53 protein-coding genes, 1 pseudogene and 1 riboswitch are annotated in these 54,946 nt (G+C 74.3%); of the genes and pseudogenes, 24 read left to right on the top strand and 30 right to left on the bottom strand.

Annotated elements, in window-relative coordinates:
• Positions 1–138: 138 nt before the first annotated feature.
• Positions 139–1,026 carry a CHAD domain-containing protein gene (locus tag AB0O19_RS28805; RefSeq protein WP_363623644.1) on the bottom strand — a complete coding sequence of 296 codons (888 nt, stop codon included), beginning with the start codon at positions 1,024–1,026 and terminating at the stop codon, positions 139–141.
• Positions 1,027–1,310: 284 nt separating this feature from the next.
• Here AB0O19_RS28805 and AB0O19_RS28800 point away from each other — a divergent pair, with 284 nt between their 5' ends.
• The 3 genes from AB0O19_RS28800 to AB0O19_RS28790 all read left to right on the top strand — a co-directional run bounded on the left by AB0O19_RS28800 (position 1,311) and on the right by AB0O19_RS28790 (position 3,663).
• On the top strand, positions 1,311–1,985 hold the full coding sequence (locus tag AB0O19_RS28800; RefSeq protein ID WP_350883589.1) for a hypothetical protein: 675 nt from the start codon (positions 1,311–1,313) through the stop codon (positions 1,983–1,985).
• Between the two features lie 137 nt (positions 1,986–2,122).
• On the top strand, positions 2,123–2,944 hold the full coding sequence (locus AB0O19_RS28795; protein WP_363623642.1) for a thioredoxin domain-containing protein: 822 nt from the start codon (positions 2,123–2,125) through the stop codon (positions 2,942–2,944).
• Between the two features lie 68 nt (positions 2,945–3,012).
• Positions 3,013–3,663 carry a vitamin K epoxide reductase family protein gene (locus tag AB0O19_RS28790; protein WP_363623641.1) on the top strand — a complete coding sequence of 217 codons (651 nt, stop codon included), beginning with the start codon at positions 3,013–3,015 and terminating at the stop codon, positions 3,661–3,663.
• 24 nt (positions 3,664–3,687) lie between these two features.
• Here AB0O19_RS28790 and AB0O19_RS28785 read toward each other — a convergent pair whose 3' ends face one another.
• The 4 genes from AB0O19_RS28785 to AB0O19_RS28770 all read right to left on the bottom strand — a co-directional run bounded on the left by AB0O19_RS28785 (position 3,688) and on the right by AB0O19_RS28770 (position 6,440).
• Complete coding sequence (locus AB0O19_RS28785) at positions 3,688–4,185, bottom strand: NUDIX hydrolase (protein WP_363623640.1); 498 nt, start codon at positions 4,183–4,185, stop codon at positions 3,688–3,690.
• Between the two features lie 170 nt (positions 4,186–4,355).
• On the bottom strand, positions 4,356–5,429 hold the full coding sequence (locus AB0O19_RS28780) for a serine hydrolase domain-containing protein (protein ID WP_363623638.1): 1,074 nt from the start codon (positions 5,427–5,429) through the stop codon (positions 4,356–4,358).
• A 49-nt stretch (positions 5,430–5,478) separates the two neighbouring features.
• Positions 5,479–5,991 (bottom strand): GNAT family N-acetyltransferase, encoded by a 513-nt coding sequence (locus AB0O19_RS28775; protein WP_363623636.1) that lies wholly within the window; start codon positions 5,989–5,991, stop codon positions 5,479–5,481.
• Positions 5,992–6,014: 23 nt separating this feature from the next.
• Positions 6,015–6,440 (bottom strand): ankyrin repeat domain-containing protein, encoded by a 426-nt coding sequence (locus AB0O19_RS28770; protein ID WP_363623634.1) that lies wholly within the window; start codon positions 6,438–6,440, stop codon positions 6,015–6,017.
• A 431-nt stretch (positions 6,441–6,871) separates the two neighbouring features.
• Here AB0O19_RS28770 and AB0O19_RS28765 point away from each other — a divergent pair, with 431 nt between their 5' ends.
• From AB0O19_RS28765 to AB0O19_RS28755, 3 genes are all read left to right on the top strand, one after another.
• Positions 6,872–7,066, top strand: a complete 195-nt coding sequence (locus AB0O19_RS28765; protein ID WP_063346460.1) for a hypothetical protein — start codon at positions 6,872–6,874, stop codon at positions 7,064–7,066.
• A 127-nt stretch (positions 7,067–7,193) separates the two neighbouring features.
• The gene (locus tag AB0O19_RS28760) at positions 7,194–8,810 is read left to right on the top strand and encodes a hypothetical protein (protein WP_363623632.1); all 1,617 of its coding nucleotides are present in this window, start codon (positions 7,194–7,196) and stop codon (positions 8,808–8,810) included.
• 275 nt (positions 8,811–9,085) lie between these two features.
• Positions 9,086–9,460, top strand: coding sequence for an RNA polymerase-binding protein RbpA (locus AB0O19_RS28755; RefSeq protein WP_030306127.1), 375 nt, complete (start codon positions 9,086–9,088; stop codon positions 9,458–9,460).
• Between the two features lie 134 nt (positions 9,461–9,594).
• On the opposite strand, the gene fxsA is transcribed toward AB0O19_RS28755, so the two are convergent.
• The 4 genes from fxsA to AB0O19_RS28735 all read right to left on the bottom strand — a co-directional run bounded on the left by fxsA (position 9,595) and on the right by AB0O19_RS28735 (position 14,280).
• Entirely contained in the window at positions 9,595–10,173 is a 579-nt protein-coding gene (fxsA, locus tag AB0O19_RS28750; protein ID WP_363623630.1) for an FxsA family membrane protein, read from the bottom strand.
• 55 nt (positions 10,174–10,228) lie between these two features.
• The gene (gene lnt, locus AB0O19_RS28745; protein WP_363623628.1) at positions 10,229–11,869 is read right to left on the bottom strand and encodes an apolipoprotein N-acyltransferase; all 1,641 of its coding nucleotides are present in this window, start codon (positions 11,867–11,869) and stop codon (positions 10,229–10,231) included.
• A gap of 325 nt (positions 11,870–12,194) precedes the next feature.
• Positions 12,195–13,808, bottom strand: coding sequence for an amidohydrolase (locus AB0O19_RS28740; protein WP_363623627.1), 1,614 nt, complete (start codon positions 13,806–13,808; stop codon positions 12,195–12,197).
• A 31-nt stretch (positions 13,809–13,839) separates the two neighbouring features.
• On the bottom strand, positions 13,840–14,280 hold the full coding sequence (locus AB0O19_RS28735; RefSeq protein WP_350883567.1) for an Lrp/AsnC family transcriptional regulator: 441 nt from the start codon (positions 14,278–14,280) through the stop codon (positions 13,840–13,842).
• A 229-nt stretch (positions 14,281–14,509) separates the two neighbouring features.
• On the opposite strand from AB0O19_RS28735, the gene AB0O19_RS28730 reads away from it, so the two are divergent.
• Positions 14,510–14,989 (top strand): hypothetical protein, encoded by a 480-nt coding sequence (locus AB0O19_RS28730; RefSeq protein WP_363623625.1) that lies wholly within the window; start codon positions 14,510–14,512, stop codon positions 14,987–14,989.
• A gap of 128 nt (positions 14,990–15,117) precedes the next feature.
• Here AB0O19_RS28730 and AB0O19_RS28725 read toward each other — a convergent pair whose 3' ends face one another.
• Positions 15,118–16,281: an acyl-CoA dehydrogenase family protein gene (locus AB0O19_RS28725; protein ID WP_363623623.1), complete on the bottom strand. Its 1,164-nt coding sequence runs from the start codon at positions 16,279–16,281 to the stop codon at positions 15,118–15,120.
• Between the two features lie 263 nt (positions 16,282–16,544).
• Here AB0O19_RS28725 and AB0O19_RS28720 point away from each other — a divergent pair, with 263 nt between their 5' ends.
• Positions 16,545–17,123, top strand: a complete 579-nt coding sequence (locus AB0O19_RS28720) for a hypothetical protein (RefSeq protein WP_363369767.1) — start codon at positions 16,545–16,547, stop codon at positions 17,121–17,123.
• Positions 17,124–17,530: 407 nt separating this feature from the next.
• Entirely contained in the window at positions 17,531–19,489 is a 1,959-nt protein-coding gene (locus AB0O19_RS28715) for an AAA family ATPase (protein WP_363581901.1), read from the top strand.
• 27 nt (positions 19,490–19,516) lie between these two features.
• On the opposite strand, the gene AB0O19_RS28710 is transcribed toward AB0O19_RS28715, so the two are convergent.
• The 11 genes from AB0O19_RS28710 to AB0O19_RS28660 form a co-directional block, all read right to left on the bottom strand.
• Positions 19,517–20,503, bottom strand: coding sequence for an NAD-dependent epimerase/dehydratase family protein (locus tag AB0O19_RS28710; RefSeq protein WP_363623621.1), 987 nt, complete (start codon positions 20,501–20,503; stop codon positions 19,517–19,519).
• Positions 20,504–20,601: 98 nt separating this feature from the next.
• Entirely contained in the window at positions 20,602–21,648 is a 1,047-nt protein-coding gene (locus tag AB0O19_RS28705) for a hemolysin family protein (RefSeq protein ID WP_363623619.1), read from the bottom strand.
• Entirely contained in the window at positions 21,645–22,988 is a 1,344-nt protein-coding gene (locus AB0O19_RS28700; RefSeq protein WP_363581676.1) for a hemolysin family protein, read from the bottom strand. Before AB0O19_RS28700 ends, AB0O19_RS28705 begins: the two co-directional genes overlap by 4 nt.
• Positions 22,989–23,269: 281 nt before the next feature.
• A complete protein-coding gene (locus AB0O19_RS28695; RefSeq protein WP_350883553.1) occupies positions 23,270–23,710 on the bottom strand; it encodes a PH domain-containing protein in 441 nt (146 codons plus the stop codon).
• A 165-nt stretch (positions 23,711–23,875) separates the two neighbouring features.
• Positions 23,876–24,724 carry an ATP phosphoribosyltransferase gene (gene hisG / locus AB0O19_RS28690; RefSeq protein WP_350883551.1) on the bottom strand — a complete coding sequence of 283 codons (849 nt, stop codon included), beginning with the start codon at positions 24,722–24,724 and terminating at the stop codon, positions 23,876–23,878.
• A 45-nt stretch (positions 24,725–24,769) separates the two neighbouring features.
• On the bottom strand, positions 24,770–25,042 hold the full coding sequence (locus AB0O19_RS28685) for a phosphoribosyl-ATP diphosphatase (RefSeq protein ID WP_063346472.1): 273 nt from the start codon (positions 25,040–25,042) through the stop codon (positions 24,770–24,772).
• Between the two features lie 100 nt (positions 25,043–25,142).
• Positions 25,143–25,616: a 6,7-dimethyl-8-ribityllumazine synthase gene (gene ribH, locus AB0O19_RS28680; RefSeq protein ID WP_363581672.1), complete on the bottom strand. Its 474-nt coding sequence runs from the start codon at positions 25,614–25,616 to the stop codon at positions 25,143–25,145.
• A gap of 69 nt (positions 25,617–25,685) precedes the next feature.
• Entirely contained in the window at positions 25,686–26,963 is a 1,278-nt protein-coding gene (locus AB0O19_RS28675) for a bifunctional 3,4-dihydroxy-2-butanone-4-phosphate synthase/GTP cyclohydrolase II (protein WP_363623617.1), read from the bottom strand.
• Complete coding sequence (locus AB0O19_RS28670) at positions 26,960–27,547, bottom strand: nicotinamide mononucleotide transporter family protein (RefSeq protein WP_350883668.1); 588 nt, start codon at positions 27,545–27,547, stop codon at positions 26,960–26,962. The genes AB0O19_RS28675 and AB0O19_RS28670 overlap by 4 nt, the downstream gene beginning before the upstream one ends.
• 56 nt (positions 27,548–27,603) lie before the next feature.
• Positions 27,604–28,266 (bottom strand): riboflavin synthase, encoded by a 663-nt coding sequence (locus AB0O19_RS28665; protein WP_063346476.1) that lies wholly within the window; start codon positions 28,264–28,266, stop codon positions 27,604–27,606.
• 208 nt (positions 28,267–28,474) lie between these two features.
• Positions 28,475–28,602: riboswitch (FMN riboswitch) on the bottom strand.
• A 177-nt stretch (positions 28,603–28,779) separates the two neighbouring features.
• A complete protein-coding gene (locus AB0O19_RS28660; RefSeq protein ID WP_159398348.1) occupies positions 28,780–29,094 on the bottom strand; it encodes an antibiotic biosynthesis monooxygenase family protein in 315 nt (104 codons plus the stop codon).
• Positions 29,095–29,234: 140 nt separating this feature from the next.
• On the opposite strand from AB0O19_RS28660, the gene AB0O19_RS28655 reads away from it, so the two are divergent.
• On the top strand, positions 29,235–29,930 hold the full coding sequence (locus AB0O19_RS28655; protein WP_363623615.1) for an MSMEG_1061 family FMN-dependent PPOX-type flavoprotein: 696 nt from the start codon (positions 29,235–29,237) through the stop codon (positions 29,928–29,930).
• A 124-nt stretch (positions 29,931–30,054) separates the two neighbouring features.
• On the opposite strand, the gene AB0O19_RS28650 is transcribed toward AB0O19_RS28655, so the two are convergent.
• Positions 30,055–30,243, bottom strand: coding sequence for a DUF1508 domain-containing protein (locus AB0O19_RS28650; protein ID WP_063346479.1), 189 nt, complete (start codon positions 30,241–30,243; stop codon positions 30,055–30,057).
• Positions 30,244–30,409: 166 nt separating this feature from the next.
• Between AB0O19_RS28650 and AB0O19_RS28645 the strand changes: the two genes are divergently transcribed.
• The 5 genes from AB0O19_RS28645 (at position 30,410) to AB0O19_RS28625 (ending at position 35,852) form a co-directional block, all read left to right on the top strand.
• Positions 30,410–30,823 (top strand): HIT family protein, encoded by a 414-nt coding sequence (locus AB0O19_RS28645; protein WP_363623613.1) that lies wholly within the window; start codon positions 30,410–30,412, stop codon positions 30,821–30,823.
• Positions 30,824–31,101: 278 nt separating this feature from the next.
• On the top strand, positions 31,102–32,169 hold the full coding sequence (locus AB0O19_RS28640; protein ID WP_363623725.1) for a glycoside hydrolase family 19 protein: 1,068 nt from the start codon (positions 31,102–31,104) through the stop codon (positions 32,167–32,169).
• A gap of 190 nt (positions 32,170–32,359) precedes the next feature.
• A complete protein-coding gene (locus AB0O19_RS28635) occupies positions 32,360–33,448 on the top strand; it encodes a serine hydrolase domain-containing protein (RefSeq protein ID WP_363623611.1) in 1,089 nt (362 codons plus the stop codon).
• Positions 33,449–33,625: 177 nt separating this feature from the next.
• Positions 33,626–34,420: a hypothetical protein gene (locus AB0O19_RS28630; RefSeq protein WP_363623609.1), complete on the top strand. Its 795-nt coding sequence runs from the start codon at positions 33,626–33,628 to the stop codon at positions 34,418–34,420.
• Positions 34,421–34,670: 250 nt separating this feature from the next.
• The gene (locus AB0O19_RS28625) at positions 34,671–35,852 is read left to right on the top strand and encodes an alpha/beta hydrolase (protein ID WP_363623607.1); all 1,182 of its coding nucleotides are present in this window, start codon (positions 34,671–34,673) and stop codon (positions 35,850–35,852) included.
• A gap of 70 nt (positions 35,853–35,922) precedes the next feature.
• On the opposite strand, the gene AB0O19_RS28620 is transcribed toward AB0O19_RS28625, so the two are convergent.
• Complete coding sequence (locus AB0O19_RS28620) at positions 35,923–36,465, bottom strand: helix-turn-helix domain-containing protein (RefSeq protein WP_363623605.1); 543 nt, start codon at positions 36,463–36,465, stop codon at positions 35,923–35,925.
• 120 nt (positions 36,466–36,585) lie between these two features.
• Between AB0O19_RS28620 and AB0O19_RS28615 the strand changes: the two genes are divergently transcribed.
• Positions 36,586–38,052, top strand: a complete 1,467-nt coding sequence (locus tag AB0O19_RS28615; protein ID WP_363623603.1) for an MFS transporter — start codon at positions 36,586–36,588, stop codon at positions 38,050–38,052.
• Between the two features lie 203 nt (positions 38,053–38,255).
• Complete coding sequence (locus AB0O19_RS28610) at positions 38,256–41,936, top strand: SpoIIE family protein phosphatase (RefSeq protein WP_363623601.1); 3,681 nt, start codon at positions 38,256–38,258, stop codon at positions 41,934–41,936.
• 74 nt (positions 41,937–42,010) lie between these two features.
• Here AB0O19_RS28610 and AB0O19_RS28605 read toward each other — a convergent pair whose 3' ends face one another.
• The 3 genes from AB0O19_RS28605 to AB0O19_RS28595 form a co-directional block, all read right to left on the bottom strand.
• On the bottom strand, positions 42,011–43,078 hold the full coding sequence (locus AB0O19_RS28605; protein WP_363623599.1) for an S-adenosylmethionine:tRNA ribosyltransferase-isomerase: 1,068 nt from the start codon (positions 43,076–43,078) through the stop codon (positions 42,011–42,013).
• Positions 43,075–43,824, bottom strand: coding sequence for an SDR family NAD(P)-dependent oxidoreductase (locus tag AB0O19_RS28600; RefSeq protein ID WP_363623597.1), 750 nt, complete (start codon positions 43,822–43,824; stop codon positions 43,075–43,077). The genes AB0O19_RS28605 and AB0O19_RS28600 overlap by 4 nt, the downstream gene beginning before the upstream one ends.
• Before the next feature lie 72 nt (positions 43,825–43,896).
• Complete coding sequence (locus AB0O19_RS28595; RefSeq protein ID WP_363623595.1) at positions 43,897–44,865, bottom strand: pseudouridine synthase; 969 nt, start codon at positions 44,863–44,865, stop codon at positions 43,897–43,899.
• Positions 44,866–45,010: 145 nt separating this feature from the next.
• On the opposite strand from AB0O19_RS28595, the gene AB0O19_RS28590 reads away from it, so the two are divergent.
• The 3 genes from AB0O19_RS28590 (at position 45,011) to AB0O19_RS28580 (ending at position 47,810) form a co-directional block, all read left to right on the top strand.
• Positions 45,011–46,099, top strand: coding sequence for a PP2C family protein-serine/threonine phosphatase (locus AB0O19_RS28590; RefSeq protein ID WP_363623593.1), 1,089 nt, complete (start codon positions 45,011–45,013; stop codon positions 46,097–46,099).
• 168 nt (positions 46,100–46,267) lie between these two features.
• Positions 46,268–46,657, top strand: a complete 390-nt coding sequence (locus tag AB0O19_RS28585) for a DUF3224 domain-containing protein (RefSeq protein WP_363581644.1) — start codon at positions 46,268–46,270, stop codon at positions 46,655–46,657.
• A gap of 103 nt (positions 46,658–46,760) precedes the next feature.
• Complete coding sequence (locus tag AB0O19_RS28580) at positions 46,761–47,810, top strand: DUF5995 family protein (protein ID WP_363623591.1); 1,050 nt, start codon at positions 46,761–46,763, stop codon at positions 47,808–47,810.
• Here the strand turns inward: AB0O19_RS28580 and AB0O19_RS28575 are convergent.
• Positions 47,771–49,210, bottom strand: a complete 1,440-nt coding sequence (locus tag AB0O19_RS28575; RefSeq protein ID WP_363623589.1) for a GuaB1 family IMP dehydrogenase-related protein — start codon at positions 49,208–49,210, stop codon at positions 47,771–47,773. The genes AB0O19_RS28580 and AB0O19_RS28575 overlap by 40 nt on opposite strands.
• A gap of 297 nt (positions 49,211–49,507) precedes the next feature.
• Between AB0O19_RS28575 and AB0O19_RS28570 the strand changes: the two genes are divergently transcribed.
• Positions 49,508–50,998 (top strand): SDR family NAD(P)-dependent oxidoreductase, encoded by a 1,491-nt coding sequence (locus AB0O19_RS28570; protein ID WP_363623723.1) that lies wholly within the window; start codon positions 49,508–49,510, stop codon positions 50,996–50,998.
• Positions 50,999–51,039: 41 nt separating this feature from the next.
• A complete protein-coding gene (locus AB0O19_RS28565) occupies positions 51,040–51,492 on the top strand; it encodes an NUDIX domain-containing protein (RefSeq protein ID WP_363623588.1) in 453 nt (150 codons plus the stop codon).
• 85 nt (positions 51,493–51,577) lie between these two features.
• Here AB0O19_RS28565 and AB0O19_RS28560 read toward each other — a convergent pair.
• Positions 51,578–51,727, bottom strand: a pseudogene (locus tag AB0O19_RS28560) (ATP-binding cassette domain-containing protein); the annotation flags it as partial.
• A gap of 109 nt (positions 51,728–51,836) precedes the next feature.
• On the opposite strand from AB0O19_RS28560, the gene AB0O19_RS28555 reads away from it, so the two are divergent.
• Positions 51,837–52,010, top strand: coding sequence for a hypothetical protein (locus tag AB0O19_RS28555; RefSeq protein ID WP_363623586.1), 174 nt, complete (start codon positions 51,837–51,839; stop codon positions 52,008–52,010).
• 530 nt (positions 52,011–52,540) lie between these two features.
• On the top strand, positions 52,541–53,209 hold the full coding sequence (locus AB0O19_RS28550) for a hypothetical protein (protein WP_363623584.1): 669 nt from the start codon (positions 52,541–52,543) through the stop codon (positions 53,207–53,209).
• Positions 53,210–53,251: 42 nt separating this feature from the next.
• Here AB0O19_RS28550 and AB0O19_RS28545 read toward each other — a convergent pair whose 3' ends face one another.
• Positions 53,252–53,929, bottom strand: coding sequence for a YoaK family protein (locus tag AB0O19_RS28545; RefSeq protein WP_363623582.1), 678 nt, complete (start codon positions 53,927–53,929; stop codon positions 53,252–53,254).
• 59 nt (positions 53,930–53,988) lie between these two features.
• Positions 53,989–54,723, bottom strand: a complete 735-nt coding sequence (locus AB0O19_RS28540; RefSeq protein WP_063346501.1) for an MgtC/SapB family protein — start codon at positions 54,721–54,723, stop codon at positions 53,989–53,991.
• Positions 54,724–54,946 lie beyond the last annotated feature (223 nt).

The raw sequence follows: 54,946 nt of genomic DNA, 5'->3' as shown, positions 1-54,946 counted from the left end.
ACTACACGGTGCTCGCCCTGCCCGAGGAGGGCCGGTACGTCTTCGTCTGCCTCGCCCCACCCGGCAGCCGCGCCCGCCACGCCTTCGCCGCCGCCCACGACGCGGCCCCGGCCCACGCGGCGCCGACCCGGGTTCGCCCTAGCCGAACCGCGGCAGCTTGCGCCCCGCCGCCCGGTCCCACACCTGGGGCAGCCGGGCCCGGGCCGTCTCGGCGGCGGTGAGCTGGCGGGCGTAGAGCGCCCCGAGGCCGAAGGGCTCGCCGCTGTCGGCGGCCTGCCCGGCGAGGGTGTCGGCGGCGATCACCGCGTCCTGGTGCTCGCCCAGCAGTTCCTGGACGGCCTTCATCCGGTCCGTGTACCGCTCGGCGGCCGCGCCGACCGCCGGGGCGGCGGTCTCGCCGGCGTAGCGGGCGCGTTTGGCGGCCTTGCGGGCCTCGTGCAGGGCGCGGTCGCGCTGCTCGGCGGGCCCGGCCCCGGCGTCGAGGGCCGCCCGGACGCGCTCGCCGGTGCGGTGCTGCTCGCGCTCGGCGATCCGGGCCAGCTCGGGGACGGCGTCACGGCCGGCCCGGCGGCGCAGCGGGGGGTCGGCGAGGAGGGTGGCGAGGGCGTCGGCGAGGGCGCGGCGGCGCGGGCTGTCGAGGGCCGCGAGCACCTCGGGCCAGGCCTGCCGGTACTCGACCCGCCCCCACCGCTCCAGCTCCGCCGCGACCCGCTCCGGCCGGCAGACGGCGGGCAGTGCCCGGGCCTGGGCGGCCAGCCGCTCGGCGAGCACCTCGCCGTCCCGGGCGCGGCCGAGGGCGGCCGCGAGCCAGCGCAGTTCGGCGACCAGGTGGTCGGTGGCCCCGGGGGCGAACAGCCGCCGGAAGGTCCGCAGGGCGCTGCGCAGCCGCCGGCAGGCGACCCGCATCCGGTGCACCGCGTCCGGTTCGTCCGCCCGGACGGCGTCGTCGAGGCCGGCCAGCACCGCCGCCTGGGTGCCGAGGCGGTCCAGCAGCACCTGCCCCACCGTGGTGGCGGGTCGCGCCATGAGCGCTCACCCCCTCATCGGGGTCACCGGGAACGCATTCCAGGCTACGGGCCCCGGGGCCCGACGACGACCAGGACCGCGACGGGGACGAGCAGGCCCGGGCGGGGACGAGCAGGCCCGGGACGACCGCGCGGCGCACAGGACGCCGACCCGCACGAACAGCGAAGCGATCCCGGCTGAGCGCGCGTCAGGCGGGTGAACGAACGGCCTCCGACGGACAACGCTTCCACTCCCCGGGTACGCGCCCTCGTGCCGGATGTAAGCGTCGTGGCATACTCCGGGACGTGACGACCTCCACCCATGCGATCAGGGCCCTGCGGGCCGCGGTGTTCACCGCGCTCGCCGTGCCGCTGTCCGCGCTGGGCCAGGTGGTCATCACGGGTCGCCCGCTGCCGCTCTCGCTGGTGGCGGCCGCGACCGCCGTCGTCTTCCTGGTCGCGGCCGCGCTGGCCGGCGGGGAGCGGCGGCTGCTGCACATCTCCGGTGTGCTGGTGCCGGTCGAGCTGCTGCTCAACACGACGTTCAACCTGGGGCAGGCCGGCTGTGGGCCGATCCTGTCCGAGCACGTGCCCGCGCGCGGTGTGAACCTGCTGGTGTGTGGCGGCGGTTCGGTGGACGGGTCGCTGCTGGCCGGTCCGCTGGGCCACGTGGGGCCGCTGGCCCCGGCGGCGACCCAGGTGCTGCTCCTGCTGGTGCACCTGGTGATCGCACTGGCCGCCGCTGCCTGGCTGCGGCTGGGCGACGCGGCCCTGTCGGGCCTGGCCCGGTCGCTGCGCGCGCTGCGCCAGTCGCTGGCCCGCCCGTTGCGCGCCCTGGTCCTGCTGCTGCTCCCGGCTCCGGTTCGGCCGGTGCTGCGGGTGCCGCTGCCGGTGTCGGACCGCGTGCGGCCGCGCCGCGAGGACGTGGTGCTGAGCCCGGCTCCCCGGCGTGGTCCGCCGGTTCTCGCGCCTGCCTGCTGACCCGCCCGAGGCCTTTGGGGCCGCCGCGCACGTTCGTCCGCAGGCAGCGCGCACAACTCCCGCGTTCACCCGATCCCGCCGCACCCGGTGCGGTTTCCCGCGCGCATCCACGCGCCGCGTACAGGAGTTGACCTTCCATGGCTCAGACCCCCAGCAAGCAGCAGGCCAAGCGCATCAGTGCCCGTGAGCGGATCCAGGAGGCGCAGCGCATCGAGCAGGCGGCCTCGAAGCGCCGTCAGCGGATCGTCGTGGCGGTGTCCGCCGTCGCGGTGCTCGCCCTCGCGGGCGGAGCGGCGGTCGCGATCAACTCGGCGTCCGGCAAGAAGGACTCGAAGGCGGCCGCCGATGCGTCCGCGCCGACCGAGCTGGTCGTCCCGGCAAACGCCTCCGGCCCGGACGGCACGGTGATCACCTACGGCAAGGCCGACGCCCCGCACACCATGGAGGTGTACGAGGACTTCCGCTGCCCGGTCTGCAAGCACTTCGAGGCGGCGAACGGCGAGGCGGTCAAGAAGCTGACCGAGGACGGCTCGGTCAAGGTGGAGTTCCACCTGGCGGCGTTCCTGGACAACGCCCTCGGCGGCAAGGGCTCGCGCACCGCGCTGGCCGCCGCGGGGGCCGCGCTGAACGAGGGCGTGGACAAGTTCAAGCAGTTCCACGACGTGCTGTACGCCAACCAGCCCGACGAGCGGAAGGACGACTTCGGCAACGTCAACCACATCCTCGACCTGGCCGGCCAGGTGCCGGGGCTGAAGACGGACGCCTTCGTGAAGGCCGTCACCGACAAGACGTACGCGCCGTGGGCGGCGAAGGTCGCGGAAGCGTTCAACGGCAGCGGGGTGACGGGCACCCCGACGGTCAAGGTGGACGGCAAGCCGATCACGCTGTTCAGCGGCCAGTCCACGGTGACGCCGGAGCAGTTCACCGCCCAGGTGAAGCAGGCCGCCGGCCTGAAGTAAGCACGGCACCACCGGCCCGGCCGAACCCCGGCCGGGCCGGCTCCTCCCAGCCACCGGAGTGTGCTGCCATGTCCGCCGCTAACTCTGTGCACCTCTCCCCTCCCGCCCCCGGCGCCCCCGGCCGTGCGCCGGTCGGCGCGGGCCGGGCGTTCTCCCTGCTGCTGTTCCTCGGCGGGCTGATCGGGCTGGCCGCCTCGGCCGTCCTGACCTTCGACAAGCTCCGCATCCTGGAGAACCCGTCCTATGTCCCCAGTTGCAACCTCAATCCGGTGATCAGCTGCGGTTCGGTGATGCGCACCGAGCAGGCGGAGGTCTTCGGGTTCCCGAACCCGCTGCTCGGGCTGGCCGCCTTCGGCGCGCTGGCGGCGGTCGGGGCGGGGCTGCTGGCCGGTGCCGCGTACCGGCGCTGGTTCTGGCTGGGCCTGCACGCGGGCACCCTGCTGGGGGTGGTGTTCGTGCACTGGCTGATCGACGAGGCGCTGTACCGGATCGGCGCGCTGTGCCCGTACTGCATGGTGGTGTGGGCGACGGTGGTGGTGCTGTTCTGGTACACGACGCTGCACAACCTCCGGACGGGGGTGATCCCGGTGGGCCCGCGGCTGCGGCCGGTCGTGCGGGAGGCGGCGCGCTACCACTGGGCGGTGCCGGTGCTGTGGGCGGCGGTGATCGCGCTGCTGATCCTCAATCGGTTCTGGTACTACTGGAGCACGCTGGTCTGACGGACTGGCATATTTGACGGATCGTCAGCCTACGTATCCCGTGGAGTGCAGCAGCGCGGTGGCGCCGGTGCGCCGGGCCGCCAGGGCCCGGGTGAGCCGGCGCGCCGCGCAGGGGTGCAGCAGTGCGGCCGCCCGGGCGGGGGTGAAGTACCCGTACTCGGCGATCTCCTCGGCCTGCACCCGGATGGTCGCGCCGGCCGGGACCGTTCCGCCGTCGAACATGAACTGCACGGCGGGGTGGGCGTGTTCGCCCTGGCCGGGGATCGGATCGCGCCACTCGACGACGAGCAGCCGCAGCTCGCCGGCCACCAGCCCGGTCTCCTCGCGCAGTTCGCGGGCGGCGCATTCGGCGGGGCCCTCGCCCGGGTCCATCCCGCCGCCGGGGAACTGCCACTGGGCGCGGTAACTGGCCTTCAGCAGCAGGACGTCGCCGCCTTCGCCGGTGAGCAGCACGCTGCAGCCGACGTAGGCGCGCAGCAGTCCGGCCAGCCAGTCCTGTTCCGAGAGCCAGGTGTCCGTCATCGCGCCTCCTCCACCGGTGCCCCGTCGCGGTGGCCACTCTGCCGCAACCCCCGTGCCGGATCCGGCGGTTCGTGCCCTAATCCACCCGATCGGGTACTCGACGCAGGAACGGACCCAGGGGCTCTCTTCCGGATCACGCCGCGCGCCCGGCGCGGTCCGGAAGAGAGCCCCTATCCGAAGACCGCCCGCCGGTAGGCGTTGCGCAGGTCGGTGAGCGGCTGGATGTCGCGGTCGTAGTGGACCTTGTTGGTGAGCAGCAGCGCCCAGCGGCCGAGCCGCCGGGAGATCCAGATGCCGGTGCCGGTGAAGCCGTAGTGGACGAAGGCGCCCTCGGCGGGGTCGGTGCCGGGGGCGTACAGCCAGGACAGGCCGCGAGCAGGGGCGAGGCCGCCGGTCTGTTCGCGCAGCGACTCGGCGATCCAGGCCTCGCCCCAAGGCAGTTGGGGCGGCGGGGCGAGCAGCGCGGTGAGGAAGCGGGCGAGGTCGCGGGCGGTGGAGAAGGCCCCGGCGTTGCCGGAGACGCCGCCGAGCAGCCGGGCCGAGGGGTCGTGGACGACGCCGCACAGGTGGCTCCCGGCCCGCGGGTCGTACTCGGTGGGCGCGGTGCGGGCGGTGTCGGCGGGGCCGAGCGGCCCGTACCGGGTGTCGGCCATGGCGAGCGGCCGCCAGATCCAGCGGGTGGCGAGCTCGTCCAGCGGCGCGCCACCGAGGTCCTCGACGAGGTAGCCGAGCAGGACGGCGGCGCGGTCGGTGTACTCGACGGCCGCACCGGGGACGCGGTGCAGCGGGGCGGCGATCACCCCGGCCCGGATCGCCGCGAGGTCGGGCCCGTAGAGCTGCTCGAATCCGGTGCGAGGGAGCATTCCGGCGGTGTGCGCGAGGAGTTGACGGACCGTCACCACACCGACGGGATGCCCGGAGGCGGGCGGCCACCAGTGGCCGAGCGGCGCGTCGAGCGGGAGCCGCCCGGCCTGCCGGAGCACTCCGGCGCAGGGCCAGAGGGCGATGATCTTGGTGAGGCTGGCGAGGTCGTACCGGGTGTCCGGCCCGGGGGCGAGCCGGGCGTACGGGCCCTGCCCGAGCACGCCGTGCGCGCCGCCGCCGAGCGTCCCCCCGGCATCGCCGACGGCCCAGACGGCGCCGGCCCCGACGGTGCGCACGCCGTCCCGGACCAGCCGGTCCAGCTCCCCACCGGGCGCGGCCAGGGCGGGGAGCCGGTCGGCTCCTGGCGGTTGCTGGCTCATCGCCCCCCCTCAGAGGTGTCGTGAGCCTACCCGGCGGGCGGGCGGCCGGTCAGGCCTCCGCGGGAAGTTCCTTGCCGAGGCAGATGCTCTGCGGGTGGTCGCGGTAGATGCCGAACTTCCGGATCGCCGCGTACCCCTCGGACCCGTACAGCGCCACGGCCTCGGGCTGCTCGGTGCCGGTCTCCAGGATGACGCGGGTGCGTCCGGCCTCGGCGGCGGTCTGCTCCAGGCGGCGCAGCACCGCCCGGGCCAGGCCACGGCCGCGGGCGGCGGGGACCACGAACATCCGCTTCAGCTCGACGTCGCCGTCACGCAGCCCGTCCGGCCCGGCCTGCTTGGCCCGCCAGCCCCCGCAGGCGACCGGTCGGCCGTCGAGGTAGGCGACCAGGAACAGGCCGCCCGGCGAGTCGAAGTCGTCGAGGTGCAGCACGGTCTCGTCGGGGTCGCCGTAGCGGCGGACGTACTCCTGCTGCACCTCCGCCGACAGGGCCTGGGCGTCGGGGTGGGCGTAGCCGGTGACGCGGAACTCGACGGTTCCGGCCTCCATGGTGGTGCTCTTCATGAGGGAAGAGCCTACGACCTGGATCAGCGGGCCTCGAAACGGGCGACCAGCTCGTTCTTGCCGAACATCCGTGCGGTGTCGACGGCGTTCGGGGTGCCGGCGGTGGGGTCGGCGCCGCCGTCCAGCAGGACGGTCAGCACGTCCTCGGCGCCCTTGAAGACGGCGCCGGCGAGCGGGGTCTGGCCGCGGTCGTTGGCGCGGTTCGGGTCGGCGCCTCGCGCCAGCAGGGCTTCGACGGTGGCGGCGTGGCCGTGGTAGGCGGCGAGCATGAGCAGGGTGTCGCCGCGGTCGTTGGTGAGGTCGGCGGGCGCGCCGGCGTCCACGTAGGCGGCCAGGGTGTCGGTCTCGCCGGCCCGGGCGGCGTCGAAGAGCTTTCCGGCCAGGGCGATCACCTCGGCGTCGGGGGCGCCGGGGGCGTCGGCTGGCTGCTGGTTGGCGTCGTCGGTCATGGCGGGCGGCCTTTCCGGTCTGCGGGCTCTGCGGGTTCTACGGGTTCCGCGGGCGGCAGAGCCACGGTGGAGGAGTGTCGCTGGAGGAGTGCGGCTGGAGAAGCCGCGCGTACCGCACCGTAGCGGCCGGGCGCCGGGCCGGGCCAGCGCGCGTCCGGATGGCGGAGGGCAGCCCTCGAACGGCGGCCATCCGGGCGAACTTCCCCGACCCCCCGGAAACCTCCCGCCCACCCGGCGGGAATGCCTCGCCGCACTGGAACTGCGCGGGACACGGCCCCACCCCGGCCGGTCCGCCCGCCTTCGCCCGAACTCCAGGGCGACGTTGAACGGGAAACCACCCATTTGCACCGTTCCATCATCTATTACTTTTTGTCACGATTAGCGCACTTTCCGTAACACCGTCCCCGTCCCCCCTCCCCGAGGAGCAGAACGTGATCCTCTCGATTTCCGGCATCGTCCTGTTCGGCACCATCGCCTTTCTGTTCTTCCGCAGGGACGGGCTGAAGGTCTCCCACGCCGTCGTCTGCGCCCTCTTCGGCTTCTACGTCGCCGGTTCCTCGATCGCCCCGAGCATCACCGCCGGCGGCGCCAGCCTGGCGAGCCTGCTCGGCGGCCTCAAGTTCTAGCGGTCCACGTTCCAGGCGCTGCCACTCCCCCGCACGGGCCCGGGCGCGGATCCCACCGCCCCGGGTCCCGTCGTACCGGCTCCGCCTCCGCCACCCGACCCGTCCCACTCGCCCGGGGAGTCAAGGAATGCCGCTCCAACGCCATCTCAGCAAGGGCCGCGAGATCGCCCGAACCGCCGGGGACCACGCCTCCGACATGTTCGCCCCGCTCTCCGTGATCGGCCGCGGACTGCGCCACCACGCGGGCTGGGCCAAGGACCGCTGGAACGCCACCCCGAAGGAGCGCCGCGGCCCGACGCTGTTCCTCTCCGCCGCGATGCTGGTCGGCGTCTACCTGCTGCCGCACGGCCTGCTGTTCGCCCTGATCGCCCTGATGGCCAGCTCCGCCTGGGCCGGCCGGGCCCCCAAGCCCGCACCCGCCCCGCCCGCCCCGGACGTCGCCGACATCAAGCTCGGCGCGCTCTACGCGGCGCTCACGCCGTACCTGTGCGGCCCCGAGGACACCAACCCGCTGTACCACTACGAGGGCCACTACAAGCACGCCTTCGACTCCTGGGAGTTCGACGACGAGGGCCGGCTCTCCCGGCTGGAACTCGGCTACCCGGCGTACTTCACCGACACCGAGCCGATCGCGCGGGCCCGGATCGAGCAGGTCGTCCAGGGCAAGGCCGGCCGGGCCCGGGAGTACCGCTTCGACTGGGACGAGGAGTCCAACCGGCTGCGGATCGCCGCGCTCACCCCGCTGCCCGCCGACATCGTCGCCCAGCGCTTCGTGGCCGCCCCCGGCGAGATCGTGCTCGGCTTCACCGACGAGGACGGCACCGCCCGGACCATCCCGGTCGCCCAGGGCGGCGCGATCGCCCAGCAGCCGCCGGTCGTCTGGCGCACCGGCCCCCGCTCGGCCGAGCCGCACCTGCTGGCGCTCGGCGTCACCGGCTACGGCACCTCCAGCCTGATCCGCTCGATCGCGCTCCAGGCGCTCCCGTACGGGGACCTGGTGGTGGTCGACGGCGCGGGCACCGGGGAGCACGCCTGCCTGGTCAACCGGCCCGGCGTGCACACCGTGGAGACCAGCCTGCACGGCGCGCTGGCCGCGCTGGAGTGGGCCGCGCAGGAGACCGAGCGCCGGCTCGCCGCGCTGAATGCCGCCCGGCACGCCGGCACCGCGCCCCCCGAGGACGCCACCCGCCCGCTCTGGCTGCTCCTGGACCACCCGACCGAGCTGAGCGAGCTCGCCCACGCCGAGGGCCGCCCGGACCCGCAGGACCTGCTGGAGCTGCCGCTGCGGCACGGCCGCGCCGCCCGCGTCACCGTGGTGATCGCCGACGACGTCGAGGCCAGGGGCCGGATCACCTCGACCGTGCGCTCCACCACCCGGGCCCGGGTGGTACTCGGCCCCACCGGGCCCGAGGAGGGCCACGCCGTGCTCGGCGCACCGCTGGACATCGTGCCCGCCGCGCACGCCCCCGCCGGCCGCGGCTACGCCCGGATCGGCAACGGCACCCCCGTCCGGCTCCAGGTGCCCGCCACCGTCGACCCGCTGGACGAGGAGGCCCCGGCCCAGCTGCGGGACGCGGTGATCGCCCTGCTGCCGCACCGCGACACCCGCACCGAGGCCGCCGCCGACCTGCCGCCCCGGCCGGAGCGCCCGCCGGTGGTCCTGCCCGCCGATCCGGCCCCCCTGGCCCACCCGGTCGACCTCGCCAAGGGCGAGCCGATGATCCGTTCCCGCCCGATCTCCTGACCGCGGCGGGCGGGGGCGGCGGCGGTCGTCGAATCCCGCCCCGGTAGGCTCGTCACGGAAAGGCCGACCGATCACCAGATGTGAAATATGTGACACCTAGGGTGATATCCACGGCCAGATGTGACAAATCGGGCGCCGATGGGTACAAACAGGGGCGGCACGACAGACGACGCATGTCCCCGGACGGGAATCTTCGTCGGAAGCCGAGCGTTGACCGAACGACGAAGAACAGCGACCACTAGTCCTGTGGGCCATAAGCCCGGGAGGCACGATTCATGAGCGAGCGAGCTCTCCGCGGCACGCGACTCGGGGCCACTAGCTACGAGACCGACCGCGGTATCGATCTGGCTCCCCGCCAGACCGTCGAGTATGCATGTCAGAACGGACACCGATTCGAGGTTCCTTTCTCGGTCGAGGCGGAGATCCCCCAGGCCTGGGAATGCCGCTTCTGTGGCCAGGAGGCGGTACTTCTCGACGGCGACGAGCCGGAAGAGAAGAAGGTCAAGCCGACGCGTACCCATTGGGACATGCTGATGGAGCGCCGGACCCGTGAGGAACTGGAGGAGGTACTGGCCGAGCGACTGGCCGTGCTCCGCTCCGGCGGAATGAACCTCGCGGTACACCCGCGGGACACCCGCAAGAGCGCCTGACCTCGCTCCCGCCACGGCGGGAGGACGCGAAAAGGGACCCTGGTCACCAGGGTCCCTTTCGCGTTCCCGCCTCGCCTTCCCGCGCTCCCGGGAAGGCGAGGCGAGGCCGGCTCTCGCGTTCCCGGGAGGGGCGGTCAGCCCGAGATCGGCGGGCGGTAGGTGGTGTCCGGGCCCTGCGGACCGCGCGGGCCATCACCGGGCTCCACCACCTCGCCCTGGATCACCTTGCCGTCCGGGCGGTGGATGCGCAGCTGCTCCTGCAACCGCATCGCGTCCGCGAACGGATCAGCCCCGGTGGCGACGGTGCTGCGCAGCGCCTTGTCGGCCACCCGGCGGCCACCGGCCCGCCAGAGCGCCCGGGTGGGCGGGAACAGCAGGGTGAGCGCCACCAGGTCCGACAGGAAGCCCGGGACGATCAGCAGCAGGCCCGCCAGCACCGTCAGGCTGGTGCCGGTCTCGGGCTGCTCGGACTTCGGGTCCTTGCTCTGCTCGATCGCCGCGGACAGCGCCTTCAGCCCGGCCCGCTTGATCAGCGAACCGCCGATCAGCGCGCCCGCGACGAGCAGCAGCACGACGACGAATCCACCCAGCCACGAGCCCACTTGGACCAGCAGCCAGATCTCCAGCACCAGCCAGGCGGTGATCAGCAGCGGCAGCACCCGGCGGAGCTTGCCGCGCGGGGCCGGACGGGCGGGGGTAGCTTGCTGGGTCACGGTACGAATCCACTCCAAGCAGTGCTCTGCGCGCCGCACGGGAGGTCCGGGCCGGCTACGGCACCACCTGGTCCAACGATTCCCCCGCGGCCGGTGTTCCGGCGCCGGCCTTCCGTCGGCGGCCGACCAGCACGCCCGCGCCGCAGGCCAGCAGGCCCGCGAGGGCCAGCGTCCACTCCGGCGCGGCGCCGACCCGGTCGGCGACCGTGGTGCCGTCGCGCAGCGGGACGACCGCCGACAGCTCGGCCGCGGTCAGCTCCTCGGTGCGCTGCTGGACCGTGCCGTCCGGGGCGATCACCGCGCTGATGCCGCTGGTGGCGGCGATCAGCACGGCCCGGCCGTGCTCGACCGCGCGCAGCCGGCTCATCGCGAGCTGCTGCTCGGGCTGGCCGGTCTTGGCATAGGTCGCGTTGTTGGTCTGGACCACCAGGACGCGGGCGCCGCTGTCCACGGTGTCGCGGACGATCTCGTCGTAGGCGACCTCGAAGCAGATCACGTCGCCGATCCGGGCCGGGCCGAGCTGCATGACGCCGTTGTGGTCGCCGGGGTAGAAGTCCCGGGCGACCCGCTGGAGCCGGGTGATCACCTTCATCAGCTGGGCGCGGAACGGCACGTACTCCCCGAACGGGACGGGGTGCTGCTTGGTGTAGGAGGCGCCGGGGCCGGTCTTCGGGTCCCAGACGATGCCCTCGTTCTGGACGTGCTGCGCGTCCGGGCCGTCCACCAGGGTACCGACCAGGGTGGGCACGCCGACCGTCTTCACGGCCTGGTCGATGCGCTGGTAGGCGAGCGGGTCGCTGAACGGGTCCAGGTCGGAGGAGTTCTCCGGCCAGATCACGATGTCGGGGCGCTCGACCTTGCCGGCGGCGATGTCCGCGGCCAGCCGCTCGGTCGCCGTCGCGTGGTTGTTGAGGACCATCATCGGGCGGCCCAGGAAGTCCATGCCCGGGTTGGGCACGTTGCCCTGGACGATGGCGACCTTCACGGTGTCGGCCGGCGCGGTCGGCACCGGCACCAGGTACCCGGCCAGCAGCGCGGCCACCGCGCCCAGCCCCGCCAGCGCGGCGGCCCGGGGCGTCTTGCGCGGCCCGCGCAGGCGCAGCGCGGCGCCGGCGAGCAGGGCTCCCGAGAGCGCGACCGCGAAGGTCACCAGCGGTGCGCCGCCGAGCGCGGCCAGCGGCGTGAACGGGGTCGCGGTGTTGGCGAAGGCCAGCCGCCCCCACGGGAAGCCGCCGAACGGCAGCCGGTCGCGCGCCCACTCCTGGGTGATCCACAGGCAGGCCGCCCAGAGCGGCCAGGCCGGCAGCCGGGAGGTGAGGGCCAGACCGCCGCCGAGGACGGCTAGGAACAGCGCCTCCACGACCGACAGGCCGACCGTCGCGTCCCAGCCGACCACCCGCAGCCAGCTGAGCAGCAGCAGGAAGAACGGCAGGCCGAAGGCGAAGCCCGTCCAGGCCGCCTGGCGGACGGTACGGCCCCGGGTGAGCAGGGACAGCGCGGCGACGCCGAGCAGCGACAGCGGCCACAGGTCGAAGGGCGGGAAGGCGAGTGCGAGCAGCAGACCCGCCAGAGCCGCGAGGCCGGTGCGGGGAAGGCCCGCCCGGACCTTGGCGACGGCGCGGGCGGCCCGGCCGGGCCTGGGCGCCGACTCCGCCGGCTCGGGTGCGGCCCCCGGCCGCTCCTGGGTGACGGGCATGGCCACCGGCGCACCATCTTCCTGGATCTTGCTGTTCGGACGCTGTCCGAAGAAGGTACCCCGGAAGGTCAGGGAAGCGTGAGGTCAGGGTGGTAGCAGGGTCAGCGGCTCACGGCCCGGCGGGCCTTGCCGCACACGCCCCCGACCGGGCGGCGGGGTCGGCGGCGTGGTGCTGCCCGCCCAGGGGCTCCGGCGGAAGTCCGGGGCGGGCAGCTCGCGGGGGACGGTGAAGCCGGCGGGGACCAGCGGGGCGGTCGTCCCCCGGGGGTCGACCCACGGCCGCCGGGCCGCCGCTTCGGCCGGGTTCACGCGGGTCTGCTCGGCTCTACTCGGCGGCGCGGTGGACGGTGCGGCCGCGGACGACGGTGCGCAGGCAGGCCGGCAGCGGGTGGCCGGGGGTGAGGTCGGGCAGGCCCGGGGTGCCGGAGCGCGGGTCGGTGGACCAGCCCGCCACCCGGGAGTCCGGGGCCTGGACGACCAGTTCGTCGGCGGCCCAGATCGCGTAGCTGGCGACGGCGCCGGGCACGAGCACGCCGTCCTGGTCGCGGCCGATCGCGCGCCAGCCGCCGCGGGTGTGCGCGGTGAAGGCCGCGCGGACGGAGATCCGGTGGTCCAGGGTCTGGTGGAAGGCGGCCGCGCGGACGGTGCCCCAGGGGTCGAACGGGGTGACCGGGGCGTCCGAGCCGAAGGCCAGCGGCACACCGGCCCGCAGCAGGGCGGCAAAGGGGTTGAGCGCGGCGGCCCGCTCGGCGCCGAGGCGCTGGACGTACATGCCGTCCGGGCCGCCCCAGGCGGCGTCGAAGGCGGGCTGGACGGAGGCGGTGAGGCCGAGCTCGGCGAAGGCGGCGACGGACTCGTCGTCCAGCGCCTCGGCGTGCTCGACGCGGTGGCGCAGCGCCTTGACCCGCCCGGCGCCGACCCGCTCCCCGGCCGCCCGGACGCCGTCCAGGACGGCGGCCACGGCCGCGTCGCCGATGGCGTGGAAGCCGGCCTGGAGCCCGGCCTCGGTGCAGGCGGCGACGTGGTCGGCGACCTGCTCGGCGGTCAGGTAGGCGGTGCCGGTGTGCTCGGCGTCGGCGTAGGGGGTGTGCAGGCAGGCGGTGTGCGAGCCCAGCGCGCCATCCGCGAAGAGGTCGCCGCCGGCGCCCACCGCGCCGAGCCTGCGGGCCGTCTCGACGCCGCCCAACTCACCCCAGTAGCCGAAGACTTCGGGGCCTTCACCCTCGGCGGCGAGGGCCAGCAGGGCGGCCAGGTCGGCCTCGGAGGAGATCTCCGGGCCGGCGCACTCGTGCAGCGCGCCGATGCCGAGTTCGGCGGCGCGGGCGAGGGTGGCGCGCTGGGCGCGGCTGCGCTGCTCGGGGGTGAGGTGGGCGAGCGCGGTCCGCCGGACGACGTGGTGGGCGTCCTTGGTGAGCGGGCCGTCCGCGGCGTGGCCGGGGCGCTCGGCCAGGCCGGGGGCGAGGGTGCGCAGCGCGGTGGTGGCGAGCGCGGAGTGCACGTCGGTGCGGGAGAGGTAGAGCGCGGCGCCGCGGGCGGCGGCGTCGAGTTCGGCGAGCGTGGGCGGGCGGCCCTCGGGCCAGCCGGTCTCGTCCCAGCCGTGGCCGATGAGCACCCCGTCGGGCTCGGGCCGGGCGTCGACGAAGGCGGTGACGGCGGCGAGGGCGTCGGCCAGCGAGGGGCTGCCGGTGAGGTCGAGGCCGGTGAGCGCCAGGCCGGTGGCGGTGGCGTGCACGTGGGCGTCGACGAAGGCGGGGGTGACCAGGGCGCCGTCCAGCTCGACGATCTCGTCGGCGGTGGCGGCGTACGCCTCGGCGGCGCCGTCGCTGCCGACCCAGGCGATGTGCTCGCCCTCGACGAGCATCGCGGTGGCGAAGGGGTCGGCGGGGCTGTAGACGGCGCCGCCGCGCAGCAGGACGGTCCGGGAAGTGCGTTCGGTCATGCCGCTAAGTCTGCACCTGCGGGGTTCGTCCTCAGAGCCTCGGGGGTCGCGCCTCGTAGGGGGTGGAGAGGACGACGGTGGTGCGGGTGGAGACGCCGGCGGCGCTGCGGATGCGGGCGAGCAGGTCCTCCAGGTCTCCCGGGGCGCCGACGCGCACCTTGAGGATGTAGTTCTCGTCGCCGGCGACGCTGTGGCAGGCCTCGATCTCGGGCAGGCCGGCCAGCCGTTCGGGGGTGTCGTCCGGGGCGCTGGGGTCGAAGGGCTTGACCGAGATGAACGCGGTCAGTGCCAGGTCGACGGCGTCGGGGTCGATGATCGCGGTGTAGCCGCGGATCACCCCGCGCTGTTCGAGGCGGCGCACCCGCTGGTGCACCGCCGAGGTGGACAGGCCGGTGGCCTTGCCCAGGTCCGTGTAGCTCATCCGGCCGTCCTCTAGGAGCAGCTGGACGATGCGTTGGTCGAGATCCTCCACAGTGCGCAAACCTACCCGGTCGGGGGCACGGGGGGCGCACGCGGTGTCACATCGGGTGCCCGCAGGTGTCACGCGGGCAAATGCCAGGCGAATGTGGCAGTGGATGTGGCCAAGGACACACCCGGTGCATCACGGTGCACCGGACCGCAGGGTTATGAGCCCGAATCGGAGGGAAGTGCTGGTTGTGGCCCCGGGCGACCACGCCGGGCCCGATCCGAGGGGGATCCTCATGCCGACTGACCAGCGTGCCCTGGGCGCCGACGAGACCGACGATACGACCGGCCGCGACGACCTCGCGGTCGATCACGGCCACGTCCCGGGCATCGACCCGGGCGAGGCCGAGACCTGGGACATCTTCCGGGTGCACTGCCCCGAGTGCCGCCGCCCGATCGCCCTGGTGGCCGACGAGGAGCGGCTGCCGCAGCACGCGCTGCTGCCGACCGCCTGGAACCCCTTCACCCCCGCGCTGTGCCCGGGTTCGGGCACGCCGACCGACGACCTCGCCGAGGTGGAGACCCCGGAGGACGCCCAACCCGGCGTGCTCGACGCGCTGTTCAGGCTCCCCACCGAACTCGACTGGCGCACCCAGCCGTTCTCGCACGCGGTGGCGCACCGGCCGACGCGGACCGCCGTCGTCGCCCCGGCCGTCCCGGTCATCTCGGCCATCTCGGCCATCCCCGAGCAGCGCCGCCGCCTGGTCCGGCGCTGATCCGCCGGCCCGCGCGGGCGGGTTGCTGATCCGCCCGCCCGCGCAGGCGGGTTGACGCAGGATCGAAGACGCCTCCGGCCGTCACTCCGCACCCTGGAGTGACGGCCGGAGGCCGTTTGTGGGGGGGCTCAGCCCCTGGTGAGGTGACGGCCGATCACCAGGCGCTGGATCTGGTTGGTGCCCTCGACGATCTGCAGCACCTTCGCCTCGCGCATGTAGCGCTCGGCCGGGAAGTCCTGCGTGTAGCCGTAGCCGCCGAGCACCTGGACCGCGTCGGTGGTCACCCGCATCACGGCGTCGGTGCAGAACAGCTTGGCCATCGCCGCCTCCTTGGAGAACGGCAGGCCCGCGTCCCGCAGCCGGGCGGCGGACAGGTAGAGCGCCCGCCCGGCCTCGATCTGGGTGGCCATGTCGGCGAGCATGAAGGACAGGCCCTGGAAGTCGGCGATCGGGCGGCCGAACTGACGGCGGGTGCGCGCGTAGTCGACCGCGAGGTCGAGCGCGGCCTGGGCGACGCCGACCGCGCAGGCGGCGATGCCGAGGCGGCCGGAGTCCAGTGCGGCGAGCGCGATCTGGAAGCCCTGGCCCTCCTCGCCGATCAGCCGGTCGCGGGAGACCCGGGCGCCGTCGAAGTGCAGCTGCGCGGTCGGCGAGGAGCGCATGCCCATCTTGTGCTCCGGCGGGGCGGCCGACAGGCCCTGTGCGTCGCCCGGGACGAGCAGGCAGCTGATGCCCTTGGAGCCCTCGTCGCCGGTGCGCACCAGGGCGCTGTAGAAGTCCGCCCGGCCGCCGTGGGTGATCCACGCCTTGGTGCCGTTCACCACGTACGCGTCGCCGTCGAGGTCGGCGCGGGTGCGCAGCGCGGCCGCGTCCGAACCGGACTGCGGTTCGGAGAGGCAGTAGGCGCCGAGCTGCTCGCCGGAGAGCATTCCGGGCAGCCACCGGCCGCGCTGCTCCTCGGTGCCGAAGCCGGCCAGCGCGTGGCAGGAGAGGGTGTGCACGCTCACCCCGAGGCCGACGGCCAGCCAGCCGGCCGCCAGCTCCTCCAGCACCTGCAGGTACACCTCGTAGGGCTGCCCGCCGCCGCCGTACTTCTCGTCGTAGGGGAGGGAGAGCAGGCCTGCCTCGCCGAGGGTGCGGAAGACCTCCCGCGGGAAGCGGCCGGCGGCCTCGTCCTCGGCCGCGCGGGGCTGCAGCTCGCGCTGGACCAGGTCCCGGGTGAGGCTCAGCAGCTCGTGGGCCTCCTCGCTGGGCAGCTGGCGCTCCACGGCTTTCACTGGGGACGGGGTCATGGCGGCGGTCGCCTCCTCGATCGGGCACCGGAGCGTGGTGTGGCTGGTCCGGCGCGGGTGTGGCAGGTCGGCCCGACCGGCACCGGATTACGGTGAACGGCCGTTCACAGGCATGGCGATGCGAGTATGCCGGAAACCCGCGCCGCCGTCACGATCACCCAGGAGTAACTGGACGGACTGGTGGGCTACGGCACCGTAGGGTTGCCGTTGTGGCTGCTTCCCGACCCCTCTCCCCCGCCCTTCCACCCGTTCCCGGCGACGCGGTGGCCTCGCTCGCGGCGGAGCTGCGCGCACTGCCGCCCTCCTGCGGGCCGGTGCGGCTGGTCGCGGTGGACGGGCACGCGGGCTCGGGCAAGACGACCTTCGCCGGGCGGCTGGCGGCGGCGCTCGGCGGGGCACCGGTGGTCCACCTCGACGACCTGGCCACCCACGCCGAGCCCTTCGGCTGGACCGGGCGGCTGCGCGAACAGGTGCTGGAGCCGCTGGCGGCCGGCCGGGACGGCGCGTACCGGGTGTACGACTGGACGCTGCGCCGCTTCGCGGGCACGGCCGCGGTGCCGGTCGCCCCGGTGGTGCTGGTGGAGGGCGTCGGCGCCGGACGGCGGGCGGTGCGGCCGTGGCTGGCCCGGGTGATCTGGCTGGAGTTGGACGCCGCCTCGGCCCGGCGGCGCGGCGAGCAGCGGGACGGGCCGGATCTGGCCGAGTTCTGGGCCGGCTGGGCCCGGGCCGAATCGGCGCATTTCGCCGCGGATCCGAGCCGTCCGTTCGCCGGGACGCGGGTCGACGGGGTGACCGGGCGAATCACGCCGGGCACCGTGGGTGAACCTTCAACAAGCCCTTGACCTGCGCTGTCGCCAGGATTTAGGTTCTCCTCAGCCGCCGGAACGGGATGTTCCGGCCGCCTCGGACCCGGCGTCCCCGGCTTGTTCCCCCGTGAGCCGGGGGCGCCGTCCGGTCCTTTCCGAATCGCGCTCCCGCACCCCCGGTCCAGGCCCCCACCCGCTCAACGACCGCTCACACGATCGCATTTGACTCCGTGGGCGCCCTTCCGGATCAGCGCCACGCCGGTACGATTCCTCGCAGGCGCAGATGCGCCCGGGGGCTTTCGACCACCGGCCCGGCTGCACGCAGGCGACCTGCCACCGAGCCCCGGGCCAAGCCGCGGGGGGCGTGAGTGACGACGGTGGACAGTTCGGACAGCAACGCGGGCGGCCCGGACCGGCTCGCCGAACGCGCGTGGCTGCGTGCCATGGACGCGTACACGGCGGGCGCGTACGCCCGTGCCGAGGAGGAGTTCCGCGCGGCCGTCCGGCTGGACCCGGGCATGGCCGACGCCTGGCTCGGCCTGCACGCGCTGCGCAGCGACACCTCGGCGGCGCTGCTGGCCATGTACCGCAACCAGAAGCGGTTCGGCGAGCAGCGGCGGCGCCACCGCCGCCCGCTCAGTTCCTGGTACTGGCTGGGCTGGTGGGTGCAGCCCGTCCTGGAGGACGCCCGCGACCTGGCCCTGGCGCACGCCTCGCACTGGCTGGACGGCCGCCACCTGGCCGAGCTGGACCGGGCGCTGGAACAGTGCCCGGCGCCCAGCGAGGACCCGTCCGCCCAGTTCCTGTACGCCTGCCGGTCCTATCTGCTCAAGGACTGGGAGCAGTTGATCCGGGACACCGACCGGCTGCTGGACGACCCGCTGCTCGGCATCGAGGCCGGGTTGTTCGCCGGCATGGCACGGGTCCGGCTGGACATGTGCGCCCAGGCGCAGGCGCCGCTGGCCGCCTCGCTGGCCCGCTGCCGCTCCGAGCAGCCCCAGCGCAAGGAGCTGCGGTACTGGCTGGCCCGGGCGTACGAGGGGGCCGGGCGCAGTGCGGCCGCGCTGCCGCTCTACCGGGCGGTGCACCGGGCCGATCCGGTGTTCATGGACACCGCCGCGCGGCTGGCCGCGATCGCGGCGGAGGACGGGTTGGCGGACGACCTGCCGGACGCCCTGCTGGACGGCGGCCTGCCGGCGGGCGGGCGGTCGGCCGGGTACGAGGACACCGCGCCGGACGAGGCGGACGAGACGGACGAGGCGGACTTCCAGGACGGGGCCGGGTACGCCACGGCGGGGGGCTTCGGCGACGCGGCCCCCGGGTTCACCGAGGGCGCCGGGTACACCGGCGGGGTCGGATTCGTCGAGGGCGTCGGGTTTCTCACGGGGCCCGGCCCGGGCGACGCCTCCACGGCGGACCCCGCGCCGCAGGCGGCCGGCGAGCGGTCGGGTTCGCCGGGCGGCTCCGCCACCCCGCTGCCGGCGCCGGTCCGCGCCGAGGCCCAGCCCCGCACCGCTCCACTGCCCGCCACCCAACCGGTCGACGACGAGCGCGAGTTGGACGCGGCGCTGGCGGAACTCTCGCTGATGGTGGGCCTGGAGCCGGTCAAGCGCCAGGTGCGGGCGCTGTCAGCGCAGCTGCGGATGTCCAGACTCCGGGCCGCGCAGGGCCTGCCGGTCCAGCCGCCCAAGCGCCACTTCGTCTTCTCCGGCCCCTCCGGCACCGGCAAGACCACCGTGGCCCGGATCCTCGGCCGGGTCTTCCACGCCCTCGGACTGCTCTCCGGCGACCACCTGGTGGAGGCCCAACGGGCCGACCTGGTCGGCGAGTTCCTCGGCCAGACCGCGGTCAAGGCGAACGAGCTGATCGATTCGGCACTGGACGGCGTGCTGTTCATCGACGAGGCGTACAGCCTCTCCAACTCCGGCTACACCAAGGGCGACGCCTACGGCGACGAGGCCCTACAGGTGCTGCTGAAACGCGCCGAGGACAACCGCGACCGTCTGGTGGTGATCCTGGCCGGCTACCCCGAGGGCATGAACCGGCTGCTCGCCACCAACCCCGGCCTCAACTCCCGCTTCACCACCCGGGTCGACTTCCCCAGCTACCGCCCGAACGAGCTGACCGCGATCGGCGCCGCGCTGGCCGGCCGGGACGGCGACGGCTGGGACGAGGACGCGGCCGAGGAACTGGCCAGCATCTGCGCCCACGTGGTCCGCGAGGGCTGGATCGACGAACTCGGGAACGGCCGGTTCATCCGCACCCTCTACGAGAAGTCCTGCGCCTACCGGGACCTGCGGCTCTCACTGCTGCGCGAGCCGCCGGGCCGGGAGGACCTGGCGACCCTGCGCCTGCCCGACCTCGTCCAGGCCTACGGGGAGCTGATCGACGGCCGCGGCTGAGACCAGCTCCCCGGGCTCGCGCCGGGATCAGCCCCGGAGCAGCTCGGCCTCGCGCTCGGGGTCGAGTCCGACCTTCGGCCGGTCGGCGCGCCGCGGGGCGACGCCGCCGATCGACCGCAGCCAGGCCCAGGTGTCCTCGACCGTCTCGCCCACCGGCCGGCAGCGCAGCCCGGCGGCGACCGCCCGGTCCACGGACGCGCCGTGCAGGAAGTCGTTCAGCTCTCCGGGCGCCAGCCAGATCGGCAGCTCCGTCCACGGCTCGACGCCGGCCGCCAGGATGCGCTCGGGGTCGGTCCAGCGCAGGTCCGCGTCCGAGCCGGTGACCCGCACGCAGGCCTCCAGCAGCTCGCCCGTCGTGGTGTGGCCCGCCGGGCTGACCACGTTGCACGCGCCGCCGAGCCGGGCCGCCGACGCGTCCAGGAGCCAGCCCGCGAGGTCGCGGACGTCGATGTACTGCAGCGGCAGGTCGTACGGGCCGGGGGCGAGCACCGGGCCGCCCCGGGCGATCCGGTTCAGCCACCAGGGCAGCCGGCCGATGTTCTCGTGCGGGCCGAGGATCAGCCCGGCCCGGGCGAGCAGGGCGCGCCCGCCGAACTCCGCCTCCAGGGCCAGTTCGGCCCCGCGCTTGGCCTCGGCGTAGGGCACCTCGCCCTCCGCGTCCGGGGACGACTCGACCACCTTCGCCGACTCGTCCGCCCCGCGCGCCAGCGGGTAGTCGTACACCGACCGGCTGGAGACGTACGCGTAGTGGCCGACCCGGCCGGCCAGCAGCCGGGCGCTGTCACGCACCGCCGTCGGGGCTCCGGACCAGGTGTCCACCACCGCGTCCCACTCCCCCGTGGCCAGCGCCGCGAGCCCGCCCTCGGCGGTGCGGTCGCCCAGCAGTGCGGTCACGCCCGCGGGCGCGGGCTGCGTACCCCGGTTGAGGGCCGTCACCTCCCATCCCCTGACCAGCGCCTCCTCGGCGACGACCCGTCCGACGAAATTCGTTCCACCCAGCAGGAGAAGCCTCATGCCGACCACCCTGCGCCCAGGGTGGTCGGCATGGGAACGGCTGAACGCCGAGAGCAGAATCGCCCGCGGCGGACACGCCGTCAGCGGAAGGGGGAACCTCAGGCGGCGGAGCGGTGGTCCGGGTCGTGCATCTCGCCGACCAGCTCCTCCAGCACGTCCTCCAGCATGACCACACCGAGCGTGCGGCCGTCCTGGTCCAGCACGGCGGCCAGGTGGCAGGTCGCCCGGCGCATCGCGCCGAGCGCGTCGTCCAGCGGGAGGCTGCCGCGCAGCACCGTGATCGGACGCCACAGCCGGGCCGGGACGGGCGCGGACGGGTCCTCCACGTCGAGGATGTCCTTGAGGTGCAGGTAGCCCAGGTAGCCGTGGCCGGCCGGGTCGCCGTCGGTGACCGGGAAGCGCGAGAAGCCGGTGCGCAGGGCGAGTTCCTCGACCTCCGCGGCGGTCACCTTGGTGTCCACGGTGACGAGCTGCTCGGGCTTGAGCAGCACCTCGGTGACCGGGCGGTGGCCCAGCTCCAGGGCGTCCTCCAGACGCTCCTGACGGCCCTCGTCGAGCAGGCCGGCGTCCCGGGAGTCGACCAGCAGGTACATCAGCTGCTCGGTGGTGAACACCGACTCGACCTCGTCCTTGGGCTCGACCCGGAACAGCCGCAGCACACCGTTGGCGATGGCGTTCAGCAGGCTGATCACCGGGGCCAGCCAGCGGGCCAGCCGGTCCAGCGGCGGGCCGAGCCAGAGCGCGGCCTTCTCCGGGCCCGCCATGGCCATGTTCTTGGGCACCATCTCGCCCATCACCATGTGCAGGAAGACCACGACGGCCAGCGAGATGCCGTACGAGAGCGGGTGCATCAGACCGGACGGGACGCCGATCGCGTGGAACGGGCCCTCCAGCAGACTGGCGATGGTCGGCTCGGCCAGGGCGCCGAGGCCCAGCGAGCAGACGGTGATGCCGAGCTGGGCGGCGGCCAGCATCGCGGACACGTTGGACAGCGCGTGCAGCACGGTGCGGGCACGCTTGTGGCCGGCCTCGGCGAGCGGTTCGATCTGGCTGCGGCGCACCGAGACGACGGCGAACTCGGCGCCGACGAAGAAGGCGTTCCCGAGCAGGAGCAGGACGGCGACGGCCAGTTGGAGCGCGGTCATCGGGCGTTCTCCTGGTCGTCTCCGAACGAGGCCGGCGCGCTGGTGCGCTCGACCCGGACCTGGCTGGTGCGGTGCCGGTCGACACCCGTCACGGTGAAGCGCCAGCCCGGCAGCTCCGCCTGCTCGCCGACCTCGGGCAGCTTGCCGAGCAGGTCGGCGACCAGGCCGGCCAGCGTCTCGTACGGGCCGTCCGGGGCGATCAGGCCGATCGCCTCCAGCTGGTCGATCCGGGCGCGGCCCTCGGCCTCCCAGGCCGGCAGGCCGTCCACCGGGGGCAGCGGGAGCAGCTCGGGGCGGTCGGCGGGGTCGTGCTCGTCCTGCACCTCGCCGACGATCTCCTCGACGATGTCCTCGACGGTGACGACACCGGCGGTGCCGCCGTACTCGTCGACCACGATGGCCATCGGCTGGAGGCGGCGCAGCTGGTCGAGCAGCCGCTCGGCGGGCAGGGTCTCGGGCACCAGCAGCGGCGGCGAGGTGAGCTCGCTCACCCGGACCAGGCCGCGCCGGGCGGCCGGGACGGCGAGGGCGTCCTTGAGGGTCACGATGCCGGTGACCTCGTCCAGGCTGTGGGTGTAGACCGGGAAGCGGGACAGGCCGGTGGCCCGGGTCAGGTTGATCACGTCGGAGGCGGTGGCGTCGCCCTGGAGGGAGGCGACGTCGATCCGCGGGGTCATCACGGACTCGGCGGTCAGCTCGCCCAGGCCCAGGGTGCGGACGAACAGGGTCGCCGACTCCTCGTCTATCGCGCCGGCCTTGGCCGAGTGGCGGGCCAGCGAGACCAGCTCGGCCGGGGTCCGGGCGTGGTCCAGCTCCTCCTGCGGCTCGACGCCGAAGGCGCGGACCGTCCGGTCGGCCGCCCCGTTGAGGAAGCTGATCAGCGGGCGGCAGGCGAAGGAGAAGGCCATGTGCGGGGCGGCGACCGCGCGGGCCACCTGGAGCGGGCGGGAGATCGCCCAGTTCTTCGGGACCAGCTCGCCGATCACCATCTGCACCACGGTGGCGAGCACCATGCCGACGACCACGGCGACGCCGCGGGCGGCCGACTCGGGCACGCCGATCCCGGTCATGACGGGGCTGAGCAGGGTGGACAGCGCCGGCTCGGCGAGCATGCCGACCACCAGCGAGGTGACGGTGATGCCGAGCTGGGCGCCGGAGAGTTCGAACGAGAGGTGCCGCAGGGCCCGGGAGACGCGGACGGACTTGGCGTCTCCGGCCTCGGCGGAGCGTTCGACAGCCCCGCGCTCGACGGTCACGAAGGCGAACTCGGCGGCCACGAACAGGCCGTTGGCGAGGATCAGCAGGAGGGCTGCGAGCAACAGCAGCCAGGCGGTGATCACAGTGCCGCCTGCCTTCCGCTGACAGGAAGGTGGGCGGCGCAGGTACTACCGGACGGATCGTCCATCGAGGGGGGAAGTCACTCCTCAAGTCGTCTTTCGGGCAGGACGGAAGTTTTGCCCTGCTTTTACCAGCGTAGACCATACCCGGACGATGGTAGGAAGAGTGTTCGGACCCGCCGGGCCGAGGATTCGCAGGCCCGGCGGGGACCGGAGGGGTGTCGGCGGACCGGCGGTGCCGGTGTGGAACGGGCGGGCGCCGACCGGCGGCGGCGCTGCGGGGCTCAGGCCCCGGCGTGGTGCTCGACCAGGTCGCGCAGGGCGCGGGCGTGCGCGATCGCCTGGTCCTTGCCGACGCCGGACTGGATGCCGACCGCGGCGAGCGAGGTGCCGTCGGCCAGGTCGAGGGTGGCCCACGGGTCGCCCTGGCGGAAGTTGACCCGGACGATCTCGGCCCAGGTGAGCCGGCGGCTGCGGACGAAGTTGACCACCGTCACGCCCTGCGCGTCGGCGCTCACCCGGGGGCGGGCCAGCATCAGGCCCACGCACGCGAACAGCACGCCGCTGCCCGCCATCATGATCCGGTCGTTGAGCTGCCAGTTCTCCGGGAGCGCCACGGCCATCACGGCGAACAGCACCACCAGCAGCGCGCAGACCGGCAGCAGCACCGCGCGGGTGCGGCGCGGCGCCCAGGTGACGGGGAACTCGACGGGCGGCGTGGACACGTGGGGTCTCCGGTGGGGTGGTTCGGGGGAACGGTCGTTCCCGGGAACGACGGTTCCGGGCAGCGGGCGGATCCGGACGAAGGGCGGGGACGCCGGTCAGCGTCCCCGCCCCATTCAACCGTTCCTTACCCGCACCACGGCGGGCGAGGTCGCCGCCGCACCGGTTCAGAGGCGGCAGGCGTGGATGTTGGTGACCAGGATGGCCCGGGCGCCGATGCCCCACAGGTCGTCCATGATCTGCTGGGCCTCCTTGCGGAGCACCATCGAGCGCACCGCCACCCAGCCCTCGGTGTGCAGCGGGGAGACGGTCGGCGACTCCAGGCCGGGGGTGAGCGCCACGGCGGCACCGACCTTCTCGGCGCGGATGTCGTAGTCCATCAGCACGTAGCGGCGGGCCACCAGCACGCCCTGGAGGCGGCGCAGGAACTGGTCCACCCGGGTGTCCTCGCCCGCGCCCTTGGGGCGGATCACCACGGCGTCCGAGATCAGGATCGGCTCGCCGAACACCTCCAGGCCGGCGTTGCGCAGGCTGGTGCCGGTCTCGACCACGTCGGCGATCACGTCGGCGACGCCCAGCTGCACCGCGGTCTCCACCGCGCCGTCCAGCTTGGTGACGGTCGCCTTCACGCCGTGGTCGGCGAGGTGCTGCTCGACCAGGCCGGTGTAGGAGGTCGCGATCCGCAGGCCCTCCAGGCCCTTGACGTCCTCGACGGCCACGCCTTCGGGGCGGGCGAAGCGGAAGGTCGACGCGGCGAAGCCGAGCGCGAGCACCTCTTCGGCGTTGGAGTGCGAGTCCAGCAGCAGGTCGCGGCCGGTGATGCCGATGTCCAGGCGGCCGGAGCCGACGTAGACGGCGATGTCGCGCGGGCGCAGGAAGAAGAACTCGACCTCGTTGTTCGGGTCGACGAGGACGAGCTCCTTGGGGTCCTTCCGCTGGCGGTAGCCGGCCTCATGGAGCATCTCCGCCGCGGGACCCGAGAGAGAACCCTTGTTGGGGACGGCGATGCGCAGCATGGGAGGTTGGTTCCTTACCTGTGGGGAGGGGCGTGCGGTTCGGGTTTAGAGGTACTTGTAGACGTCGTCGAGCGTCAGCCCGCGGGCGATCATCATCACCTGAACGTGGTACAGGAGCTGTGAGATCTCCTCGGCGGTCTGCTCGTCCGTCTGGAACTCGGCGGCCATCCAGACTTCGGCGGCCTCCTCAACGACCTTCTTGCCGATCGCATGGACGCCCTGCTGGGCGAGCTGCGCGGTACGGGAGGACGAGGGGTCGCCGGTGGCGGCCTTCTGCTGGAGCTCGGCGAAGAGCTCCTCGAATGTCTTCGAAGCCATGATGGGACTCACCTTACGGCGTGCGGGCTGACCGGCGGTAAACGGTCCCGGACCGTGGACAGTCCGTTGGACGTCCACGGTCCGGGTCGGGGCGGTGCGCTCAGAGCGCGGCGCGCAGCACCGCGGCGGTCGCGACGGCGGCGGTGACGGCCTCGTGGCCCTTGTCCTCCGCGGAGCCGGGCAGGCCGGCGCGGTCGAGTGCCTGCTCCTCGTTGTCGCAGGTCAGCACGCCGAAGCCGACCGGGACGCCGGTGTCGACGGTCACCTGGGTGAGGCCGGCGGTGGCCGCCTGGCAGACGTAGTCGAAGTGCGGGGTGCCGCCGCGGATCACCACGCCGAGGGCGACGACCGCGTCGTAGCCGTGGTCGGCGAGGCGTTTGGCGGCGACCGGCAGCTCGAAGGTGCCGGGGACGCGCAGCACGGTCGGCTCGGTGACGCCCAGTTCCTTGAGCGCCCGGTGGGCACCGTCCAGCAGGCCGTTCATCACGACGTCGTGCCACTGGGCGGCGACGACGGCGACCTTGAGGTCGGCGGCGCCGTCGATGGTCAGCTCGGGGGCTCCGTGGCCGCTCATGTTCGTTCTTCCTGTCCGTCGTGGTGGGGCGTGGTGCGTGAGGCGTGAGGCGTGGGGCGTGGGGCGGGTTCAGGAGTCGAGGCCGGGCAGGTCGTGGCCCATCCGGTCGCGCTTGGTGCGCAGGTAGCGCAGGTTGTGCTCACCCGGCGCGATCTCGACCGCTTCGCGCCCCTTGACCTTGAGACCGTGCTCGGTGAGCGCGGTGAGCTTCTCCGGGTTGTTGGTGAGCAGGGTGAGCGAGCGGACGCCGAGGTCCACCAGCATCTGCGCCGCGATGCTGTAGTCGCGGGCGTCGGCCGGCAGGCCGAGGTCGAGGTTGGCGTCGACGGTGTCGCGCCCCTGCTCCTGGAGTTCGTAGGCGCGCAGCTTGTGGGCCAGGCCGATCCCCCGGCCCTCGTGGCCGCGCAGGTAGAGCACCACGCCGCGGCCGGACTCCGCGACCTTGTGGAGCGAGGCCTCCAGCTGGGGGCCGCAGTCGCAGCGCAGCGAGCCGAAGACGTCGCCGGTCAGGCACTCGGAGTGGACCCGGACCACGACGTCCTCGCCCTCGGGCAGCCGGCCGTCCGCGCCGAGGCCGCCGGCCACCAGCGCGAGGTGCTCGACGCCGTCGATGGTGCCCTGGTAGCCGACGGCCGTGAACTCGCCGTGGACGGTGGGCAGGGCGGTCACGGCGGCCCGGTCGACGTGCAGTTCGGTGCGGCGACGGTAGGCGATCAGGTCCTCGATGGAGATGATCGCGAGGCCGTGCTCGCGGGCGAAGGCGACCAGCTCGGGCAGCCGGGCCATGGTGCCGTCGTCGTTGACCACCTCGGCGATCGCACCGGCCGGCGGCAGTCCGGCGAGCCGGGCCAGGTCGACGGCGGCCTCGGTGTGGCCGGGGCGCACCAGCACGCCGCCCTCGACCGCGCGCAGCGGGAACACGTGCCCGGGGCGGGTGAGGTCGCCGGGCTCGGTGCCGGGCGAGGACAGCAGCCGGACGGTGCGGGCGCGGTCGGCGGCGGAGATGCCGGTGTCGACCCCCTCCCGGGCGTCCACCGAGACGGTGTACGCGGTGCCCTTGCGGTCCTCGTTGACCTGGGTCATCGGCGGCAGCTTGAGCCGGTCCAGCTCCTCGCCGGTCAGCGGGGCGCAGATCACGCCGGAGCTGTAGCGGATGGTGAAGGCCATCAGCTCGGGGGTGGCGGCGGAGGCGGCGAAGACGATGTCGCCCTCGTTCTCGCGGTCCTCGTCGTCGACCACGATCACGGCGCGGCCGAGGGCGATGTCGGCGATCGCGCGCTCGACCGGGTCGAGGACGAGTTCGGGTGCCGCCTCGCGGTCGCGGTCGGCGGTGTGGTTCTCGGTCATACCGTGACTCCCTGCGGGACGGTGGCGGAGTTGACGCGCGGCTCACGACTGCTCAGCCACCAGGAGCGCAGGCCGAGCAGCACCAGGACGAAGTAGATCGAGTAGGTGAGACCGGAGAAGGGGTAGCCGTTGTTGAAGGCGAGCGGGACGCCGACCACGTCGACGGCGATCCAGGCGAACCAGAACTCCAGCCAGCCACGGGCCTGGGCGACCATCGCGGCCAGCGTGCCGACGAAGATGTAGGCGTCCGACCAGGGGCTCCAGGACAGGCTGGGGTGGGCCGTGAACAGCCAGGCCAGCGCGACGGTGCCGGCCGCGGTGCCGACCACCAGGGCGGCCCGCTCGGGCCAGGTGGCGAAGCGGACGGCGATCGTGCCGGTGTCCCGGCGGCCCCGCCGCCACTGGGCCCAGCCCCAGGCGGCGGTGACGAGCACGATCAGCTGCTTGCCGATCAGGCCGGGGACGTGGCCCCCGAGGTAGGCGGCGATCAGCACGGCGCCGGACAGGAGTTGGAGCGGCCAGCTCCAGACCGAGCGGCGCCAGCCGAAGGCCAGCCCGGCCAGGCCGAGCAGGTTGCCGAACATGTCGGCCCACTTCACGTGCTCGCCGAAGACGGTGAACGCTTCTCCGCTGAGCCAGTTCACTTGGACTCTCCGGCGATCGTCGGGGGAAGGGTGCGGGAGTCGAGCAGTCGCTCGACGTACTTGGCGAGCACGTCCACTTCGAGGTTGACGCTCTCGCCGACGGCCTTGGCGCCGAGCGAGGTCAGCGCGAGGGTCGTGGGGATGAGGCTGACGGTGAAGCTGTCCCGGGCGGCCTCCACCACGGTGAGGCTGACGCCGTCGACCGTGATCGAGCCCTTCTCCACCAGGTAGCGGGAGATGGTGCCGGGCAGCGAGAAGCGCAGCACCTCCCAGCGCAGGTCGCCGGCCGCGTCGCGCTCGCCGGGCTCGCGGCCCAACAGCGTGCCGGTGGCGTCGACATGGCCCTGGACGAGGTGGCCGCCGAGCCGGTCGCCGAGCGCCATGGCGCGCTCCAGGTTGACCCGGGAGCCGGGCTTCAACTCGCCGAGGCTGGAGCGGTGCAGCGTCTCGGCCATCACGTCGGCGCTGAACTCGCCCGTATCGGCCGCCAGTTGGTCCGGGCTGTCGACGACGGTCAGGCAGACGCCGTTGACCGCGATGGAGTCGCCGTGCCGCGCACCCGTACAGACCACCGGGCCGCGCAGGCGGATTCGCGAGGAGTCGCCGATCTCCTCGATCGACACGACCTCGCCGAGCTCTTCGATGATGCCGGTGAACACCCGGGTTCTCCTCGCGCTTGGGGGCGCGGACTCCGGGGCGGCATGGGAGATGACACGGACGGGCAACGGCGCGCGAGCCGACGGCACGACCCGTCGCCGGGATGCCGAGGCCGCCGGGAGATCGCTCGCCCGGCACGGGAGACACCTCTCCCGCCGTTCACCTGGCCGCGGTCCACCGGGGGACCACGGATACTGCTCTTCGTCCGCCCGCGCACGCCTCCCATCCGGACTTTAACCGTCGGTCCAGGAATTTCACCTGGTCAACCGGCCGCTGGCTGCGGACGGGTCGCGGACTGTAACCGCCGGTTCGGATTTTCACCGACCCCGGAGTGCGCTGAACGTCACTGCTGTTGGGGTCATTCTGCCATGGCGTGCGCAAGCCCAGGGAGAGCCTTCCGCTGTGGCCTGTTTCACGCGGATGCGGGGAATGTGCGGCCGGGTGGTAGGTGACGCCCACAACGTGGCGGGCGCACACGGAAAGTGGCAGGTGCGTACGGAAAGTAGCGGGCGCGGTCAGAGCGTGGCGGGCGCGGCGATCGACGTGAAGTGGGTGACCACCGGCGGGTGCGCGAGGTAGCACAGCTCGCCCTCCGACCAGACCGGCCGGATCCGCCACATCGGCCCCGCGTACCCGCGCAGGGCCGCCTCGTCGCGCCAGCGGCTCACCACGAGCACCCGGTGTCCGTCCTCGGTCACCGAGCGCAGCAGTTCGCCGCCCAGGCAACCGTCGGTCCGCCCGAGCTGCGGGATCACCTGGGTTGTCAGCAGCACACAGAATTCCTCGATGCGACCGGCCAGGACCTGCCCGGCCCAGATCCTCACGATCACGACCACCACCTCCGAGCGGAGCGCCTGGCCCCATTATCACGGTAAAACCGCTGGTGGGGAGGGGTGGCGGGGAAGCTTTACCGAGGACTGCACCGCCGGCGGCCGGGGGCTCCGGGAAGGGACTCGGCTAGATTTCCGGTATGACCAGCACACCGGAATCTGTCATGCCGTCAACCGCCGCCCCGGATGCGCCGGGCAGCCTGTTCGCCGCTCTCGGCGCAGGGGCGCTGACCGACCCGGCGCAGCTGCGCGAGGTCTACGAGCAGCCCGGCGACCACGCGCGCCGCAAGCAGGTCGACCACCTGCACGAGGTCGCGCGGCGGCTGATCGCCTGCTCCTCGCTGGTGTTCGTGGCGAGCTCGGACGCCGCCGGGCGCTGCGACGTCTCCCCGCGCGGCGGGCCGGCCGGGGTGGTCTCCGTCCTCGACGAGCACACCCTGGCCATCCCGGACGCCACCGGCAACAAGCGGTTGGACACCCTGCACAACATCCTGGAGAACGGCCGGGTCGGGCTGCTCTTCGTCGTTCCGGGCCGGGACACCACGCTCCGGGTCAACGGGCGGGCCTGCGTCTCCACCGACCCGGAGCTGCTGCGGCAGCTGACCGCCGTCGGGAATCCCCCGCGCAGCGCGATCGTGGTGGCCGTCGAGGAGGTGTACGCGCACTGCCCGAAGTCCTTCCTGCGCGGCTCGGCGTGGAAGCCGGAGAACTGGCTGGCCAAGGACGCGCAGCCGACCTCGGCCGAGATCACCCTCTCGCACCTGCGGGACGACTCGCTGACCATCGAGATGATCGAGCAGACCGAGCGGGAGGCGCTGCTCCACCGCTACGAGTGACGACCGCGGCGCGGGCGGCGCCTTCCGCCACACGGCGTGCTGCCGCGTGGCGGGCGGCGCTCGGTGCTCGACGCTCGGCACTCGGTGTCGGCACTCGGCGCTCGGTGCTCGGTGCTCGGCGTGCTCAGGCGGCCTTGGGCACGTCCACCACCGGCGCGTCGCTGGCCGCCCGCTGGACGGCCTCGACGCCCTTGTGGGCGGCCTCCTTGCTGGAGTACCCCTGGCCGGTGGCGACGATCTCGCCGTTGCCCGCCTTGAGCCGGAACCGGTACTTGCCGCCGGCGTCCTCGTAGACCTCGAACTTGCCCGCCATCGGGCCACCTCCTCGTGCGGCGCACGGCGCGCCTCTGGTCGACCCCCTCCAGCACCGTGCGCCACCCGCCCCGGAGGCCGCACCCGCTCGAGGCCGGACGGGTGACGCCCCGCAACCGCGCGATCGCGGAGGTGCCGGGGCGGGCGCCGGTGGTTTGAATGGGCGGATGGACTGCGTCTTCTGTGCGGTGGTGGCGGGCGAGGAGCCCGCGCACCGGGTGCTGGACGACGCGGCGGCGGTGGCCTTCCTGGACCGGCGGCCGCTGTTCCCCGGTCACGTGCTGGTCGTCCCGCGCGCCCACCACCGCACCCTGGCGGACCTGCCGGCCGCCGACGTGGGGCCGTTCTTCCTCCAGGTGCAGCGGGTGGCCGCCGCGGTGGAGCGCGGACTGGGCGCGGCGGGCAGCTTCGTGGCGGCGAACAACCGGATCAGCCAGTCGGTGCCGCATCTGCACGTCCACGTGGTGCCGCGCAATCCGAAGGACGGGCTGCGCGGCTTCTTCTGGCCGCGGGGGAAGTACCCGGACGAGGCGGGGGCGGGGGAGGTCGCGGCCCGACTGCGCGCGGCGCTCGGCGACTGAGGGGGCTCGCGAGGGGCCGAGGGCGACGCTCGGAGGCCGGGAGGGCTCGCGGGGGCGCCGGGGGGCGTGCGCACCGCATTTGTGAGCCGGTTCCACCCACTCTCTTGACAGGTATAGAACACTCCGCTTGAGTCGCCTTCACGGCCCCGCACCGGCCCACACCCCGGTCGGCCGCCTTCCCCTGGCGCACCCCCGCACGGGACCCGGATCCCCTGCCCGCTCAAGTCCCTGTCACGACGACGTGCGGCCCCCACCGCACAAGGGGTGATGACGTGTCAATGAAACGCCTGCTCGCGCTGCTCTCCGCCGTGGTCACGGCGCTGGCGGTCGCGGTCCTCCTCCCCGCCTCCGCCAGCGCCGCCGCCTGCGGCACGCCGTGGAGCGCGGCCACCGCCTACACCGGCGGCGCGGCCGTCTCGTACAACGGGCACAACTGGACCGCCAAGTGGTGGACCCAGAACGAGCCCCCGAGCACCGGCGGCACCGGGGTCTGGGCCGACCAGGGCTCCTGCGGCGGGTCCACCGACCCGACGCCGACCCCGACGTCCGGCACCTGCGACTACCCCGCCTGGGTCGCCGGCCGCGCCTACGTCGCCGGCGACATCGTCCGGTACACCAACGGCGGCTACTACCGCGCCACCCACGACAACCCGGGCTACGACCCGGTCATCAGCACCTGGTACTGGGAGCCGTACGGCTGCGGCTCGACCCAGCCGCCCAACCCGGGCGGATTCCCGGTCAGCCAGGCCCAGTTCGACCAGATGTTCCCGGGCCGGAACTCCTTCTACACCTACCAGGGCCTGCTCGACGCGCTCGGCGCCTACCCCGGCTTCGCGGCCACCGGCAGCGACACCGTGCGCCGGCAGGAGGCCGCCGCGTTCCTCGCCAACGTCAGCCACGAGACCGGCGGACTGGTGTACGTGGTCGAGCAGAACACCGCCAACTACCCGCACTACTGCGACGCCTCGCAACCGTACGGGTGCCCGGCCGGGCAGGCCGCGTACTACGGGCGCGGGCCGATCCAGCTGAGCTGGAACTTCAACTACAAGGCCGCCGGCGACGCGCTCGGCATCGACCTGCTGCACAATCCGAACCTGGTGCAGACCGACCCTGCGGTGGCCTGGAAGACCGGCCTCTGGTACTGGAACACCCAGAACGGGCCGGGCACCATGACCGCGCACAACGCCATGGTCAACGGGTACGGCTTCGGTGAGACGATCCGCAGCATCAACGGCTCGCTGGAGTGCAACGGCAACAACACCGCCCAGATGCAGCACCGGATCAGCCTGTACCAGAGCTTCGTCCAGATCCTCGGCACCGTCCCCGGGGGCAACCTGAGCTGCTGACGGCTCGCCCCCGCCCCACCACGCGCCCCGCTACGCCCGGACCGGTCATCACACCGTGGTGTCCGTACGCTGCCGAGCGTAGCGGGGCGTACTCATGTGGGGGGCGTACTCCCGCAGGAGCAGCGGAGGGCGGTTGAAATCGTCGTTCCGGCGGACGACTTCGCAGGTCGCGGCCCCCTACGCTCAAGGCATGAACGAACTCGCCCGCCTCGCGCAACAGACCGCCGACCGGCTCGCGGGCCAGCACGTCGGCGCGGTGGTCGCCGGGCTGGCCGGCGGCGCCGTGGAGATCCGCGGCGCCGGGCGGACCGGTCCGGGCGGCGCCGTGCCCGGGCCGCACACCCTGTTCGAAGTCGGCTCCGTCACCAAGGTGTTCACCTCGCTCGCCCTCGCGCGGCTGGTGCTCGCCGACTCCGGCGGGACCGCCACCGGGCTCGACGACCCGCTCGACGAACCGCTCGCCGACGTGCTCGCCGACGTACGGCCCGACGGTGCCGCCGTCCCGGCCAGGGGCGGGCAGCCGATCACCCTGCGACACCTCGCCACCCACACCTCCGGGCTCCCCCGGCTGCCCCGGGGCATGCTGGCGACTGCGCTGCTCAATCCCAACAAACCCGATCCGTACGCGCATTGCAGCACCGAGTACGTCCTCGCCGGGCTGGCCCGGACGAGACTGCGGGCCACCCCCGGGCGCGGCTTCCGCTACTCCAACCTCGGCGCCGGGCTGCTCGGCCTGGCCCTCGCCCACCGGACCGGCACCGGCTACGAGGAGCTGGTGGCGCGCGAGATATGCGAGCCGCTGGGGCTGGTGGACACCCACGTGCGCTCGGGCCGGGAGCAGTCCGAGCGGCTGGCGCACGGGCACACCTCCGGCGGGCGGCCCGTGCCGTACTGGAACTTCGCGGACATTTCCGGCATGGGCGGGCTCCGGTCGACCGCCTCCGACCTGGCGATACTCCTGCGGGCCCAGCTGGCCGCCGACCGCGAGCCGGACGCGCCGCTGGCGCCCGCGATCACGCTCACCCGGGAGACCCGGCACCGGGTCAACCCGTTCGCCTGGACGCACCTGGGGTGGCTCGGCCACCGCCTGCACAGCCAGCAGGGCGGCCACCTGCAGATCTGGCACAACGGCGGCACGGGCGGGTTCCGCTCCTTCGTGGCCTTCGATCCGGAGAAGCAGGTGGGGGTGGTGGTCCTGGTGAACACCCGCCGCTCCGCCGATCCGGCCGGGACGGCCCTGCTGCGCACGCTGCAGAACGAGTACGCGACGACGAGCTGACGAGCCGGGGCCGGGGCGTGGCGGTGAGCGGGCCCGGCGGAGGACCGGGTGCGGCCGTCGGCGGAGTGAGGTGGAGGATGGGGTGAGGTCGTTTCAGGGCCAAGAGGTACGAATTGGCCCTGTTCGAGGGCGCGGCGGTCGGTCGATGCTGAGGATCTGACAGTCGCGGTTCCGGTTGTGGTGTTCGCTCAGCGGGAGGTGGCCGAGGTGGCGGTGGTGTGGCCCTTGTCGCGGGCTCGGTCGGTCGCGGACGGCGACGGGCGGCTCGGCCGCGCGGTGCGGGTGTACCGGCGGTTCCGGCCGCTGCCATGGCCGACGCGGGCCTGGCTGGACGCGGCGGCGGCCGCTGTCGCCGGGGCGGCCTGGCTGGCGAGCGGGGAGTGGTGGCCCGCGCCCGTGGTGGCCGCGGCGGCGATCACGGCCGCGAGCGGGTACGGGCGGCTGCGGCCGGCGCCGGGCCTGCGGGCCGTCCGGGTGCACGAGCGCGGGCTGGTGCTGGTCGGGGCGGACGGCGCGGAGCAGCCCCTGCCGTGGAGTGCGGTGGAGGCCACCGAGTACGCCCCCGGCGGGCGGCACGGAGTGGGCGAGCAGGGCCGGATCTGGCTGGTCGGCGCGGACGAGCCACTGGCACTGGCGCACCTGCGACGGCTGGACGAGCTGTTCCGGGAGCTCGACGAGCGACTCCGCCCGACCCTCCGGGCCGCACTGCACGAGGCGCTGCGCACGGAGGGCGGCGTCCGGTTCGCCCGGGGGCGGCTGACGCTGACGGCCGGCGGGCTGGTGCACCGGCCGCCGCACCCGCTCGCCGCGACGGAGTCGTTCCGGTGGACGGAGGTGCAGTCCGCGCGGGCCTCGGAGCTCGGGGAACTGGAGATCCGGACGCACTCGGCCGGCCTGCCGCTCACCCTCCCGGTGCCGAACGCCGGTGCGGCGGCGGCCTTCGTCGAGGAGGTCCGGGCCCGGAGCCTCTGACCGGCGGACGATCCGAGGGGTGGGCTCCCGAGCTCGCTGCTCCGCGGTGAGTTCGAGTTCGATTCCTCAACGACTCCGGCCCGGTTCGGTCCGGCCCGGCCTGGTTCGGTTCGGTCCGGCCCGGTTCGGCCCGGTTCGGCCGGCGTCCATTCGGCCGACCCCTAAGGGTCCCCGCCCGCACATCCCGGAAGGGATCTCTACGCCGCTGAGTGGACGTCAACTTCCGCTCCCCCGGCCTACCGTCCCTCACATGAACCGACTTCGTACCACCACGGCCGCGGCAGCCCTGCTGCTCACCCTGCCGCTGTCCGTCGCCGCCGCCGCGCCGGCGCTGGCCGCTCCCGCCGCCCTGACGAACGCCTCCGCTCCCGCCCCCGCCGCCGTCCACGTCGACCTGCCGCGCCCGACCGGCCCGTACGCGGTCGGGCAGGAGATCCTGCACCTGGTGGACCGGGACCGCCCGGATCCGTGGGTCCCCTCCGCCGGTCCGCGCCAGCTGATGGTGTCGATGTACTACCCCGCGAAGGCCGGGACGGGCAGCGCGGCCCCGTACATGACCCCTGCGGCCGCCCGGATGCTGCTGGACGGGAAGCTCCCGGGCAACACCATCCCGACCGAGACGGTCACCGGCACCCGGACCTGGGCGAAGTCCGACGCGCGCCCGCAGGGCGGCCACTTCCCGCTGGTGGTGCTGTCGCCGGGCTTCACCATGCCGCGGGCCTCGCTGAGCGGCCTCGCCGAGGACCTGACCAGCCGCGGGTACGTCGTCGCGCTGGTCGACCACACCTACGAGAACACCGGGACGACGTTCCCCGACGGGCAGACCCTCCCGTGCCTGCTGTGCGACAAGCTGACGACCCCGGAGTCCTGGGCGGCCGTGGACAACAGCCGGGCGAAGGACGTCTCCTTCGTCCTCGACCAGCTGACCGCCCGCCCCCACCCGGCGTGGCGCTACGCCCGCATGATCGACCGCGACCGGATCGGGATGGCCGGGCACTCGGCCGGCGGCGCCTCGACCGTCCCGTCCCTGCTCGCCGACGACCGGATCCGGGCCGGGGTGGACCTGGACGGCACCATGGACGTCACGGTCCCCGCCTCCGGGATCGGCGGCAAGCCCTTCCTGATGATCGGCCACCCGCTGCCCGACGGCGCCGAGGACAGCAGCTGGACGGAGAGCTGGGCACACCTCGACGGCTGGAAGCGCTGGTTGACCTTCGCCGGCTCCAACCACGGCACCTTCACCGACTTCCCGCTGTTCTTCGAGAAGCTCAACCTGCCCCAGCCTCCCGGCACCACGATGTCGGGCGAGCGGGGCGCGGAGCTCACCCGCTCGTACGTGGCGGCCTTCCTCGACCTCCAGCTGAAGGGCGTGCGGCAGCCGCTCCTCGACGGGCCGACCGCCGCCAATCCGGAGGTGTCGTTCCAGCCGTGACCCGGGTGTGGTGGGCGCGGCCGTCGGCAGCCTGCCGACGGCCGCGCCGCCGTCCGTCGCCCGCCGTTCGCTACGCGGCCGGCGCCGCCGAGGCGATCGGTTCGAGCAGCCGGTGCGGGCGGACCAGGGAGCGGGAGACCGGGTCGTCCCGGTGCGCGTCGCCGCGGGCGGGGTTGGGGCGCATCGCGATCTCGGCCGGCGGGACGGGTGCGCCACCGCACCGCGGGCAGGCGCCGACGACGTCCAGGTCGGTGCCGCAGACGGCGTGCGCGAACAGGTGGTGCGGACCGCCCGCGGTCGCGTGGCGGCCGCCCCAGCGACTCAACTGGTAGAGCGGCCCCCACAGTTCGAGGCCGGTCTCGGTGAGCAGGTAGCCGTGGCGCAGCGGCGCCTGCTGGTACGGCTCCTTGCGCAGCACCCCGGCCGCGACCAGGGCGTTGAGGCGGGCGGTGAGGACGGCGCGGGGGATGCCGAGGTGGGCGAGGAAGTCGTTGAAACGCTGCACTCCGTAGAAGGCGTCGCGGAGGATCAGCAGGCTCCAGCGTTCGCCGACCACCTCCAGGGCGCGGGCCAGTGCGCAGTCCTGCTGCTCGTAGTCGGTTCCCAGCGCCATGCGGGTCAGCGTAGTCCACCCGGACAGCGGGTTCAATGAACAGACCAATGGTGGTAGCGTGCCGATCGAGACGAAGGTTCATTCACCAGACCTAAGGTCCGCGCTCCGGAGGAACACCCCATGTCCCCCGCACCACCCGGCTCCTCCCCCGTCACCGCGCCCGTCCGGCCCCGCGCCACCCTGGCCGCCACCGCAGCCGCGACCGCGCTGGTCACCGTCGCCTACACCGCCCCCACCGCCTCGCTCGCCGCCACCGCCCAGGGCGCGCACCTCGGGGCCACCGGCCGGACCTGGATCCTCACCGGCACCCTGGTCGGCATCTCCGCCCTGCTGCTCACCGCCGGAAGCGCCGCCGACGACCACGGCCGCAAGCGGGTCTTCACCTTCGGCGTGCTGCTGTTCGCGGCCGCCGAGACGCTGGCCGCGCTGGCCCCCGGCGGCGCCGTCTACCTGGCCGCCCGGGTGCTGCTCGGCGTCGCCTCGGCCGCCGTCCTGGCACCCGCGCTCGGCCTGATCAGCCACGCCCACCCACCCGGCCCGGGCCGGATCCGGGCACTCGGGGTCTGGGGCGCCGCCGTCGGCCTCGGCATCGCCGTCGGCCCGGTGTACGGCGCGCTGGTCGGGCAGTGGGCCGGCTGGCGCGCGGTCAGCGGCGGGATCGCGGTCGTCTCGGCCGCCGTGGCGGCGTACGCGGCCGCCGTCCTCACCGAGTCGCGGGCCGAACGGCCACGCGCCCTCGATCCGTACGGGGTGCTGACGCTGGCCGCCGGGACGTCCTGCCTGATCGCCGGGCTGGCCGAGGGGCGCGGCGGCTGGGGGCGGCCGGTGGTCGTCGTGCTGCTGCTGCTCGGGGTGCTGCTGCTGGCGCTGTTCGGGCTGGTCGAGGCGAAGGTCCGGGAGCCGATGCTGGACCTCGCGCTGTTCCGCAGCCCCGGCTTCGTCGCCGCCACCGGCGGGGCCCTGTTCACCGGACTCTCGCTGGTCGGCTTCATGAGCTATCTGCCGACCCTGCTCCAGGGCGTCCTGGGCCTGTCCGGCCTGGCCGCGGGCGGGGTGCTGGCGCTCTGGTCGGGCCTGTCGGTGCTGTCCGCGCTCCAGGCGCGGCGGCTGGCGGCGCACCTGTCGGCCACCGCGCAGGTCGCCGTCGGGCTCGCGGTCTGCGGCCTCGGCGAGGCGGGCCTGTACGGGCTGGCACCCGGCTCCGGCTGGCTGCGGCTGGCGCCGGGTCTGGCGGTGGCGGGCGTCGGCAGCGGGGTGCTCAATGCGGCGCTGGCCCGGCTGGCCGTCAGCAGCGTCCCGGCGCACCGGGCGGCCATGGGCTCGGGTGCCAACAACACCTCCCGGTACCTGGGCTCGGCGCTCGGCGTCGCGGTCACCGTGGCCGTCGCGGGCTCGGCCCGACCGGGCGGCCCCGGCCGGGAGGCCGCCGCCCGCGCCCTGGCGGCGGGCACCGACCGGGCCGTTCTGGTCGCCGCCGCCCTGTGCCTGGTCGGCGCGCTGCTCGCCCTGGTCGCCCGCGCCGCCGAAGCCCGGGGCGGCGGAGCCCCGGAGGCCGCCCCGGCCCGCGAGCGGGCCGCGACCCGGTGAGGAGCGCGGGAAGTCGGCCCGGCCGACTTCGCGCGCTCGACCGCCGCCAGCGCCGCGGTGCAGCCCGTGCAGCCGGGAGCTCGACGACTTCTTCCCGGAGCGCCCGCCGCCGCTCCGGTGAGCCGCTACGGTGAGCGGCCCGCCGGGGCCGCGTGCGAAGATGGCAGGGCTGGTGGGGACGATCTCCGGACGGTTCTCTGGCCATGGTGAACGACAACGAACACCACCTGGGCGAGCCGCAACAGGACGCCCTGCTGATGGTGCCGATCGCGACGGCGCTGATCGAGGCCGACGGCCGGATCCTGCACTGGAGCGGCGACGCGGAGGCACTGCTCGGCTACTCCCCGGGGCAGGCGATCGGGGCCAAGGCCGCCAAGTTGCTGACCTCCGAGGAGCAGCGGCCCGAGGTGCTGGAGCTGTTCCAGCAGATCCTGCACGGCCGGGCCTGGTCCGGTGTGTTCCCGGTCCGGCACCGGGACGGGCATCTGGTGAACCTGGAGTTCCGCACCCATCCGATCACCGGGCCGGACGGCCGCACGCTGGTGCTGGCCGTCGCCTCCGACGTGACCACGCTGCGCCGGATCCAGGCGGACCTGGCGGTGCTCGACGGCTTCTTCACCCAGTCCCCCGTCGGCATGGGCGTCTTCGACCCCGAGCTGCGCTTCGTCCGGCTGAACGAGGCGCTGGCCCGGGCCAACGGCCTGCCCGTCGAGGAGCAGCTCGGCCACCGGCTCACCGAGGTGCTGCCCGGGATCAACGGCACCGAGGCGGAGGCGGTGATGCGACGGGTCCTGGAGAGCGGCGAGCCGGTGGTGGACACCCGCTCGCACGGCCGCACCCCGGGCGACCCGCAGCACGACCACGCGTGGTCCGCCTCGTACTTCCGGCTGGAGGAACCCGGCGGCCGGGTGCTCGGCGTGAGTTCCACCGTCATCGACGTCACCGAGCGGTTCCGCGCCGAGGCCCGGGCTGCGCGGGCCCAGGAGCGGCTGGCCCTGCTGGTCGACGCGACCGCCTCCATCGGCACCACGCTCGACCTCCGGCAGACCGCCCGGGAGCTGGCCGACACGATGGTGCCCAGGGTCGCCGACATCAGCGGGGTGTTCGCGCTGGAGGTGCTGGTGACCGGGCGGAACGTCGAACCGCCCGACCCGGACGCGCCGCAGCTGGTCCGCCGGCTGGCCCTGGCCACCACCGACCCGCTGTACCCGGCCGAGTCACTGCCGGTGGAATCGCTGTACGAGCTGACGCCGGACTCGCCGTACGCCCGGGCGCTGGCCACCGGGCGGACGGTGGTGGTGCCGTCCTGGGAGCTGCCGCTGCTGAGCGAGGCCATCACCGAGAGCCACCGCAGGGCCTACCTCGGCGACCGGCCGCGCTCGGTGCGGATCACCCCGCTGGTGGCGCGCGGCACCACGCTCGGCATGGTGGTGTACTCGCGGCGCGGCGACCGGGAGTCGTTCGCCGAGGCCGACATCACCCTCGGCGACGAGCTGGCCTCGCGGGCCGCCGTCGCGATCGACAACGCCCGGCTGTACCTGCGCCAGCACCAGACCGTCCTGGCCCGGCAGCAGGCGCTGCGCGAGGCGAAGGCCGCCCAGGAGCGGCTGGCGCTGGTCAACGTGGCCTCCACCCGGATCGGCACCACGCTCGATCTCGCCCAGACCGCGCAGGAGTTGGCCGAGGTGGCGACGCCCAGGCTGGCCGACTCCGTGGTGGTGGAGGTGCTGGAGGACCTGGTCCGCGGCGAGCGCGAGGCCCGCGCCCCGGCGGACGGTTCGGCGCTGCTGCGGCGGATGGCCTTCCACTCGGTGCCCGGCTCGACGCTGCGGCCGGTCGCCCGGCTCGGCGGGGTGCACCGCTTCGCACCCGGCACGCCGTACGCGTGGAGCCTGGCACACCGCAAGCCGGTCCTGGTGCCGCGGATGGACGCGGAGGGGCTGGCCTGGTTCGCCGACGACCCGGTGCGCGCCGCGGCGGTGCGGGAGCAGAACGTCCACTCCTTCATGGTCGTCCCGCTGATCGCGCGCGGCACCGCGGTCGGCGTCGCGGGGTTCTACCGCACCCTGGTGGAGCACCCGTACGAGGAGGACGACCTGGCGCTGGCCGGCGAGTTGGCGGTGCGGGCCGCCGTGTCCATCGACAACGCGCTGCTGTTCACCCGCGAGCGCGACGCGGCCGCCGCCCGGCAGCGGGCTTTGGACGAGGCCCGGGCCGCGCAGCAGCGGCTGTCGCTGCTCAACGAGGCCAGCACCCGGATCGGCACCACCCTCGATCTGCACCGCACCGCCCAGGAGTTGGTGGAGGTGGTGATCCCGCGCTTCGCCGACTTCGTCACCGTGGACCTGCGCGACGCGGTACTCGGCGGCGAGGAGCCCGGCCCCGTCCCGGAGAACGATTCGATACTGATGCGGGCGGTGGCGGTCGGCGAAGCGACCCGGGGCGGCGGCATGACGGCGGCCTCCGACCAGGTCGGCGAGACCTCGCAGTCCGCCCAGCTGTACGCCCAGAGCCTGCGCACCCGGCGCTCGATCCTGGTCTCCGAGGTGACCGAGGAGGAGATGCGCCGGATCGCCGCCTCGCCCGACCGGGTCCAGCCGGGGCTGGCCGCCGGGGTGCACTCGTACCTGATGGTGCCGCTGGTGGCGCGCGGACTCGTGCTGGGCGGCGCGGAGTTCGTCCGCACCCGCAACCCGGAGCCGTTCGGCCCGGAGGACCGCTCGCTGGCCGAGGAACTCGCCGCGCGCACCGCCCTCGCGATCGACAACGCCCGGCTCTACCGGCGCGAGCGGGACACCGCGCTCACCCTCCAGCGCAGCCTGCTGCCGCAGGAGATCCACCGCACGCTCGGCCTGGACCTCGCCTACCGCTACCTGCCCAGCAGCGTGGTCAGCGAGGTCGGCGGCGACTGGTTCGACGTCGTGCCGCTCTCCTCGGGGCGGGTCGCGCTGATCGTCGGCGACGTGATGGGCCACGGCATCCGGGCCGCCGCCACCATGGGCCAACTGCGAACCGTCGCCCGGACGTTGATTACCCTGGACCTGGACCCGGAGCGCGTCCTGCACCGGCTGGACGAAGCCTCCAGCGCGCTCGGCGAGGGCCAGTTCGCCACCTGCGTCTGCGTGGTGTACGACCCGGTGGACCGCCACTGCACCGCCGCCTGCGCCGGCCACCTGCCGCCCGTCGTCGCCGATCCGCAAGGGCGGGCGCACCTGGTCGAACTGCCGCCCGGCGCACCGCTCGGCGTTGGCGGGGTCCCGTTCGAGAGCGTGGAGTTCACCCTCCCCGAGGAGGCCATCCTGGCGCTCTACACCGACGGGCTGGTCGAGCGCCGGGGCCACGACATCGACGAGGGACTGCAATTGCTCTGCCGGACGGTCGCCGACCGGCGCCGCTCGCTGGAGCAGACCTGCGACGCCGTCCTGGCCGAACTCACCGGCCCCACCAGCGAGGACGACATCGCCGTCATCATGGCGCAGGTCCGGCCGGTCGGCGCGGACCGGATCGCCAGCCTGCCGCTCACCGGCGACCGCGCGATGGTCGCCCACTCGCGCCGCTTCACCCGCGAGACGCTGGCCGCCTGGGGCCTCGAACCGCTCGCCGACTGGGCCGAACTGCTCACCAGCGAGCTGATCACCAACGCCCTGGTGCACGCCGGATCCCCCACCCAGCTGCGGCTGTTCTGCAACCGGGCGCTCACCGTCGAGGTCGCCGACCAGGAGAGCGAGACGCCCCGGATCCGGCGCGCCCGCGCCGAGGACGAGGGCGGGCGCGGCATCCACCTGGTCAACGAGCTCGCGCACCGCTGGGGCAGCCGCCGCACCGGGGACGGCAAGGTGGTCTGGTTCGAGCTGGAACTGCCCCCGGGCAGCCCGTCCGAGTGATCCGGCCCGCGACCAGGTGGCACGGCCCGCGACCGAGCGATCCGGCCCGCGACCGGGCAGCGCGGGCCGCGGGCTCAGTCCGGCAGGAGCAGGTTCACGTCGCCGAACTCGTGCCAGAGGTAACGGTGCTGGACGGCGGCCCGGTAGCACTCGGCGAGCAGGGGCCGCCCGGCGACGGCGGCCAGCATCAGCAGGTGCGAGGCGCGGGGCTCGTGCCAGCCGGTGAGCAGGCCGTCGACCGCGCGCACCCCGCGCTCCGGAGTGATCACCAACTCCGTCCAGCCGTCCGCCTCCTGGACGGTGCCGTCCGACGCGGCGGCCGACTCCAGGGCGCGCACCACCGTGGTGCCGGCGGCGATCACCCGCCCACCGCCGGCCCGCACATGGCCGACCAGGCGGGCGGTGGCCGCCGGGACGTGGAACCGCTCGGCGTACGGCGCCTCGTGCGCCTCCGGCGAGGCCACCCCGGTGTGCAGCGTGACCGGCGCGACCAGCACCCCGCGACCCGCCAGCCGGGCCACCACCTCCGCGCTGAACGGCCTTGCAGCGCTGGGCATCTCACTGCTGCCGGGGACGGCCGCGAAGACCGTCTGGTAGGCCTCGATCGGCCAGTCGCGGTCCACGTAGCCGTATCGGATCGCCTTGCCGTGCACCTCCAGGTACGGCAACAGCCTTGCTGGCAGCGTCAGTTCGGCGTACCAGAGCCGGGCGGTGAACGGTGCGACCAGCTCGGCCGCGCCGCCGGCGGGCAGCGCCACCCGCAGACCGGGGCGGGCCGGGGAGTCGGCCGGCGGGTAGTAGGCGGCCGCCGCCCCCGGCACCACCCGCCGCAACTCCACCAGGTGGGAGCCGCGTTGGTCGGGCTGGGCGGAGGACAGGTGCAGCGCGACCGCCGTACCGTCGGGCAGCCGGCCGGGCAGCGCGGCCGGCAGGGTGGCCGAGTTGTTGACCACCAGCAGGTCACCCGCGCGCAGCACCTCGGGCAGCTCGGTGAAGCGGTGGTGCTCGACGCTCCCCCGGTCGCGCCGGCCGACCAGCATCCGCACGCCGTCCCGCGCCCCGCCGCGCGCCTCCGCCGGTGCCCGGGCGGAGAGTTCGGGCGGCACGGCGACGTCGAGGCCGAGGTCCACGAGTCCGGTCATCGCCCACCCCGGGCCGCGACCCTCAGGTCCTCGGCGCGGTAGCGGCCGGAGGCGGCCCGGTCGTGCAGCAGTCCGAGCAGGACCGGCACCACCTCCTCGGGCAGCGGCTCGCCGGAGATGTCCTCACCGGGGCTGGCCTCCTGCAACATCCCGGTGCGCATGCTTCCCGGGTCCACCGCCCACACCCGCAACTCCGGCTCCTCGCGGGCGAGTACGGCGGTGGCATGGTCGAGCGCCGCCTTGCTGGCGCCGTAGCCGCCCCAGCCGAGGTAGGGCACGACGGCGGCGTCCGAACTGATGTTGAGCACGCTCCCGGCGCGGGCGCGCAGCTGAGGCAGGAGGAGCTGGGTGAGGGCGATCGGGGCGAGCGCGTTGACCTCGAAGGTCTCCAGCAGGTCCGGCAGCGGGAAGTCGGCCAGCCGGGGCAGCGGCTCGGCGCCGGGCGCGGTGGCGCCGTTGAGCGTACCGGCGTTGTTGACCAGCAGGCTCGCGCCGCCGAGCCCGTCGGCGGCCGCGGTCAGGTGGGCACGGTGGTCGTCGTCGACGATGGAACCGGAGAGGGCGACGACCTTGGTGACGGCGGCCAGGGCCGCCTCGGCGGCGGCGAGTCCGGCCGCGCCACGGGCGCTGATCACCAGCTGCCAGCCGTCGGCGGCGAGGGCCCGGGCGAGCGCCAGGCCGAGCCCCCGGGAGGCTCCGGTGACCACGGCGACGGGGGCGGGGGCGGTGTGCTGTGCTGCGTTCATGCCCCCACCCTCGCCCCGCAGGGGGCGGCGGCGGATCGGCCGCCGGAACCGGGACCCGGTCGTCCGTTGGGCCTAGGGTGCCTGGGTCGCCGGACCTGGGCCGGCGGCCCAGGCTTGCGGGTCCGTCCAGGCGGCGAGGGTGCGGCGGGTGTCGAAGCGGCGCTCCCGGCCGGTCAGCGGGTCGGTGAACTCGACCACCGAGGCGAGGAGTTGGAGCGGACGACGGAAGTCGTCCGGGGCCGGTTCGGGCAGCACCACCGGATACACCGGGTCACCGAGGATCGGCACGCCGAGGCCGCACATGTGCAGCCGCAGCTGGTGGGTGCGCCCGCTCAGCGGCCGCAGCCGGTAGCGGGCCAGGCCGTCGCGGCGTTCCAGGAGGTCGATCCGGCTCTCGCTGTTCGGCGGCGCGTCGAGCTCCCGGGCCGCGATCACCCCGCGCTCCTTGAGGATGTGGCTGCGCACGGTGCGCGGCAGGTCCAGCGCCGGGTCGTACGGGGCGATCGCCTGGTACTCCTTGCGCACCAGCCGGTCGCTGAACAGGGTCTGGTAGGCACCGCGTTCCTCGGGCCGCACCACGAACATGGCCAGGCCCGCGGTGAGCCGGTCGAGCCGGTGCGCGGGGCTGAGGGCGGGCAGGTCGAGACTGTGCCGCAACCGGGACAGCGCCGTCTCGACGACGTGCCGGCCGCGCGGGGTGGTCGCCAGGAAGTGCGGCTTGTCGACGACGACCAGGTGCTCGTCGCGGTGCAGCACCTCCAGTTCGAACGGGACGCGGACCTCCTCGGGGAGGTCCCGGTAGAACCACAGGTGCGCGCCGGGTCGGAACGGCGCGTCGTCGGCGACCGGGCCGTGCTCGCCGACGATCTCGCGGCCGCTCAGCGCCGCGTCGATCCGCGCGGCGGCCACGGCCGGCAGCCGCTCGACCAGGTAGGCGCGGACGGTCGGCCAGGGGCCCTCGGGTGGCAGCCGCAGGTGCACCGGGTCCACACCGTGGCGCTGCGGGAGGGGGGAGGCCGGGCGGCGGCTCTTGCGTCTCATCTCCCGGCCAGCGTAGTCCGCCCGCTCGGGGCGGCCCCGGCCGAGGTCCACGAGCCGCCCCGGGCCCCCGAGGTGCCGCTCACGGGGAGTGCGGAGCACAGTGGACGGTAGGTCGCCAATCCGCCGGGAGCAGCCGGGAGGACGTGTGAGCGCAGACGGCCCGGACGGTGTGCCACCGCTGCACCTGCCGCGGCGCACCCGGATGCTGCTGGTCGGCGCCTTCGGGCTGCTGGTCGCCGCCGTGGTGGCCGACCTGGTGACGGGGCCGGGGACGACCCTCTCCCCCGTACTGGCCGTCGCGCCGGTCCTGGCCGGGGCGACCACCCGCAGCGCCCGGGTGCCGCTGGCCGCCGGGGGCATCGCCGTCGTGGCGGTCGGGCTGCTGGAGACCACCAACACCGAACTGCCGGCCGAGGTGCACATCACCGCGCTGATCACGGTGCTCGCGGCGACCCTGGCCAGCGCCGCCAACGTCGTCCTGGTCGCGGCCCGGGAGCGGGAGCTGTTCCACGTCCGGACGGTCGCCGAGGCGGCGCAGCGGGCCCTGCTGCGCCCGCCGCCGGAGCGGATCGGGCGGCTGCGCACCGCGGTGCGCTACGTCGCGGCGGCGGCCGAGGCACGCATCGGCGGGGACCTGTACGCGGTGGTCGACACCCGCTACGGCACCCGGATCCTGCTCGGGGACGTGCAGGGGCACGGGCTGCCGGCGGTGGAGACGGCGGCGGACGTGCTGGGGGTGTTCCGCGAGGCGGCCCGGACGGAGCCCGATCTCGCGCGGCTGGCCGAGCGGCTGGACGCGGCGCTCGCCGCCCGACCGGACGAGGGGCGCTTCGCCACCGCGCTGCTGCTGACCGTGCCCGCGGAGCGCGGGCCGGCCGGCGTGGTCAACTGCGGGCACCCGCCCCCGCTGCTGCGCCGCGCGGGCCGGGTGCGCGCGCTGACGCCGCCGTACGCCGCGCCGCCGCTCGGACTGCGGGGGCTGACCGGCGGCAGGTATCCGACGGTCCACTTCGAGCCGCTGCCGGGGGACCTGCTGCTCCTGTACACCGACGGCATCACCGAGGCCCGCAACGCCGAGGGGCGGTTCTACCCGCTGGAGGAGCGGCTGCCGGGGCTGCCCGCGGGGAACCCGGCGGACCTGCTGGAGGACCTGCTCGCGGACGTCGACGGCTGGGTCGGCGACGCCGGGCTGACGGACGACGCGGCGCTGCTGGCGCTCCGCTGGGAGCACTGACGGGCGGAGGGCGGACAGCGGACGGGCAGGCAGGCAGGCAGGGGGCAGGCGGGATGGGCGGGCCGGCGGGAGCAGTGACGGCCCGGCCGATTGTCAGAGCCGTGTGCAAGGCTTCGCACACGGTCGGTGAGGAGCCGGCCGGGTAGCGATCGTCGGAGGGAGTGCGCCATGGGGGACAAGGCCAGCGGGTCGTTCGAGCTGACCGGCTTCGAACCGGTGGAGACGGAGGAACGCGAGGGTGCGGCCTTCGGGCGGGTCCGGATCTCCAAGAACTTCACGGGTGGGCTGAGCGGCACCAGCGAGGTGCGGATGCTCTCCGTCGCGGGCCCCTCGGGCGGCCCGGCGTCCTACGTCGCGGTGGAGCACGTGACGGGCGAACTGGACGGGCGTAAGGGCTCGTTCGTGCTCCAGCACGCGGCGTGGGACACCGGCGGGACGACCATACGCGTGGTGCCGGGCACCGGGTCGGGCGAGCTGGCCGGGCTCACCGGCGAGTTCCGCCTGACCGTCGACGAGGCCGGCACCCACACCTACGTCCTGGAGTACGAGCTGGGCTGAATCACCTGGTCTCAGCCGCGCGCCGCGCGCCGCACGCACCGGGCTGCCGTCCGCGCTGCCACGATGATGCGATCAGTGCACGATCGACATCGGAGGGTGGCGCATGCCCGGTACGACGATGGCGGCGGACGGCACGCCGGTCGCGGTGCTGGCCGCGAACACGGTCACGGCGCCTGTCGCGACACCAGTCACGACTCGGGTCACGACGCCAGTCACGGTCGAGGAGGTGGTCGGTCGGCTGCGGGAGATCGGGGCGGTCCTGCCCCCGGCGGACGGGGTGGCGGTCTTCAACCGGCTCTACCTCACCGTCACGGAGGCCGTCCGCGGCCGGCTCGGCGGCTCGTACTTCGCCGATCCGGCGGCGATGGCCGAGCTGGACACGGTGTTCGCCGGGCGCTACCTGCTGGCCGTGGCCGCCGACGCGGCCGGGCAGGAGCCGCCCGCCTGCTGGCGTCCGCTGTTCGCACTGCGCGCCCACCCGGGGGTGCACCCGCTGCAGTTCGCGTTGGCCGGGATGAACGCCCACATCCAGCACGACCTGCCGCTCGCCGTCGTGGACACCTGCCTGCGTCGGGGCTGCGAGCCGGCCGGGCTCGCGGCGGACTACCACCGGATCAACGGCCTGCTGGCGGAGGTGGAGACCGCCGTCCGGGAGCAGCTGGTGCCCGGCCCGGACCTGCTGGAGCGCGCCGAGCCGCTCACCCACCTGCTCGGCGTCTGGTCGGTGGAGGCCGCCCGCGAGGGGGCGTGGTCCGCCGTCCAGGCGCTCTGGGAGCTGCGCGCGGTGCCGACCGCCGCGCGGGCCTTCGCCGCCGCCCTGGACTGCTCGGCCGGCCTGCTCGGCCACGCCCTGCTGCTCCCGCTCGGCCCGCACCCCGCACCGGACGCGGCCGGCGGCTCACCACGCACGGCGGACGCCCCGGGCACGGCGGCGGGCACGCCGGACGCACCAGACAAGGCACCGCACGCACCGGGCACGGCGCCGCATGCACCGGGCACTGCACCGGACGCACCCCACAGGGCACCGGACGCCCCCCGCACGGCGGCCGGCCGGCTCCCCGAGGCGAGGAACCGGCCGGCCGGTGAAGGAGCGGGCGCTCAGGCCCGACCAGATCAGGCCCAGCTGGAGTGCAGCGGCTTGCCCTCGGCGTAGCCGGCCGCGCTCTGGATGCCGACGATCGCCTTCTCCTGGAACTCCTCCAGGGTGTTGGCGCCCGCGTAGGTGCAGGAGCTGCGCACACCGGCCACGATCGAGTCGATCAGGTCCTCGACGCCCGGGCGGGCCGGGTCGACGAACATCCGGGAGTGCGAGATGCCCTCCTCGAACAGCGCCTTGCGGGCCCGGTCGTACGAGGAGTCCTGGGCGGTGCGGTTGCTGACCGCACGGGCCGAGGCCATGCCGAAGCTCTCCTTGTACTGGCGGCCGTCAGCGGCGGTCTGCAGGTCGCCCGGGGACTCGTAGGTGCCGGCGAACCAGGAGCCGATCATCACGTTGGAGGCGCCGGCGGCCAGTGCCATCGCGACGTCGCGCGGGTGGCGGACGCCGCCGTCGGCCCACACGTGCTTGCCGAGCCGGCGCGCCTCGGCGGCGCACTCCAGCACGGCGGAGAACTGCGGGCGGCCGACGCCGGTCATCATCCGGGTGGTGCACATGGCGCCGGGGCCGACGCCGACCTTGAGGATGTCGGCGCCCGCCTCGACCAGGTCGCGGACACCGGCGGCGGAGACCACGTTGCCGGCCACGATCGGGATCCGCGGGTCGAGGCCGCGCACCGCGCGCAACGCGCTGATCATCGATTCCTGGTGGCCGTGCGCGGTGTCCACGACCAGCACGTCGGCGCCGGCGTCGATCAGGGCCTTGGCCTTGCCGGCCACGTCGCCGTTGATGCCGACGGTGGCGGCGATCCGCAGCTTGCCGGCGGCGTCCACGGCCGGGGTGTACAGGGTGGCGCGCAGCGCGCCCTTGCGGGTGAGGATGCCGACGAGCCGGCCCTCGGCGTCGACGACCGGGGCGAGCTTGCGGTGCGCCTCGGTGAGCTTGTCGAAGGCGGTGCGCGGGTCGATGCCCTCGTCCAGGAGCAGCAGGTCGCGGGACATCACGTCGGCGAGGCTGGTGAAGCGGTCCACGCCCTGGCAGTCGGAGTCGGTGACGACGCCGACCGGCTTGCCGTCCTCGACGACCACGAGGGCACCGTGCGCGCGCTTGGGCAGCAGCGACAGCGCCTCGGCGACGGTGGCGCCCGGGGCGAGGGTGATCGGGGTGTCGTGCACCAGGTGGCGCTGCTTGACCCAGGAGACGACCTCGGCGATGACCTCGGTGGGGATGTCCTGCGGGATGGCGACCAGGCCGCCGCGGCGGGCGACGGTCTCGGCCATCCGGCGGCCCGCGATGGCGGTCATGTTGGCGACGACCAGCGGGATGGTGGTGCCGGTGCCGTCGTTCGAGGAGAGGTCGACCGCCTGCCGGGAGCCCACGGCGGAACGGCTGGGGACCATGAAGACGTCGTCGTACGTCAAGTCGTACGAGGGCTTGAGGTCGTTCAGGAAGCGCATGAAGGGGGCTCTCTGGCTGGGAGAAATTACACCTCGGGTGCGGTTGCGGCACTGCCGCCGGGCGCACTCGGGCGCCCGGCACCCAGCATTCGATTCTCCGGGACGGTGGGATCAAAAGCCAGTTCGAGGCCCATTGCTGGCACTGTGTACAAACCATGATCAATGCTCCGCGCGTAGACTTGGACGATCATCCAAGACCGGCGGTTTTCGCCCCGGCCAGGGCCGCTCCCGTAGCATTCACGCGGTAACGGCGAGGCGAGCGGGAAGCGGCGACAGGCAATGACGGCGGGCGTGGACATCAAGCAGGACCAGAGCGGCACGGACACCGGGGAGGAGATCGACTACGGTCCCGGCCTCGACCCCGAGCGGCTGCGGCTCTGCCTGGACGTGCTCGCCGAGCTCGACCGGCTGCACGTCGACCACCCGGACGCGATCACCGTCCGCCAGGCCGTCGGCGGCATATTCCGGACGCTCAAGCAGCGCCGCCGCCAGGAGACCCGGGCCCGCAAGACCGCCAACGACCGCGAGGTCACCGCGCGCACCGCCACCGGCGCACCCACCCGGATCGACGACGAGACCGCCGGCGCCTTCGGCCTGACCACCGTCACCAGCACCGAGATCGCCGGCATCCTGGAGCGGCCCCGCTCCTGCTACACGTGCAAGCAGCGGTACGTCGAGGTCGACGCGTTCTACCACAACCTCTGCCAGGACTGTGCCGTCAAGAACCGGGCCCACCGGGACGCCCGCGCCGACCTCACCGGCAAGCGCGCGCTGCTCACCGGCGGCCGGGCCAAGATCGGCATGTACATCGCGCTGATGCTGCTGCGCGACGGCGCCCACACCACCATCACCACGCGCTTCCCCAACGACGCCATCCGCCGCTTCACCGCGATGCCGGACAGCGCCGAGTGGATCCACCGCCTCAAGGTCGTCGGCATCGACCTGCGCGACCCGGCCCAGGTCATGGCGCTCGCCGACGAGGTCGCCGCCGACGGCCCGCTGGACATCCTGATCAACAACGCCGCGCAGACCGTGCGCCGCCCGCCGGAGTCCTACCGCGAGCTGATCGCCGCCGAGTCCGCGCCGCTGCCGGCCGGCGAGCTGCCGCAGGCCACCACCATCGGCCGCTTCGGCAGCGGCAGCGTCGACCTCCCTGCCCTCCCCCACCAGGCGAGCGGTGACGCGCAGCGGATGGCCGCCGAGGACGTCACCTCGCTCGCGCTCGTCACCGGCTCCGCCACGCCCGCCCGGATCGAGGCCGGCACCGCGATCGACGCCGGCGGGCTGGTGCCCGACCTCGCGCCCACCAACAGCTGGGTGCAGACCGTCCAGGAGGTCGGCCCGGTCGAGCTGCTGGAGGTCCAACTCTGCAACTCCACCGCGCCGTTCATCCTGATCAGCCAGCTGCGCCCGGCGATGGCCGCCTCCGCCTCCCGCCGCAAGTACGTCGTCAACGTCTCCGCGATGGAGGGTGTGTTCCAGCGCGGCTACAAGGGCGCCGGCCACCCGCACACCAACATGGCCAAGGCCGCGCTCAACATGCTCACCCGCACCAGCGCGCACGAGATGTTCGAGACCGACGGCATCCTGATGACCGCCGTCGACACCGGCTGGATCACCGACGAGCGGCCGCACCCGGACAAGATGCGGCTGGCCGACGAGGGCTTCCACGCCCCGCTCGACCTGGTCGACGGCGCGGCCCGGGTGTACGACCCGATCGTCCGCGGCGAGCTCGGCGAGGACCTGTACGGCTGCTTCCTGAAGGACTACGAGCGCTCCAACTGGTAGTCCCCGATCCTGGCGAGGACCCCCGCGAAGGAGATGGCGAATTGACCACCGCACCGCTGCTCGGCGCCGGAATCATCGTGCCCACCGGGGACGGCCGGGTGCTGATCGGCCGGCGCACCACCGCCGGCGAGCCGCCGACCTGGAGCCTGCCCGGCGGAAAGGTCGATCCCGGCGAGTCCTTCGAGCAGACCGCGGCCCGCGAACTCGCCGAGGAGACCGGCATCGTGCTGCCCGCCGAGCAGATGCGGGTGCTCGCGCTCCTGCTCGACCACGAGCTCGGCCGGCCCCGGCTGACCGCCGCCGTACTGGCGCCGCCGAGCCTGGCCGAGGCGGTCGTCACCGAGCCGCACTCCTGCGGCGGCTGGGAGCGGGTCGCGCTGGACGCGCTGCCGGAGCCGATGTTCTACCCGTCCTCGCTGGTCCTCGGCAGCTGGCTGCCGCAACGGCCGTCGGTGGTCCGGGCCGGAACGACCGGGTACCCCGTCACCCGCTGAGGGCGCCGGGGTACCCCGGCGGCACTCGGACGCCGAGAGCCCACCGCCCGGGCGGCCCGCGCCGAACGGCGACGGGCCGTCCGCCGTTGCGGGCGGCCTCGGGGCCGGTGATCCGCTTCAACGAGTCGAGCGCGCCGGTCGGCTCGTCGGCGAACAGCACCTGCGGCCGGGCCGCCAGACCCCGGGCCGGCGCCACGCGCTGCGCCTGACCACCCGCCAGTTCGCCGGAGCGGCGCCGCTCCATACCGCTCCGTGCCGCCCAGGCCGAGCCGGGCCGAGCCGGGCCGGGCCGGCGCGTCCAGGCGGGCGGCGGTGAGGTCGATCCGGCGCAGGTCGGCGTCCAGGTGGAACAGGCCGTGGTCGGCGGGCAGGGCGTCCACCAGGGCGCCGGTGCGGCGCAGTTCGGTGCGTTCGCGCATCCGGCGCAGGTGGGCGGCGCGCTCGGTGTCCAGGTACTCCTCGGCGTCGCGGCCCAGCGTCAGGGCCAGCACCACCTTGGTGAACAGCACGCTCCGTAGGCTGGGTTCGGGCGCGACCGGATCCCGGAGCCAGGTCTCGAACTCCGTCGCCCCCGCGCCGGTGATCACGTAGCGCTCGCGTTCGGGTCCCTCGCCGGGAACCCGGTCAGAACCCGGTCAGAACGTGGTCAGAACGTGGTCAGAACCCGGGCGGAGACACCGTCACCCGGGTGCGGGCGGGCAGGAGGCAGCCCCACGCTCACCCCCTGCACCGCACCACGGCCCGGCACCCCCACGGTCAACCGGGCCAAGCCGTCCCCTGGCACGAAGGATGCGGCCGGACCCCAGCCTGCCCGCCCGCCCGGCCGCTGCCGAGGGTCGAACGTCCCGGGTGCGCGAAGGGGCGCCGGGCGGCCGCACGCCCGGGCGTGACCCGGAACGCGACCGGCGCGCGGCGGCGCCGTCCGCAGGTCCCGGTGGTACGAGCCCGCACGACTCTTGTGCGCGGGCGGCCACCGGGTGGAAATTGGGTGACGAAGCCCCACGACCCCACCAGCGCGCCGCCCCAACCCCCCTGAGGAGCCGTCGACGTGTCCAGCACACCCCGCCCCGCCCGGCCCTCGTCGCGCCCGCCGCGAACCGGCCGCCGGCTGCGGCGGGCCTTCGGTGCCCGGCACGAACCGCTGGTCCGGCCCGTCGACCGGGCCCGCGCCCGCGCCTGGCTGCTGAGCACCCTCGGGGCCCTGCTCGCCCTCGCCTTCGCCACCGGCAGCGCCCTGCTCGCCTACCACGCCACCGCACCCCAGGCCGACAGCGACCGCCTGCGCCTCCACAAGGTCGACGCCGTGGTGCTCACCCTCCCCGACCACGGCTCCGGCACCGGCACCGGCACCGGCGGACGCTTCGGCGCCGGCTACAGCACCCGCGTCGACGCCGAGGCCGCCTGGACCTACCCCGACGGGCAGCCGCACACCGGCACCGTCCAGGCCCCCCGCACGGCCGTCACCGGCACCGTCGTCCCCGTCTGGGTCGACCCCGCCGGCGCGCTCTCCTCGCCCCCGACCAACCGCGCCTCCGTCGCCGTCTCCGCCGTCTGCACCGGCGCCGGCGCCCTTCTCGCCCTCCTGGCCCTGCTCACCCTCGCCCTGCGCCTTCGCCTGCACGTCCTCGACCGCCGCGCCGACGAAGCCTGGGCCCAGGGCTGGGCCCGCCTCGAACCCCTCTGGAGCGGCCGCGCCGGCCACCGCCAGGACGACTGACCCACGAGAGAGGACCGGCGAGCGGAGGGGCGCGGCGCCGGGTCAGAGCGGGTGGATCCAGGCCGGGGCGGGGTGGGCTCCGGCGGCCCGGTGGGTGAGGGCCGCGACGGCGACGAGGAGGGTCAGGGCGAGGGTCAGGGCGACGGGGACGTCGGCCTGGCGGATGAGGAGGGCGCCGACGAGGGCGCCGACGAACATCCAGACGGCGGAGGCCAGACGGCGGGGGCCGGTGCGGTCGGCGGCGAGGGCCGTGATGGTCATGGTGAGCACCGTGGTGGTCAGGTCGGGGACCTTGAGGGAGCGGACCACCGCGTTCTGGCCGCCCATCGCGAAGGCCAGCAACCCGATGAGGCCGTAGCGGGCCGGGTCGGAGGTGTAGCCGGCCACGGCGGCCAGGGCGATGCTCGCGGCGACGAGCACCACCTGGCCGACCACCGCCGTGGTCAGCAGCCGCCCGCGGTGGTCGGGCAGCCGCCGGGCGAGGTGGCCCCCGACCAGGGCGCCGAGCACGAACGCGGCGAGGGCGCTCAGTGAGGCGGTGGCGGAGAGTCCGGCGGCACCGGCCAGGGCGAAGCCGAGGAAGACCACGTTGCCGGTCATGTTGGCGACGAAGACGTGGCCGAGCCGGAGGTAGCTGACCGCGTCCACCAGTCCGGTGACGACGGTGAGCACCAGCAGCATCGGCACCAGCGGCCCGTGCCTGGGGTCGGGGTTGAACATCGGGACCTCCTGGTCGGCCTCGTGACGGTGCCTCCGTTCTACCTCCCCCGGGCCGCCGACTAGGCGAGCGCGGGGCGGCTCGGGTCGTCGGGTTCGTCGTCGAGGTGCCAGTGCAGGTCGCGGACGCCGGGTTCGAGGGAGAGCCGGCTGACGACCTGTTCGAGGGCGGGAGCGACCTGCCCGGTGATGGCCACGGTGGCGCGCAGGCTGGTGGCGTCGCCGCTGTCGGTGCGGCGGGCGCGCAGGCCGGTGGGGGCGAGGCCGGAGGCGGACAGGGCCTGGAGCAGCAGGGCCCGGATGTGGGTCTCGGCCTTGCGCTCGCATTCCAGGTGGACGGTGGCGCGGACGGTGGAGTCGGGGTCGCTGCCGGACTGCGGGGCGCGGTCGAGCATCCGGCCGGCCGGGCGCAGGATCAGGTGGACGGCGAGGACGCCGAGCGTGCCGAGGACGGCGAATTCGAGCTTCCCGGCGGCGGCGAGCACCCCGACGGCGGCCGAACACCACAGCGTGGCGGCGGTGTTGAGGCCCCGGACGCCGGCGCCGTCGCGCAGGATGACGCCACCGCCGAGGAAGCCGATGCCGGAGACGACGTAGGAGGCGACCCGGGTGGGGCTGGCGGCGTCGCCGACGGCCTCGCTGTACAACACGAACAGGGTGGCGCCGGCGGCGACCAGGGCGTTGGTGCGCAGGCCGGCCATCCTGGCCCGCCACTGGCGTTCGACGCCGATGAGCGCGCCGCAGGCGACCCCGGTGGCGAGCCGGACGAGGAAGTCGGCGGTGGTCAGGGTGTGCACGACGGCACCTCCTTCACTGGGAGAGCTGGCAGAGCTGGGAGAGCGGGAAGGGCTGCGAGACCTGGGAGACGGACGGACGGGTGGCGGGCCGCTGCCCACCACCCGTCCGTTCGGGCTGCGGTCTGCGACTCAGTGGTTGAGCGCGGTCTGGACGATCTTGATGATGACCATCACCATCGCGACCAGGAGGTAGGCGCGCAGGGCGCCCATGCCGACCTTGCGG

Origin of the sequence: Kitasatospora sp. NPDC091276 (assembly GCF_040684355.1) — a bacterium.
Taxonomy (GTDB): Bacteria; Actinomycetota; Actinomycetes; order Streptomycetales; family Streptomycetaceae; genus Kitasatospora.
Note: the sequence above shows the minus strand (reverse complement) of the source record. Positions and strands in the feature narration are given on the sequence as shown.

What these genes read in the sequence shown, in the direction of transcription:
- AB0O19_RS28675 (WP_363623617.1), bottom strand. Translation starts at nt 26,963, where the DNA reads ATGACCGAGAACCACACCGCCGACCGCGACCGCGAGGCGGCACCCGAA.
- AB0O19_RS28780 (WP_363623638.1), bottom strand. Translation starts at nt 5,429, where the DNA reads ATGAGCCAGCAACCGCCAGGAGCCGACCGGCTCCCCGCCCTGGCCGCG.
- AB0O19_RS28635 (WP_363623611.1), top strand. Translation starts at nt 32,360, where the DNA reads ATGAACGAACTCGCCCGCCTCGCGCAACAGACCGCCGACCGGCTCGCG.
- AB0O19_RS28640 (WP_363623725.1), top strand. Translation starts at nt 31,102, where the DNA reads ATGAAACGCCTGCTCGCGCTGCTCTCCGCCGTGGTCACGGCGCTGGCG.
- AB0O19_RS28650 (WP_063346479.1), bottom strand. Translation starts at nt 30,243, where the DNA reads ATGGCGGGCAAGTTCGAGGTCTACGAGGACGCCGGCGGCAAGTACCGG.
- AB0O19_RS28625 (WP_363623607.1), top strand. Translation starts at nt 34,671, where the DNA reads ATGAACCGACTTCGTACCACCACGGCCGCGGCAGCCCTGCTGCTCACC.
- AB0O19_RS28755 (WP_030306127.1), top strand. Translation starts at nt 9,086, where the DNA reads ATGAGCGAGCGAGCTCTCCGCGGCACGCGACTCGGGGCCACTAGCTAC.
- AB0O19_RS28730 (WP_363623625.1), top strand. Translation starts at nt 14,510, where the DNA reads ATGCCGACTGACCAGCGTGCCCTGGGCGCCGACGAGACCGACGATACG.
- AB0O19_RS28775 (WP_363623636.1), bottom strand. Translation starts at nt 5,991, where the DNA reads ATGAAGAGCACCACCATGGAGGCCGGAACCGTCGAGTTCCGCGTCACC.
- AB0O19_RS28685 (WP_063346472.1), bottom strand. Translation starts at nt 25,042, where the DNA reads ATGGCTTCGAAGACATTCGAGGAGCTCTTCGCCGAGCTCCAGCAGAAG.
- AB0O19_RS28580 (WP_363623591.1), top strand. Translation starts at nt 46,761, where the DNA reads ATGCCCGGTACGACGATGGCGGCGGACGGCACGCCGGTCGCGGTGCTG.
- AB0O19_RS28770 (WP_363623634.1), bottom strand. Translation starts at nt 6,440, where the DNA reads ATGACCGACGACGCCAACCAGCAGCCAGCCGACGCCCCCGGCGCCCCC.
- AB0O19_RS28705 (WP_363623619.1), bottom strand. Translation starts at nt 21,648, where the DNA reads ATGACCGCGCTCCAACTGGCCGTCGCCGTCCTGCTCCTGCTCGGGAAC.
- lnt (WP_363623628.1), bottom strand. Translation starts at nt 11,869, where the DNA reads ATGCCCGTCACCCAGGAGCGGCCGGGGGCCGCACCCGAGCCGGCGGAG.
- AB0O19_RS28585 (WP_363581644.1), top strand. Translation starts at nt 46,268, where the DNA reads ATGGGGGACAAGGCCAGCGGGTCGTTCGAGCTGACCGGCTTCGAACCG.
- ribH (WP_363581672.1), bottom strand. Translation starts at nt 25,616, where the DNA reads ATGAGCGGCCACGGAGCCCCCGAGCTGACCATCGACGGCGCCGCCGAC.
- AB0O19_RS28760 (WP_363623632.1), top strand. Translation starts at nt 7,194, where the DNA reads ATGCCGCTCCAACGCCATCTCAGCAAGGGCCGCGAGATCGCCCGAACC.
- AB0O19_RS28795 (WP_363623642.1), top strand. Translation starts at nt 2,123, where the DNA reads ATGGCTCAGACCCCCAGCAAGCAGCAGGCCAAGCGCATCAGTGCCCGT.
- AB0O19_RS28805 (WP_363623644.1), bottom strand. Translation starts at nt 1,026, where the DNA reads ATGGCGCGACCCGCCACCACGGTGGGGCAGGTGCTGCTGGACCGCCTC.
- AB0O19_RS28725 (WP_363623623.1), bottom strand. Translation starts at nt 16,281, where the DNA reads ATGACCCCGTCCCCAGTGAAAGCCGTGGAGCGCCAGCTGCCCAGCGAG.
- AB0O19_RS28600 (WP_363623597.1), bottom strand. Translation starts at nt 43,824, where the DNA reads ATGAACGCAGCACAGCACACCGCCCCCGCCCCCGTCGCCGTGGTCACC.
- AB0O19_RS28785 (WP_363623640.1), bottom strand. Translation starts at nt 4,185, where the DNA reads ATGACGGACACCTGGCTCTCGGAACAGGACTGGCTGGCCGGACTGCTG.
- AB0O19_RS28715 (WP_363581901.1), top strand. Translation starts at nt 17,531, where the DNA reads ATGGACGCGTACACGGCGGGCGCGTACGCCCGTGCCGAGGAGGAGTTC.
- AB0O19_RS28645 (WP_363623613.1), top strand. Translation starts at nt 30,410, where the DNA reads ATGGACTGCGTCTTCTGTGCGGTGGTGGCGGGCGAGGAGCCCGCGCAC.
- AB0O19_RS28670 (WP_350883668.1), bottom strand. Translation starts at nt 27,547, where the DNA reads ATGTTCGGCAACCTGCTCGGCCTGGCCGGGCTGGCCTTCGGCTGGCGC.
- AB0O19_RS28740 (WP_363623627.1), bottom strand. Translation starts at nt 13,808, where the DNA reads ATGACCGAACGCACTTCCCGGACCGTCCTGCTGCGCGGCGGCGCCGTC.
- AB0O19_RS28620 (WP_363623605.1), bottom strand. Translation starts at nt 36,465, where the DNA reads ATGGCGCTGGGAACCGACTACGAGCAGCAGGACTGCGCACTGGCCCGC.
- AB0O19_RS28790 (WP_363623641.1), top strand. Translation starts at nt 3,013, where the DNA reads ATGTCCGCCGCTAACTCTGTGCACCTCTCCCCTCCCGCCCCCGGCGCC.
- AB0O19_RS28710 (WP_363623621.1), bottom strand. Translation starts at nt 20,503, where the DNA reads ATGAGGCTTCTCCTGCTGGGTGGAACGAATTTCGTCGGACGGGTCGTC.
- AB0O19_RS28545 (WP_363623582.1), bottom strand. Translation starts at nt 53,929, where the DNA reads ATGTTCAACCCCGACCCCAGGCACGGGCCGCTGGTGCCGATGCTGCTG.
- AB0O19_RS28610 (WP_363623601.1), top strand. Translation starts at nt 38,256, where the DNA reads ATGGTGAACGACAACGAACACCACCTGGGCGAGCCGCAACAGGACGCC.
- AB0O19_RS28605 (WP_363623599.1), bottom strand. Translation starts at nt 43,078, where the DNA reads ATGACCGGACTCGTGGACCTCGGCCTCGACGTCGCCGTGCCGCCCGAA.
- AB0O19_RS28655 (WP_363623615.1), top strand. Translation starts at nt 29,235, where the DNA reads ATGACCAGCACACCGGAATCTGTCATGCCGTCAACCGCCGCCCCGGAT.
- AB0O19_RS28595 (WP_363623595.1), bottom strand. Translation starts at nt 44,865, where the DNA reads ATGAGACGCAAGAGCCGCCGCCCGGCCTCCCCCCTCCCGCAGCGCCAC.
- AB0O19_RS28575 (WP_363623589.1), bottom strand. Translation starts at nt 49,210, where the DNA reads ATGCGCTTCCTGAACGACCTCAAGCCCTCGTACGACTTGACGTACGAC.
- hisG (WP_350883551.1), bottom strand. Translation starts at nt 24,724, where the DNA reads ATGCTGCGCATCGCCGTCCCCAACAAGGGTTCTCTCTCGGGTCCCGCG.
- AB0O19_RS28615 (WP_363623603.1), top strand. Translation starts at nt 36,586, where the DNA reads ATGTCCCCCGCACCACCCGGCTCCTCCCCCGTCACCGCGCCCGTCCGG.